Source organism: Sulfurovum sp., assembly GCF_036568385.1.
GTDB lineage: Bacteria > Campylobacterota > Campylobacteria > Campylobacterales > Sulfurovaceae > Sulfurovum.
Map to the genome: position 1 here is coordinate 1 of NZ_DATCSP010000040.1, position 51868 is coordinate 51868.

Here is a 51868-nt window from a genome sequence, read left to right on the forward strand (position 1 = left end):
CCCTCCAAGCAGCCCATGAGCAAAATGAACTATTTCCATATTACTTAATACAAGAATAATAGGCTATAATAATCGCAAAAAAAGAATCACAAAAGAAAGGTTTAATTTGGGCTTGTTTGACTTTCTGAAAAAAAAAGAAACAATACCGTATGAAAAAATTGCAGAGCAATTGGATGTGTTCACCAAAGAATCTCTTGCAATGCCCAAAATGAACAACCCCTTTTTGCTTGATGACAAAACCAAACACCCTATGCTGTTCGGGTACTTTATGGGTGCGATGGAGTACCTTACGCAAGCATACAGGCTCAATGAAAAAGACACGGATGCCATCTATACGAAGTATCTGTCAAGAAACTTTGCAGACCATGACGAAGAACAGACCAGAGAATTGTTCAACTACTCCAAAGAGATAAGCCAGGCAGAGCATGTTTCCCGGTATATGGTGGTAGGCAATCTTGCGATGAAGAAATGGGAAGCTGGCGGCCCTATGGCAAAATATGCACCTATGGGACTGATCAGACTGCTGAACGATTGATCCTCTCCATTTTAAAAGCAGCGCATAGATACTATCTGCTGCTGCACCTCCATACCCTAAGCTTTACCCTGCTGCAACAGCATCCTGCCCAGAAAACAAGAAGCCGCTAAGTGTGTTTTTGGACCGATACTGGTTTTTCTGCCAGGGATCATCGTAATGATACGACGTTTTTAATCTCTCCTGTATTATAATTGATCATAGAAGATGGGCGCTGTTACCTTGGGGAACAACCATGTAAATGGATAGAAATGATCATATTATGAAAAGTATCAATACCTACTATACTACCAAAGAGGATCTAGAATCATTTATCCAGGATTCTAATCTCCAAAACGCCTCTTCTCTTCTGATCCAGGTCTTTTCCGCTATTGTCGACAAGTCGTTCCTCTCTACCCTCCTCTCAGAATTAGAGACACTGCTCCCAGAGGCAGAGATCCTGGGGACCACAACTGACGGTGAGATCATGAACGGAAAAGTATCCTCCGGGAAAGTGGTTCTGAACTTCACACAGTTTGAACAGACCTCACTGAAAACGGCGGCCATAGCCCATACGGCTGACGGATACCATAGTGGACAATATCTGGCAAAAGAGCTGATCGGGGAAGAGACCAAGCTCCTTATCGCGTTCACAGACGGGATACACACCAACGGGGAAGCCTTCTTGAAAGGTATCGCTTCTGTCAATGAGGATGTCATCGTTGCAGGAGGTGCGGCAGGGGACAACAGTCGCTTTATCGACACGTTGGTCTTTACCAAACAAGGCATTTTCAACCATGGCGCTGTAGCTGTTTCGCTCGACAGCGAACACTTGCATATCCACAAAGACTACAGTTTCGGCTGGCATCCTATCGGGAATGAACTGACCGTGACCAGCGCAGAGAGGAATCGTGTCCATACCATTAACGGGAAAAGTGCGGTAGACGTCTATGCCCATTATCTGGGCGAAGAGATCGCCAAGGGTCTGCCAGGGGTAGGCATTGAATTTCCCCTGATGGTGCATCGCAACGGCTCAACGCTCTCACGGGCCTGTATCGCGAAGGAAAAAGATGGCTCCCTGATGGTCGGAGGCAATGTATATACAGGAGAGAAGGTTCGGATCGGTTACGGGAACAGTTCTGAGATTTTAAAAAAATCGAAAAATATCTTTGCGTCCACAGCCAGGCATCCCTCTGAAGCTATTTTTGTCTATTCCTGTATGACAAGAAGACACTTTCTGGGCAGCAAGGTCGAATCGGAGATCATGCCCTTGCAGACCCTGGCGCCTGTATCCGGTTTTTTTACCTATGGTGAATTTTTTACCTCAACCCAGAAAGCACTCTTCAATCAAACCATGACCCTGCTTTCCCTAAGTGAAAGTGATACGCTCCCTCGCCATATCCCCGAGGAGATACGGCAACCGAACGATATCAACAGTACCTCTATTGAAGCGTTAACGCATCTTATCAACGTGACCAGCAAAGAGGTACAGGCACAGACGGATGCGCTCAGACAAAGCAATCAGCTGAACCAGGAGCTCAAAGAGCGTATGGAACTGGCCCTTTTAGGAAGCAATGACGGTATCTGGGACTGGAATATCCTTGACAACACGGTTTATTTTTCTCCCCGATGGAAAGAGATGCTGGGGTACGCGGACAATGAACTTGCGAATGGACTGTCTACCTGGTCTGACCGCATTCACCCTGATGACATAGACAGAACCTGGGCAGATATCTATAAAAATCTACATGGCGAAACAGAGTATTATGAAAATGAGCATCGGTTAAGACATAGGGATGGGCACTGGGTCTGGATCCTAGACAGGGGGAAGGTCCAGTTTAATGCAGACCGTACTGCGACCCGTATGTTGGGAACCCATACCGATATCACCGAAGAGAAAGAGACCCAACTCAAATTATTACATCAGGCACAGATCATTGAGCAGACCCATGAACCTGTCAATACAACGGACCTGAGAGGGAACATCACCAGCTGGAATAAGGGATCTGAAGCACTTTTCGGATACACCGCCGATGAGGTCATGGGAAAACCTATTGCAATGCTGTTTGAACCCGAAGCGTATCAGGCGTTTGTACAACACATGCCTGCTTTGATGAAAGAGGGAGAATATCGCTGTACGTTGACACTCTTCAAAAAATCCAAAGTACCCGTATTGATCAACCTCTCCCTTTCCCTCCTTAGGGATAACGAGAATGTCCCTACAGGTATTGTAGGGTATCTGCAGGACATCACTGAACAAAAACAGGCGGAGGATGCACTGCTCGCGCAGCAGGAGACCCTGCAGTATCAGGCGCATTATGATGCCCTGACCGGTCTGCCGAACCGGGTACTGTTCACGGACAGACTTGCACAGAGCATTCAGAGATCAAAACGCCATCAAGAGGGATTTGCGCTCTTCTTCATTGACCTTGATAATTTTAAACATATCAACGATTCTCTGGGACATGATGTAGGAGATGAAGTGTTAAAGGTCGTAGCACAACGTATCCATAACGTCATTCGGGAGGAAGACACCCTGGCACGGTTAAGCGGCGATGAATTCACCCTGATCATGGAAGATCTGATGCACCCGGAGAATGCAACCGTATTGGCAGAAAGCATCCTTCATGCACTGGAAACCGTGATCGTCATTGACAGGCATACCATCTACCTGACAGGGAGTATCGGTATTGCTGTGTATCCGCAAGATGCAACCGATACAGCCGCGCTGCTCAAGTATGCCGATACTGCTATGTATAAAGCCAAACAGGAGGGGAGGAACACGTTTCAGTTCTATGCACCCGAAATGACAGACTTTGCCTTGAAACGCATGGAGATGAAGACACACTTGCGCCAGGCCATCGAAAATGAAGAGTTTGTCATATGTTATCAATCGCAGGTGGATGCCTCTACCAATACCCTGATAGGTGTAGAAGCATTGATACGATGGCAACACCCTACACTGGGACTTCTCTCTCCTGATGCCTTCATTCCTCTTGCAGAAGAGACAGGGATCATCGTCGAGATCGATCAACTGGTCATGCGGACGGCCATGAAGCAAATGGCCCAATGGTATAAAAAAGGTCTCAACCCCGGGAGACTCGGGTTAAACATCTCCATACAGCATCTGGAAAGAGGGGATTTCCTTCAAAAGATCAAAGATTGCCTTAACCGCAATGATTTCAGGGCCAACTGGCTGGAACTTGAGATCACCGAAAGGCAGATGCTGAAAAAACCCGAAGAGGTCATTAAGAAACTAGGGCAGATCCAGGCACTGGGCATTGGCATCTCTATCGATGATTTTGGAACGGGATACTCTTCTTTGTCCCTTTTGAAACGTTTGCCCATCAATAGGTTAAAGATCGACCGCTCCTTTATTCAGGATATTCCGCAAGATGATGAGGATATGGCTATCGTCAGAACGATCATTGTACTTGCCAAGAGCCTTAACCTCGACCTTATTGCCGAAGGAATAGAAACGGCAGCGCAGAGAGACTTTTTAATAGATAACGGTTGTCACTATTTTCAGGGGCATTACTACTCACGCCCTATTTTAGCCGAAGAGATGGAAGCGGTTCTTTTACAGAACAGGAAGGCGTAACTCCCCCTGTTCTGACCTGTTTTGGTAAATAGTACCGACATCTCCATCAAATAAAAAAAAGAGTCAAGGTTTTCAGTGTGGCAACAAGGCAACTTACAGTATACTCATATTACCATAGTGCATATCAAATTATTTATCGAGGTTTTCTATGAAAAAAATATCTTTACTACTTTCTGTTTTTGTACTTCTTTTCTTAAGCGCCTGTAAAGAGCCCGGTCTTTCAGGAAAAACCGTTAAAAAAGAGTACTTTACCGGCGGCCAGCTCCGTTCTGAGTTCATCATGGATGATGACACCGGACAAAACGGTTTTCTTAAGCAGTACGGTTATGATGGACATGTGACCTCCACTTCCCAGATCCGAAACGGCGTGCCTCATGGCACAGAGATAGGCTATGACCCTAAAGGCCGAATGCTTTGGAAAGCCAGCTATGTCAACGGGAAAAAAGACGGTATCCAGGAAGCCTACTATCCAAACGGTGACGTGATGGTCTCCTATACCTACAGGAATGGTGTCAAGAACGGACCGGCGCAAACCTACAACAAAGATGGCTCGGTCTATCGAAGGGTGATCTATGAAAATGGCAGAATCGTCAACTGATCTTACCTATGAGTCTTCTGCCCCGCTATACGCATATCATCAACCCCCGGCTCAAGCACATCTATCTCACCTTTGATGAGGAGGGGGACCTCATCATCAAATCCCCCAGAGTACCTCAGCACAAGATAGAACAGCTTTTATTGAAAAAAGCTTCATGGATCAACCACTCCAGAGAAAAACTGCAGAAGAAGAAGGGGAAGCGTATAGACTTTTCCCGTACGCCTGAAGTCTATTTTATGGGCAGCAGCTACCCTCTCGAACTGATCCCTCACGGTAAAAAAAAGGTGCAGCTCGAGTTTGATGAAACAAAGTTCACACTCCATTATCACAGCTACGATGAGACACTGTTTCATGCCCATGTAGACCGTTTCTACAAAAAGGAAGCGCAAAGGTATATACCTGACCAGGTTGCATTCTGGGCAGATAGAATGCGTCTTTCCCCGGCGGCACTCCGTTTCCGTAAAACCAAGCGCCAATGGGGAAGCTGCAGTGCAAAAAATGTGCTGTGCTTTAATACCATGATGATGAAACTCCCCAAAGATGTGATACAATACATCATCGTGCATGAACTTGCCCATATCAAGCATAAACACCATCAAAAAGCGTTTTGGCAGCTGGTCGAAAACCATTTGCCTGACTATAAAACGCATGTCAGTGACCTGAAGCACTATACCACCTAAGGAGTCTCCCATCGATTCATTCTACCTTTTGGCCTTTATGCTTATCCTTCTTATAGGGTCTGTCCTGGTCTACATCTACTATCTTAAAGAGAAAAAAGAACAGCTCGATGCGATCAAACGGGGATTTTGCCCCAGATGCCATCATAAAAGTATCGAACTGACCGATCAAAGGTCAGGCGGATGTTCCGGACCCAAACTCCTCTCTTTTACCTGTTTGGAGTGCGGCTATGCCAACAGCTTTGCTGTAGACAACAGTGATAGTTGCGGCACCGGAAGCTGCCACTGACACGCCAAAGCTTGACACCTAAGCGGTTTCATGCTATAAACATCCTACAGAACAGCAGCAGCGTTTTTGGCTTTTCTCAAAAACGCCCCAAACCATAAAAAGGCACAGTATCATGAAATTTGGCACCTCCACTTTAGACTTCTCCATACTCCCTTACCAGGAGGGGATCAACCCTCCGGTCACCAAACCCAACCCGGGATTCCTCGCTGACATAGGGGAAGAAGGTATGCGTGCTTTGCTGGACAGATTTTATATGGGTCTCTTTGAGAGTCCCATCAAAGAGATCTTTCCCAAAGAGAGAGAAGAGATGAAAAAAGCGGCCCAGCACTCGGCAGACTTTTTCATACAGATCTGCGGAGGGACTGATTACTTCAACCAAAACCGGGGTGCGCCGCAAATGAGAAAAAGGCATGCCCCTTTCCCTATCACGCCTCATGCAAGACTGCATTGGCTGGTGACGTTTGAAGAGGCGCTTCAGCCCATCATAGCGCAGAAGCTAAGCTCTGAAGAAAATATCCAGAGCTTCTGGAACTACCTGAATGTCTTTTCACAATGGATGATCAATACCCGGGACGCCTGACCGCTTCAAAACCGCTTGACACGCCTGTGGCAGTAAGGCTGTGAACCTTTCCGTTCATAATAGTCCTGATGGTAGGCCTTTGCAGGGTAAAAAGATGCAGCAGGCAGGATCTTCGTGGCTATCTTAAGACCTTGTTTCTCCAACACCTTTATCAGTCTTTCTATCGTTTCACGCTCTTCTTTACTGTTGACAAAAACGGCCGAGAGGTATTGGCTCCCGATATCCGGTCCCTGCCCGTCCGACTGCGTGGGATCGTGTATCTCAAAAAATGTTTTGGCGAGTGTCTCATACGAGACCTTTGAAGGATCATACAGCACCTCCACCGTTTCCAGGTGGCCTGTATCTTTTCTGATCACATCATCGTAACCGGGGTTCTTCAGATGGCCGCCCATAAACCCTGACGTCACCTCTTTCACCCCGTCGATCTTTTCAAGATGATACTCCACGCCCCAAAAACACCCTCCGGCAAAAAAGGCTTTTTCCCATGCAGCGGCGGCCTCTTTCTTTTTTTGAAAGTTGAGAGAGACAGAGTTGACGCAGTGGCGCACATTTTTTTCGGTAAACCCCTCCCCTTTAAAGACATGTCCCATATGGGCTCCGCAGTTCGCACAGACGATCTCAGTGCGACTGCCGTCAGCATCCGGTACTTCTTTGATCGCGCCTGGTATGGTATCGTCAAAACTCGGCCAGCCGCAGTGGGAATCAAGTTTGTCGCTGGACCTGTAGAGCGGTGCACCGCATACCTTGCAGGTATAGGTGCCGTCCTCTTTCGTATCTACATACTTTCCGGAGAACGGGCGTTCCGTCCCTTTGTCTATGATCACATGCTTCTCAAAGGGAGTCAGGCTGTTCAGTTTGGCACTCCACGGCGTCAACGCGTCAGCCACCAGCGATGTCACCATCAGACATAAGATCCATACTATCTTCTGCATATCTCGCCTTTTGCGTTTTTTAGACCTATCGATCATCCCTGTACAATTTCAATGTACTAATCCCTCATCACCGCATATCTTCCAGAACCCAAAAGCACGATAGCCAAGGCACTCAACAGATAGAACATCGGCAACTCCAATGCCCAGGACCCATGGCTTCCCATTTTGAAGAATTCACCCATTTTCGTCAAGTAGATGGCCGCTGCCATATTGAACACGATCACGCCGGCCCAAATCCTGCTTTTCCATCCCAGGATCAAAAAGATCGGGGCCAGTATCTCTCCCACATAGACCCCATACGCCAACATTTCAGGCAAGCCATGGGACTTCACTACCCCTTTAATAAAGTCGATGCCGTGCAATGCCTTCTCGATCCCGTGAAAAAGCATCATTCCGCCGACCATGACCCGCAGTACCAGTTTTCCTATATGTTCCGACATGTTATACTCCTTATCAATTTGAAAGTACACCATTATAGCAAGTATTTTGAACTCTTATGTTACAATTTGGGCAGTGATAAAAGGTCAGATACCATTGGCTGCGCCCGTTATGAGGAGGTTGCATGAGCATACAAAGCGAAGAAGAGGCATATCAGAAAAAACGGGCCGGTGAAGTGAGCCAGTTAGGTGCCGGACACACGGAATACAAGTATCAGTATGCTCCCGAACTCCTGGAAACCTTTGAGAACGTGCACCCTGAAAGGGACTACTGGGTCACGCTCAATGCGGATGAATTCACCTCTCTGTGCCCCAAAACCCATCAGCCTGACTTTGGCACCCTCATCATCAACTACATCCCCGACATCAAGATGGTCGAAAGCAAATCCCTGAAGCTCTACCTTTTCAGCTTTATGAACAGCGGTGAGTTCCATGAAGATGTGGTCAACAAGATAGGAAAAGATCTGGTCAAACTGATGCAGCCCAAATATCTGGAAGTCGTCGGGCTGTTCTACCCGCGCGGCAATATCAGCATACACCCTGTATTCAGTTTCAGCAATGGCGAAGCCAAATATCAAGAGATCGAAAACTACCGGTTTATGAACAGAAATCTCAATCCCCAACGCATAGGATGAAACATGGAGTTTAGAAAAGTAGATGCCCAAGCAGGTACCAAGATAGAATATATGTCCCCGGAATTGCTTTTTCTCGGCCAAAGCGGGCAACCCTATCGCGGCACGCTCTATGTGCATTTTACAAGCAAAGGGGAGAGTTTCGACCTGCTGGATTTTAAAAAGTACATCACTTCACTGCGGTCCGTCACCCTTACGGCTGAGAACATTGCGTATGAGATCTATCAGAAGATCCAAAAAAATGTCGATGTCGACGCTCTGGGGATCATCGTCGACCTGACAGCCCGCGGCGGCATTCAGCAGCGCATCTGCTTCGGCGAAGACTTTACTCCGGTCAAAAAACAGAAGTTCTTTCAGGTGCACTGATCTACATCTGCGATAAATTGCAACCTAATATCCATTAAACAAATATCTGTATGTACCAAAAAATTATTTTGTGATAATCATTAAATTTGGTTTATATAAAACAAGCAGAACACTATTACTGATGCAATATGTATATCTTGTTGATAACAAATGAAAATATGACATAAATATTATATTAATAAGATAAAATTAAATTTGTATATTATTTTATACAAATTAAAAAACAGGGAGAGAAAATGAATTGGTACTTAAAAGCATTTAAAGAATATGCTACATTTAGCGGGAGAGCGCAAAGAGCGGAGTATTGGTATTTTGTGTTATTCTATATAATAGGTTTTATGTTAATGTCATTTCTTGATGGAATGCTAGGGTCATTCAGTATGGAAGCAGGAATTGGTTTATTAGGTGGAATATTTCTATTAGTACATATGTTACCAAGTATAGCTGTATCTGTTAGAAGATTACATGATATAGGTAGAACAGGCTGGTGGTATTTGCTTATTATTATTCCTTTGATTGGGCCCCTTGTACTATTCATCTTTAGTGTACTTGATAGCAAAGAAGATAATCAATACGGACCAAATCCAAAACTAGCCGCTGCAGTAGCATAAGGCTACTACACATAACTATAGAAGAGACGTCGTTTAAAGTAACCTCGTCTCAATAAAATAAATTCTTATATAATAACTCTCAAAGATCACTCAAGATATCTCCAGCATTCTGATAAAAGTATAAATATATTTTAATGCAGATATCACATGAATAATTACATACAATTGACACAGGTTTAGAAATAAAAAGTTGCTAGAATCTTTGAAAGTACTTTGCGAGGATTGCATAAAATAGGTGGCCGGGAGAGGGGGATTCGAACCCCCGGAGGTGTTACCCTCACCGGTTTTCAAGACCGGCACATTCGACCACTCTGACATCTCCCGACGTTTTTGTAGAAAAAGAATTTTACCCGAAAAAGATAAAACCTAGTTTATATAATGTTAATGGAGGAGCCACCCGGATTTGAACCGGGGATAGCAGCTTTGCAGGCTGCGGCCTTACCACTTGGCGATGGCTCCGTCTATTGGTGGTACCCGGAGCCGGACTTGAACCGGCACGGTCACAATGACCGGGGGATTTTAAGTCCCCTGTGTCTACCATTCCACCATCCGGGCATGTTGGTACCAACTATTTATTATAATTTTAAAAATCTTTAAACATCCATACACAAGCCTACGCTTTCAAGATGCGCTAAAAAGTAGTTTTTCTGCTTTTTAATTAATTGAAGATCATAGAAGATCATACTTTATATGGAGCGGGCGAAGGGAATCGAACCCTCTACCCCAACCTTGGCAAGGTTATGCTCTACCGATGAGCTACGCCCGCATCTCCATACCGAATTTTAATTTTTATCTTAAAATCGGAGTGCGATTATAGCCAAAAAAAAATTTAATGTAAAGAGCTAAAAGCACTTTTGTGTATAAAATTTGTTTTCTTAGCGTTTTTTGAATACGAAAGTGCTATAATCCATTAAAATATACAGAAAGGCTTTCCGATGAGAAGTGACGAAATAAAACAGGGGTTTAGCAGAGCTCCGCACAGAAGTCTGCTGCGTGCGACAGGGGTAAAAGATGAAGATTTTGAAAAACCGTTCATTGGTGTAGCAAACTCATTTATAGAAATTATTCCTGGACACTTTTTCCTTAACAAGGTCGCGGAAGTCATCAAAGAAGAGATACGTGCCAATGGCTGTGTACCTTTTGAATTCAATACCATCGGGGTCGATGACGGGATCGCTATGGGGCATGACGGCATGCTTTACTCGCTTCCGAGCCGGGAGATCATAGCCAACTCTGTAGAGACCGTGATGAATGCCCACAAGCTTGATGCGATGATCGCCATACCTAACTGTGACAAGATCGTTCCGGGAATGATCATGGGTGCCCTGCGCGTCAATGTCCCTACCGTTTTTGTCTCAGGCGGACCTATGGAAAAAGGATATACAAAAGACGGTACACCGATCGACCTTGCTACTGCTTTTGAAGCGGTTGGGAAACATGAGGCAGGAGAGATCACCGATGAGGAACTTCATGATATCGAGTGCAACGCCTGTCCGAGCGGCGGTTCCTGTTCAGGGATGTTCACGGCCAACTCCATGAACACGCTGATGGAAGCTATGGGTATCGCCCTTCCGGGAAATGGAACGATCCTTGCCTTGACACCGGAAAGAACAGAGCTTTACAGAAAAGCGGCCAGACGTATCTGTGAGATCGCCAAGTCTGAAGCGGCTGAGCGTGAGAAGTACCGTATCAGAAACATTTTAAATGAAAATGCCGTACGTAATGCCTTCGCTGTAGATATGGCAATGGGCGGAAGTTCTAATACCGTACTGCATATGCTGGCTATCGCGAAAGAAGCGGAAGTCGACTTCAATCTTGAAGACATCAATGCGATCAGCAAAAGGGTTTCACACATCGCCAAGATCTCCCCATCACTCTCCACTGTGCATATGGAAGATATCAATAAGGCAGGCGGGGTCAATGCCGTCATGCATGAAATGATGAAACGCGGCGAGAACATCCTGCTTGACAACCTCGGCATCACGGGAGAAACGCTCTATGAGAAAGTCAAAGAAGCAGAGATCCTGGACACGAACATCATCCACACGATAGACAACCCTTATTCTGAAGTGGGCGGACTTGCCATTCTCTATGGAAACCTTGCAGAGCAAGGGGCCGTGATCAAAACAGCCGGGATCACCGGAGAAAGGGTCTTTACAGGAACCGCTGTCTGTTTTAACTCCCAGGATGAGGCCATCGAAGGGATTCTCGGAGGTAAAGTGAAGGCCGGCAATGTCGTGGTGATCCGATACGAAGGTCCCCGCGGCGGTCCGGGTATGCAGGAGATGCTCAGTCCTACCAGTCTTATCATGGGTATGGGGCTGGGAGACAAGGTCGCTCTCATTACGGATGGCCGGTTCTCAGGAGCAACCAGAGGTGCGAGTATAGGACATGTCAGTCCGGAAGCTGCAGAAGGGGGTCTTATCGGCCTGCTTGAAGACGGTGATGAGATCTTTATCGATGTGGACAACTATATCCTGGAAGCAAAGCTTAGCTTCGAAGAGATCGCGGAAAGAAGAGACAATTTTGAACCTATCGTCAAGCCATTGAAAAGTAAATGGCTAAGACAATATAGAGCGTTGGTGACGAATGCAAGTTCAGGTGCCGTCTTACAGGCGGACTGATCATCCGCAGTTTTATAGGCATTCGCTCTATCCGGTCAAGGCTTTGCCTTGACAGACCACTCCGGGTCCGAATAAAGACCATACAATCCTCTTAGCCAACTCAGGCTGTTCTTAGCATATCAAATGAAATCTTGATATCAATTTCCCCATGAGTGTTGATTTTAAAGGTAACGATGCAATGTCATCCAGGCTCTTATGCTCTTGAGGCGAAAGACCATGTAACTGCTCACTGGTATACTCTCTTTCATACACTTCGCCGCAACTTACACACTGTCTCCAGCCGCCATTCCAAACAACATTCGTATTGTCACATTTCCTACAAGCATTCATCATGCTTCCTTTATATTTTTATTCAAAAAAATGCCCTCCCCGGTGCATTTCACAATTATACTACCAAACGGATGATTTTTATATAGAAGTCATATTCTAGAAGAGGGGTAAAGCGTCCGTTCCCTCATCCTGCAAAGCAAATACTATTACAGGTGACGTCTTGCACCTTTGAATCTGCTGCTGTAAAATGCCTTCTCCAGACTTGTGATCACCACTTGTTTCTTTGCGGATGACGCATGGATAAATTTATTATCCCCAAGATAGATACCTACATGGTTCACATACCCTTTACGTTGTTTCGAGGTATCAAAGAAGATCAGGTCTCCCACTTGCAATTCATCTCTTTTCACCTGTTTCCCGACTTTTGACTGCATGATAGAGGTACGAGGAAGGTCTATACCATGCTTTTTATAGACAAATTTTACAAAGCTGGAACAATCATAGGTATTTCTATTGCCGCTTGCGCCCCAGACATATTTTTTCCCTAGTTTTTGTTTTGCCAAAGAGATAATCGCTTGACACTTGTCCAACTCTTCTGCCTCTTCTTTGCTCTTGCTGCCAAAAATGTTTGAGAAGGAGAAGCCCTGGCTTTTTGCTTCTTTTTGCTTCTTAAGGTTCACGGTCTCGAGGCGGGAGAGTGAGGCAATGAACTTCTTGTCCGTAGCTTTTTGCGTTGGTTTTGCAAGCTGCACTTTTTGCTTCACTTGAGACACCTCTTGCTTCGTTTGAGGTACTTTCAGTACGCTTCCTATCTTGAGAATAGCACTTCTCTGAAGCCCGTTGGCTTCTCTCAGTTTAGCAATGGTCGTTTGATGCCTCTGTGCGATCGTAGAGAGGCTATCTCCCTTTTTTATCACATAATCTGTTGTTTTATCAGCTGCCGCGGCATAGTTTTTCACCGGTACGTTCAATTGTTTCCCGTATTGGATCACCGCACCTTTTTTCAGACCATTCACCTGTCTTATTTTTGCAACCGATGTATGATATTTTTTTGCAATGGAAGAAAGTGTCTCTCCTTTTTTGATCGTATGCTTTGATGTTTTCTGGATGGCTGCCTGTGCTGTGACTGCAGTGAGGGAAAGGGTGACGAGTAGCGTATAAAGTATTTTCAATGGAATCTCCTGATGAATTAATACATTATAGTATACACTTGGATAAGTACATACTAAAAAATATGTTCTTATTCTATCTATATATTATTAATAAAAAATAAACACGGTTTTAAATCTAACTTAAATCAGGATGCCGACTTCATGGGCTTTTTAGCCTCTTGCAGTGTCTTGACGAGCTGGTCGGCTACCCTGAATGCATTTGCAAAAATGGTCCATGTGTAAGCCACAGAACCTCCTGTAGGCATGAAGCTGGCGTCAGCGACATACAGGTTTTCCACATCATGGGACCGACAATATTTGTTAAGTACTGAGGTTTTGGGGTCGTCCCCGAAGCGGCATCCGCCGGCGACCAGGTTTTGCGGAGGTGCTGAGGAGATAGAAGAATAAATGTTCTTCGCTCCCATCTCTTCAAGGATCTTTTCACACTTCTTGGCGATATAGTTTCCCACCTTGACATCTTGCGGGTGCCCCTCGATACGTAATTTCCCTACAGGCATACCATATTTGTCTTTATGGGCAGGATCCAGGGAGACAAAACAGTCATCATTGGGAAGCCAGTCATTAAAGACCTCAAAACGTATGCTTTTCTGTGCAGTAAACCGTTCCACAACACGGTCCCCGAGCTCTTTGCCCCATACCAGCCTGCCCTCTTCACTATTATTCTTGCGGGCGCGGCTGATGATATTTTGGTGCTCGAACATAAACTCTACCGAGCCTCCTTTAAACCTGCCGTCCCACCAATCGTCTATAAAGTACCAGTCCAATACGGAACGGTTGACAAAGAGCCCCGTCTCCATCAGGTCTTTGAACGCTATCTCTTTTAGCCCATCTTTATGCAGTTCACCCTGACCCGAACCGCCCCCGGAGAATATCAGGTTCTTACCCAGTTCGCCAGAGCTGTTCCCCAACCCTTCAGGGTGATATTTGTTTGATGAGTTCAGCAAAAGTCTGGCACTTTCATGGGCTTGCGCGGCTACGACAAAAAGCTTTCCTTCTATCTTTCTCTCTTTTCCGGTGAGAGTATCCACTGCCAGCGCATAGCTGACCGTCTCTTTTGAATCTGTATGCAGATACTTGACATGGGTGTTTGTCATCAGTGTCAGGTTGCCTGTTGCCAAAGCCGGTTTCAGCAGTGCTTCTCGTGAACTCCCTTTGGCTCCGGAAGCACACCCGTAGCTTCCGCAGAAGTTGGAGTAGTAGCAGGCATCACGTCCGGGTTTGCTTTGAGAGAGCACTGCCCGTGGGGTGACAAGCGGTGTGACACCCAGGGCTTGACAGCTTTTGTCAAACAGTTTGACCACCGCGTTCTCTTTGGTGGGAGGCTGTGTAAAGTCGGGGGTACTTCTCCAGGGCTCAAAGTCATGTTTTTCATAATGGCCCGAGATGCCTACCAGCTCTTCTGCAAGCGTATAGTAAGGCTCCATATCCTCATAGCTGATAGGCCAGTCTACCACATTGGCACCTTCGATCTCGCCGTATTTGCTTTTGAGCCTGAAGTCATCCGGATGCATACGGTGCAGCATCCCGGACATGAAATTTGACGATCCTCCTACGATATTGCCGTTCCAGAAACTCCATCCGGATTCATAGGTGGGCGTGGCGACCCATTGGCCGTCTATCTTCTGTTCTATCGTATGGTACTCATCAAAAAGGCTGGGCGTGACAATATCTCTGCGACAGTAGGCCAATTCGTCTTTAGAAAAATCGTCGCGATTGAGCAGCCTGCCCTTTTCAAGCACCGCCACTTTGAATCCTGCTTTGCACAGCGTATAGGCTACCGCTCCCCCGCTTGCCCCTGAACCGATGATCACCACATCATATTTCATAGCGCAATATACCTTGTTGCAGGTCTTGGAAGTCCGCCATAGGCACCGATCGCTTTCCATCCGGCTTCATGGATATTTGACCCGTAAACAGGGTCCGAGAAGATTCCTTCCATCGTCAGCGTCATAATACGTGACAACCAGGCACTGCCATACTTTGTCTCTTCATACGCACGCAATGCTTTTTCTTTCTCCTGATCGCTCAGGGAAGCGAACCGTCCTTTTTCCCTGACTGAGAGTTCTTCGGCACCTTCGAGTACAAACGCTCTTATATCCCTGTCGAAACTTGGGTGCGAGACGGTTTCATATAAAAACCGGGTTGCCTTCATCGCTTTGGCAGAAGGGAGTTTGCTCCCCTCCGGGAACATGTGTTGCTGTACTGCTTCGATCGTGGGTTCTATTTTCTTGAATGCTTTTTCATAGCTGCCGGGGCTTTTGGCATGAAGATAGGGAGCGATCCCCAATACGGAACCCCAGAGTAAAAAGTCTCTTCTTTTCTGTATCATCTTGCCCTCTTCTCACATTTTCACGCATCATACCTAATAGAGTGTGCAGTTGAAGTGCAGCATCCATGACGCTTAAACTATACCTGCACACATTATACTTTATGGATGGTCATAACACGATGAGAACATAACAGCATTCAGAGATAAAAAGTCAAAAATCGTATTTTCTATTTTCTCTGCGATACACATACAGTACACATCTTTTCTATTATACTTGTCCTGTTACAGCAAAAGATAGTAGCCAAAGGAGGTTCTGATGCTAAAAAATGTCTACCCGATCACAAAAAATATATTAAGCAGCGGGAAAAATATTTCTTTACTGCTGGCTAGACTCACTGTTGCGTATGGATTTTACGGTCCGGCAATGGAAAAGTGGTCAGATATTTCCAGTGTCGCCGAGTGGTTCGGAGGTACGCTAGGCATTCCCTTTCCTACGCTGAATGCCTACCTTGCGGCCACTACTGAATTGTTAGGGGTGGTGCTATTGACCTTGGGTCTTTTTACAAGACTGATCTCCATTCCGCTGATGGTCGTGATGGTCGTGGCCATTACCACGGTGCACCTGTCCCATGGCTTTTCAGCGGGGAATAACGGGTTTGAAATTCCTCTCTACTATCTGTTGTTTTTAGCTCTCTTTGCTTCACTTGGAGCCGGAAAATTCAGCTTGGACCACCTTTTATTCGGGGAAGAGCAATAAACAGAATGATACCAAAGGAAAAAAAATGAAAAAACTACTCATCTTGCTTGGAGCGATCGCACTGACATGTACACTGGCAGCAGCAGAAGGAAAATGCAGTGAAGGTAAATGTGGTGAAAGCAAATGCGGCGACAGTAAAAAAACTGAGAAAAAGTATGAGAGCGGCAAATGTGACAGCGGAAAATCCGGTGACAGTAAAAAATGTGAAAGCGGTAAATGCAGCGGTGACAAAGAGAACAATAAAAAAGTCCCTGAAAAAGGCAAATGCGGTCAAGGCAAATGTGGATAATCTACCCAGTCACACTTCTTCCTTAGACTCCCATATCCTGAAGGTATGGGGGTTTTATCTTTCTTTTAAAAATCATTGTATAATGTACTTATATCACCCTAAAGGAACCCCATGCGACACTTTATGATCATGCTTGCACTGCTACTCGCTTTAACCGGATGTGAAGACAAAGAACAGCTTGCAAAAGACCAGGCTGCACATGATGCCAAGATCGCACAACAGGCCAGAGCAGAACTGCTTGCTGAACTTGGAGCACAAAAAGAAGCGTTGAAAAGATCACAAGAAGAGAACGAAACAAAGCTGGGCCGGATGGGGTTCCGCATGGACGATGGGATCATCACGATCGATACCAACAGGACCAAAGACTTTTTTAGAGCATTGAATGAAAAGATGTCCGCAGAGGTACAAAAAATTTCCGAAGACTTGAAGAAAGGGGTCATTGAAAAAAAAGAGGCCGGTGTGGAGATGAAAGATCAACAACTTCATATCGATCTCAATAAGACCAAAGACCTGCTTCATGAATGGGGTAAACTTATGCAGATCTATATGCAGGAATTTCAAGATATGGCCAAGCCTTTGGATACCAATAGTACAGAGAAAGGAATGTAATGCAACACATAGATATGAATTCGGATGAGTTTCAGGCACAGCTCGAAAAGACCTGGGATTTTGTGGAAAAGGTCAACAAGCAGTTTGGCTGGGTCCAAAATCCCAATGAGGAGGTCAATGAAGGTGTGGCGATGGGTCTTGCCCGAAACAAACTCATTTACGGGAAACAGTTCTGTCCATGTTTTATGGTGATAGGAGAGACAAAAGAGGAGCAGAAAGCTGCAGACAACCGTATCTGTCCCTGTAAACCTGCCATAGAAAAAGAGATCCCTGAAGATGGTCACTGTCACTGCGGCATCTTCTGTACGCCCGAATATGCGGCATCCCAGGCACAGCACAACACCATAGAAGAGGTCGTCCATGAACACTCCCGCGGCCTGACCAGGGAAGAGGCAGAGCAGCTTCTCAAAGAGGAACAGCTCGACGGCGATGAACTCGAAGCCCTGCTTGAAGCAAAAAAGCTCGGTATGGTCCACTTTACCCTTGTGGACACAAGAGAGTTCATGGAGTTCCAGATGGAGCACATCGTAGGAACGGACAAGCTTGTACCCACTTCACAGTTCTATGCTAAGGTAGAAGAAGAGCTCTCCGGGCTCAAAAAAGACCCTATCATCGTCTACTGCCACTCAGGCAGCAGAAGCTTTCAGGTACAGCATGCCATGAAAGGCCTGGGGTTCGAACATGTCTGCAACCTGCGTCCAGGCATCATCGGCTTTTCGGGTGAAACCCAAAGAGGATAGCCTCTTCCTCTCGCTTGCGGGTATTTATACCCGCCGATACGGGAAAAGAGGAAATTCTTACCCCTCATGCAAATCAAAACTATAAAAAACTTCATCAGCCCACGACAGTCCTTTGCGTTTTTTCTTTTTTGGTTACTTTTCTTTCTTTTTTGTCGCAGTACAAAAAGAAAAAAGTGACAAAAGAGTCTGCATTTAAATTGAATATAATAATGAGGGGAATAGTTAAAAAAGGGGATGGGGAGCAAAAGCTCCCCAAAAGATAGTCTACTAAGACTTATTTAGCTGCTGCTTTAGAAGCCTCAGCCACTTTCGCGAAACTTTCAGGCGCATTCATTGCCATGTCAGCAAGAATTTTTCTGTCAAGTTCAATATTTGCAAGCTTAAGACCGTGCATGAACGTCGAATAGTTCATACCGTTCAATCTTGCTGCCGCATTGATACGAACGATCCAGAGTCTTCTGAAATCTCTCTTTTTTTGTCTTCTATCTCTGTAAGCATATACTAATGAACGCTCGAGCTGTTCTTTTGCTTTTCTGAAGTGTTTTCTTCTACCGCTGTAGAACCCTCTCGCTTGTTTTAATAATCTTTTGTGACGTCTATGTCTGACCGTACCGGTTTTTACTCTCATGTTTATCCTTTACCTTAGACTTGTACTGTAACTTTTTTAAAGCCAGTTTTAGTAGGTGTCAAACATTCTCTCTGTTTGAACTTGCCCCTAATCGGGGGAATCTTGTTGTTCAGGAACGTTTTTTGAACAAAGTCCAATAAAACTACGCTAACGCTGCGTTCACTTCAGCAGCGGGCTCATGCGAGCAGCGCATTTCCTTTCTTAGATCAAAGAATGATCAGTTGATCATCTCTTTGATCTTTTTAGCATCCGCTGGATCAACGTGCTTAGGACTTCTCATACTTCTGTGATGTTTGCCATCAACTTTTGAAAGGATGTGACTTCTGAACGCTGTTCCTCTTTTGATCTTGCCGCTTTTTTTGATCTTAAAACGCTTCACAGCGCCTTTAACACTTTTCATTTTTGGCATAGGCTTACTCCCTTATGGATTTTTTCCACCAAACATACATTTAGCAGAAAATGGGACGGTATTATACCCAAAATATCTAAAAGATTTATAAACCCAAACCGTACCGATATCTCTAACCCTATTTGTGTTAAAATCTATCCAGTTAAAAAAGAGGGCGGGGCCAGTGGATAAAGTGACCGAAATACTTTCTCAGAAAAAGAAACTTTTAACAGAGGTTTATTTTGATCTGCAACTGCATTTTGAAGAAAAATACGGGAAAGATGCCCTGGTACTGATGGAGATCGGCACTTTTTTTGAGGTCTATGAGGTCAATAACGATGACCTGAAGGTCGGAAAGGCCAAAGAGATCGCAGAGCTGCTTAATATCCAGCTGACACGAAAAAGCAAAGCGGTGCTGGAGAACTCCCTCTCCAATCCGCTGCTGGCAGGGGTGCCCGCTGTCTCTCTGGACCGCTATCTCTCGCGTCTCATCGCTACCAAAAAGTATACCATCATCGTGGTCAAGCAAAAAGGCGAAATGCCGAACATCAAACGCTATGTGTCCAACATCATCTCTCCGGGTACCAATTTTGAATACCTCAGCGAGCCCAGCGAAAACAACATTGTCTCTTTGCTCATCGATGAGAATGCCGGGATCTTTTCTGTGGGATATGCTGCCATCGATGTCAGTACAGGGAAGACCATCTGTAACGAGATACACTCCACCCGGGATGACAAGACCTATGCCCTGGATGAAGCATTTAATCTTCTGCAGACCTATACGACCTCGGAGGTCATCATCACCCTGGAGAGCAAAGAGATCGATAAAGAGTGGATCGTGCACTATCTGGAGCTTGAATCCCTCCACTACTCGGTCAATACCAAACGCTTTAAAATTCAGTTTCAGAACGAGCTCTTTGCACGGGTCTTCAACATCAACTCTTTTCTCTCCAGTATTGAGTTCCTGGACCTTGAGCGGCATCCCTATACGACAGAGTCATTGGCCGTACTCATCGACTTTATCATCGAGCATGACGAGAGCATCATAGAGAAGATGAACAAGCCCCAGTTCCTGGGGAATAACCGCTATATGTATATCGGGAACAATGCGATGGAGCAGCTTTCGGTGATCTCCCGTGACCCTGCGGATATCACGCTGCTCGATCTCATAGACAAAACCTCTACCGCCTTCGGGAAGCGTCTGCTCAAAGAGAGACTGCTCAACCCTATCTGTGACAGGGAGCTGCTGGAACAGCGCTATAACCTGACAGAACGGCTGCTGCCAAGCATCAACCGCTTTGAGACACACCTGAAACAGATCTATGACCTTGAACGTATCACAAGGCGGATCAAACTGCGCAAACTCCACCCTGTAGAGCTCACCTATATCGCCATGTCTCTGGAAGCGATCCTCAAACTGCTTGAAGATGCCCAGAACAATGGTCTTGCAATGGATGACACTCTCTATACAGAGACGCAGGAGATGCTCAAAGTCCTGCAGGACACTTTTGAACTGGATGTCTGTGCAAGGTTTCGGATAGAACAGATCAATGACAACCTCTTCAAAGACGGTGTCTACCCGGCGATCGACACTATTGTCAGGCATCAGGAAAAAGAAGTCAATAAGATGGACCAGGTGGCCGACCATGTCGAGTCGCTCTTTGACCAGGACAAACTCTTCTCAGGCAGCGCCAAATATACCACGGTCAATTATCTGGAAAGCGAAGGGTATTTTCTCAATCTGACCAAAAACCGCTTTACCCTGATAGAGAAAGCGCTCAAAGACTCTTTTGTCACCATTGACAACCGGCATCACTTCTTTAAAGATTTTCATTACAAATATTTGAAAAATGCCGTCAAGGTGCAGGCCCCGCTCTTTGAGGAGATCACACGTAACTATGAAGCCTCCCAGGTAAAACTTGTATCACTGGTCAAACAGCGCTACATAGAGAGTCTCGATCTGCTTGAGAACAGATTCTCATTACTGCTTGACAAACTGATCGTCTTTATCGCGGACATCGATGTGGCGATCTCTAATGCCAAATGCAGCAAGACCATGAACCTTTCCCGCCCGATCATTGAAGAGGGGAACTTTTACGAAGCCATTGCACTCCGCCATCCTATCATCGAATCGAACGATGAAAGAGGTATCTATGTGCCTAATGATGTCTTTCTGGGAGAGAACAATGGTACTGCCCATAACCATATCACGCTCAATGCCAGTGACGGTGACGATGTCTTAGGCACACTGCTGTACGGCATCAACTCTTCAGGGAAATCCTCTTTGATGAAAAGTATCGGTCTCTCTGTGGTCCTTGCGCAAGCCGGATTCTTTGTGCCTGCCGTGGAACTTCGTTTTGGGCTGTATGACAAGCTCTTTACCCGTATCGTTTCACAGGACAACCTTTACAAAGGGCTGTCAACCTTCGCTGTAGAGATGATGGAGCTCAAGAACATCTTTAACCGTGCCGATGAACGCTCCCTGGTCCTGGGAGATGAGATCAGCCAGGGAACGGAGACAGAGTCTGCCCTTGCCATCGTCTCAAGCGCGATCCTAAAACTGATCTCACTCAGGTCCACCTTCATCTTTGCTACGCACCTGCACCAGCTGGGAAGCATTCCTCAGCTGCAGCACCTGAAACACCTCATCTTCCTGCATCTGGGGATCAAGTACGATGAGAGCAATGATACCCTGGTCTATAACCGTGTGCTGCAGCTGGGCATGGGAGACAGCCTCTACGGACTGGAGTTCGCCAAATCACTGCATATGGACAAGGAGTTCCTGCAAACCGCACAGACCATACGTGAAAACCTCAATAATGGCGGAAGTGACATTAAAAAACTGCGTAAGCAAAAGAACAGCAAATACCATAAGGACCTCTACCTCAGCAAGTGTGCCTTATGTGAAGAGAGCGTGGAAGATGTACACCACATCGCTGAGCAGAAACATGCCAATGCGGAGGGTCAGATAGACCATTTCCACAAAAACCACAAATACAACCTGATCCCTTTATGCAAAAAGCACCATCAACTGGTACATGAGGGGAAGATCAATATTTCCGGGTTCGTGATGACCAATGAGGGGTTAAAACTACATTATGAGATAAAGGATGAGACCCGGGCCAAAAGTGTGTAGCGCGGATAAGGGTTTGAAAGAGATTTCATGCCGTACCGCAGTACGGCATTCACATCTCTCTCAGAAGATAAAATGATGTTTATTTTTTAAGCGGGGTGACGTACATGTTGATGTAGCGTCCCTCTTGTGTAGGTTTACTCTCCAGATTTCCTATATCTTCAAGCATAGGCCATACACGGTTGAGTACATCCACTCCCCACTCAGGGTTTGCCATTTCACGACCTCGCAAGAAAACACGAAGCTTTACGTGCTTCCCTTTTTCCAGGAATTCTCTTGCATGCTTCACTTTATAGGCAATGTCATTGTCCGCGATCTTACAAGAAAATTTCACTTCTTTCACATCGATGATCTTTTGGTTCTTCTTGGCTTCTTTTTTCTTCTTTTCAAGTTCGTACTTGTATTTGCTGTAATCCATGATCTTGGCAACAGGAGGCTTTGCATCCGGAGACATAAGCACAAGGTCCAAGCCTTTCTCTTCTGCTATTTGCATCGCTTCATCCCTGGAAAGGATACCAAGCTGTTCGCCATCATCACCTAAGACTCTAAGCTCATTGATCCTGATAGCCTCATTCATGATTGTATCGTCAGCTTTTTTTCTGCCTTTGTTTCTATCGTGTTGTTTACTCAAATTTTACCTTCTTGAAGTTGTTGTGTTAATTTTACCATAAATTCATCTTGCGTAAGATTATACTGTTCTTTGGCTCTTCTGTCACGGATAGCGACCGTTTTGTTGGCCACTTCTTCATCTCCGATGATCACCACATACGGCACACGCTGCTTTTCTGCATTACGAACACGTTTGTTCAGAGAATCGTTCTTGTCATAGACTTCGGCATCCATACCCTCTTGAACCAGTCTTTTCTTAAGTGCATAGGCGTAATCTGCATGACTGTCAGCGATAGGAACAAATATGACCTGTACAGGGGCCAGGAAGAAAGGGAACTCCCCGGCATAATGCTCGGTAAGGATACCGATGAAACGTTCAAATGATCCCAGGATCGCTCTGTGAATCATCACCGGTCTCTTACGCGTATTGTCATCTGCGACATACTCGACCTCAAAACGTTCAGGAAGGTTAAAGTCCACCTGTATCGTTCCGCACTGCCATTTACGTCCGATGGCATCCGTGATCTTGATGTCTATCTTGGGGCCATAGAATGCACCCCCGCCCTCATCGATGGTAAACGGAAGGTTATTACCGTTCAGTGCATCTTTGAGCCCCTGTGTCGCCAATTCCCATACCGCATCGTCACCGATCGCTTTTTCCGGCTTGGTCGCGACCTCCATCGTATACTCAAAGCCAAACAGTTTCATCACCGAATCCACAAATTCTACTACGTCAAGCACTTCAGCGGCGATCTGATCTGCTTCACAGAAGATATGCGCATCATCCTGGGTGAATTCACGTACACGCAGAAGCCCGTGCAGTACGCCTGACTTTTCATGACGGTGCACCAGCCCATATTCATAATAGCGCAACGGCAGGTCACGATAACTTTTCGGTGTTTGTTTAAAGACCTGGATATGCCCTAAACAGTTCATAGGCTTGATACCATACTCTTGCTCATCGATCGTTGTAAGGTACATATTTTCACCATAGCAGGCATAGTGCCCGGAGGTTCTCCACATATCTGCCTTAAGGATCTCCGGTCCGCGTACCGGCTCATAGCCGCGTGTAAGGTGTGCTTTGTGCAGAATGCTCTCCAGCTTGTAACGAAGTTTTGCACCTTTTGGCATCCAGAACGGAAGCCCTGGGCCTGCCGCGTCATTGAACATAAAGAGTTCCATCTCGTGACCTATCTTTCTGTGGTCACGCTTCTTGGCCTCTTCGAGCATCGTCAAATGCGCCTTGAGCGCTTCTTTGTCTGCAAAAGCCACCCCGTAGATACGTGTCAGCATCTCGGCATTCTCGTCCCCGCCAAGGTAGGCACCGGCCACACGTGTCAGCTTGAAGTTATGCAGAAAACGTAGTGCGGGTACATGCGGTCCGCGGCACAGGTCTTCAAAGTCGCCCTGCTTGTAAATGGAGAGCGTGTCATCTTCGATACGGGACATGACCTTTTGCTTCAGATCATCGTCTGCAAACTTCTCCATCGCTTCCGCTTTGCTGATCTCGTACTTCTCGATCTTGTACTTTTGCTTGATGAGCTCTTTCATCTTCTTTTCGATGCTCTTAAGGTCATTTTCGCCGATCTGCTGATCGACCCTGAAGTCATAGTAGAACCCTTCGTCCACTACCGGCCCTACAAAGAACTGTGAATTAGGATAAAGCTCCGTAATGGCCTGTGCCATAAGGTGTGCCGTAGAATGGCGGATGATCTCCAATGCCGCCTCAGAGTTGTCATACTCAATAGGTGTCGCTGTACAGTTCTCCCCTGCACTCTGTGTATCTATAATGTTGCCCTGGTCATCTATGTACCCGATAAGATTTTCGCTCAAGTTAGCCCTTTATGTTGTCGCCGCTTACAATGCAGCGTTCAAAATGGGGCTATTATAGCTAAAAGTTAACTAAAAAAGAATTAATGGAATAAAGGGATGATATGGAAGTGAAGAATAATTAAAAATGGTGATCACGATTGGGCTCGAACCAACGACTTCTTCCATGTCAAGGAAGTACTCTACCAACTGAGTTACGCGATCTTATTTGAATACCGCTATAGGAGCTTTGCTCCTATAGCTTACGCTGACGCTAAGTCAACTTCAGCAGTTGGCTCATGCGACTGGTCGCTTTTAAATATTTTATAGGCTGAAAGTATAGCCAAGAGATACTTAAAAATGAGGTGCATTAGTCCTGACAGACCCAGGCACTCTCTGTACAGAGTCTGTCGAGGTATCCGCTCGCTTCGCTTTGACCGGCAACCAATGCTTTTTTAAAGTTCTCATATGCTTTCATTTTATTATGGATGATCCCCTCTCCCCATGCATAGAGGACCGCTGCATTGACCTGGGCAGAAGGACTACCCATGTTTGCTGCTTTTTCAAACAGTTCAAGTGCTTTTCCCTGGTCTTTTGCAACACCGCTGCCCTCCAGGTACAATGTAGCAAGATTGTTATAGGCCTGCATAATGCCGGCCTCTGCTGCTTTTTCATACCAGTACTTTGCTTTTTCATACCCGTGGTCCATACTTTCTCCCGAAGCATGATAGAGCAGTGCCAGATTGTACTGGGCCGGGCCGTTTCCCTGTTTGGCCGCTTTTTCATACCATTTCTGTGCTTTGGCCAGGTCTTTCTGTACCCCTTTGCCGTTCGCATAGATCAATCCCACATTGTACTGTGCTTTTGGATCGCCTTTTTTGGCCAGGGTATAAAAGGTATTGAGCGCTTTGATATAGCCGCCGTTGTTGTAGTCTTCCACTGCTTGGTTAAACTCATTGGCGAACAGGGTCACTGTGGCGATGATGAAAATACATAGGTGTTTCATGGTTCCCTCTTTCAACTGTTGTATCAATTATATCAATGTCTCTGCAATAAACGTCTTAGTGACCTTCCCGCCAAACCGGTAGACACCCTCTTCATAACTGACATACAGTTCCTCTCCGCTCGTCGGGAGTACCTTCATCTTGTCCGGAACCCTGCCTTCTTTGTGACAACGGATGAAACATGCCACCATACCTGTTCCGCATGCCAGGGTTTCATCTTCCACCCCACGCTCGTACGTACGGACATACAGGGTATCCTCTTTCACTGTACAAATGTCCACATTCGCATTATATTTATGACGTAAAACACGTGCCTCTTCGATGTTGAAATCCTCTATATCGTCTCTCAGCGCTATGAGATGGGGTACACCGGAATTGATCAGCCACCACTTTTCTCCATACTCCTCTATCTCCTCACTGATGATATCAGGCGGGACCATATCGCTCACGACGTAGACTCCGTTGATAGTGGCCCGTATGACCCCTGCACCGGTCAGGAACTCTGTTTTATTGTTTTTGGCGATTCCCTTTTCATGGGCAAAATGTGCGACGGCACGGCTTGCATTGCCGCACATATCCGCCACGCTGCCATCAGAATTATAAAACTCCCATTCAAAATCATATTCAGGGTGGGGGAGCACTACGACCAGTCCGTCTGCGCCTACACCGTTTTGTCTATGGCACAGTTTTTTTGCAAGTTCGGACCGGTCTGCCTTCTCCTGTGCTATCATCATGACAAAATCATTGCCGCTGGCTGAATATTTAGTTACTGTCATTCATTATCTCCTCTTTTACACGTTCACACTCTTTTTCTAATTGTGTAAGTGTACCACTATTATCTATAACATAGGTAGCGCGTTTACATTTTTCTTCTACAGGTATCTGGGTATCGATCCTTTGACGTGCTTCCGCTTCACTGTAGCCGTCACGCTGCATAAGACGTTCCAGCTGCTGTTCTTTCGTGGTATAAACGACCAAAGTTCTTTCTATGGGATAGCGTTCGTTCTCAAAGAAAAGAGGGATGTCGATAAAATAGGGTTTTCCTGATCGGTCCTGCGCTTCAGAGAGTCTTTCTATCTCCTTGTAAATAAGCGGATGTAGCAGCGCTTCAAGCTTTTCACGTTTGGTGTGGTCAGAGAAGACCATGGCCCCCAGCGCTTTTCTGTCCACTTTCCCCTCTTTCACCAATGCAGCACCGAACATCTCCGCAATAGCCTGGTGCTGTTCATCCAGTACCTTGTGGGCGATCTTGTCTGCATCTATGATATGAAATCCCATGGAGGCAAGACATGCCACCACGGAACTCTTTCCCGTAGCGATACTTCCCGTCAGTGCAATGGCATGCTTAAAGGCCATTACCATCTCTTGTAGGACTGAAGCTGCATACTGTCATAGCCGTAAATGTCATTTCTGAACTGCAATATCCCGTCATGATCTACATAGGCCGTCAGATAGACCGTATCTACGGGAACTTTGTTGATCAGTTGCAAGTACGCCTTTTTCTTTCCTTTGAGTATGTTCTGGGACTTCTCAAAATCTACATTCTCATTAAAGGTAGAAAATGTTTTCAAAAGTTCAATGGGCTGCTCCAAACGGATACACCCGTGGCTGAAAGCCCTCACATCCCGTTCAAAAAGGTTTTTGGTGGGTGTATCATGCATATAGACCGAAAACTGGTTGGGAAAAAGAAATTTCACTTTTCCCAGAGCATTATGGTACCCCGGCGTCTGTGCGAAACGGTACGGTACGGTTTTGCTGTAACGGTAACGCCCCCAGTTGACAGAGCCGCCGCTCACTTTTTGCGCATCTTTCCCCCAGCCTGTATAGATCTCTATTTTCTCTTTTGCCATGGCATTCGGATCTCTAAGAAGCTTTGGGATCATCTCGTTCTGAATAATGCTCTTGGGTACGTTCCAATGCGGATTCAGCACAATGGTACGTACGGTATTGGAGAAGACCGGTGTAGGGTTCTTTCTCGTTCCGGTGATCACTTTCATTTTCAGACGTAACGCCCTGTCTTCTTCAAAGAAAAGTGTGAAGGCGGGAATATTGATGATAATATGCCGTTTGCTCTGGTGTTCATAAAGCCATTTGATACGGTCCAGATTCAAACGTATCTGTGCGATACGTTCTTCTACAGGTACGTTCAGCGCAGCAAGGGTCTCCTTCCCAATGACACCGTCAGCACTCAGGCCATGGCGTTTTTGAAAATGGATAATGGCCTCTTTTAAACACTCCCCGTATCTGTCTTCCATGTCGCTGCTGCAAGCTCCATAGTCCCCGGTGATACGCAGTCTCTCCCGAAGCAGCGGTACTGCGGCATGCGAATCACCCGGATTCAGTGTCTTCTCGATCGATACCTGCGGCCAGCCGCCGTTCTTTTGAAGTTCCTGGTAAGCAATAAGCGCTTCTTGAAGTTCCTGGTAGTGATACTCTCTGGGCGCAGCCTGCTCAAATGCGTCAGAGAGACTGCCCTGAAGCGCGGCGGTCTCCAGAAGTGAGACAGGGCTGAACTTGGGCCTATGGGTCACCCATCCTCCGTAGATGCCTGAAGCTTTTAAATTATGGAGCCTGTCCTGGAATGCCCCCCAGTTAATGCTGCCATACAGGGTATACTCCGCATATCTTTTAAAGAGCAGGGAGATCTTAAACTCAAGACCCACTTTTTCTGCCAGCGTGCTATAGGCGCCATAGATCTCTGTGGCTGTACGCTGCAGCGCTACGGCATCCTGATAGAGTTTTGAGGTACGATCAAGGGTTTTATCTTCTTCTATCAGCCTGAAGAGTTCCTGGGTCAATGCAGAAGGGGCATCTTCATCTATCCATACGGGAACAAAGAAGAGCTGCCTATACAGTGTGTTCAGAAAACTCTGGGGGGGCTGTGTTTCCAGGGTATCCATCATTACAGTGGATACTACCTCATGGAACTGCACATCGTTATCTGCACCTGCACCCTGCGGGAATAGGAATGCGATCATAAGCCCGAGGCACAGGCATACATGTTTTACGCTATGTTTTATCCTTCTCATTGCTATCCATTTCATCATTTGGTTTATATACGAGTATATCAGAAAATTGTACCAAAATGATCTTATCCCTTCAAACGTTCGCCAAAAACGCCTCTCTGCGAACACCTGAACCTTTTGTAATGTTTTGACTCTGTCTTTCTCTCTTGCGCTTAGTTCTCTATCTGTCTGACCTCTATCTTCCCTGCTTCATCTGCCCGCAGGGCGATAAGCGTTGCGCCGACCTCTATCTCCATGGTCTGCTTGGCGATGGAACACCCTTTGACAAAAAGTGTTTCGCCGCGCATCACGCCAAACGAGGTCAGCCGCTCTTTGAGGGCTTTGTCCGCATGGACCTTGACGATCTCTGCCTTGTCCCCTTTATGCAATTCACTCAATACCATCATCAACCTCCTGTGATCATCAGCGTCACATGGTACGCTATAAAACTCAATATCCAAGCCGTCGCAGTGGTCATCAGGAATAGATAGACCAGGTATTTCCATCCTCCGGCCTCTTTGGCAAAGACCATGGAGGCCGCCAGACAAGGCAGATATACCATGACAAAGACCACAAACGCGATGGCCGCGGCAAACGGGATATTCGCCTTTATCTGTTTTATCAGTCCTTCATTCCCTTCATCCACTTCGTCTCCGAGTGCATAGAGCACCCCCAAAGTAGAAACCACTACCTCTTTTGCCGCCAGTCCCGATTCGAGGGCCACTGCCATTCTCCAGTCAAACCCGAGCGGTGCGAAGAAGGGTTCAGAAGCATGTCCTATCTTGCCCAGATAGCTCTCTTCAAGCAGCTGCGCAGAGAGCTCGTTCTGCAGTTGCGTTTTCTCCCTATCGCTTCCTGCCTGTGCTATCCTGGTCTCATACTGCGCTTCAAGTGTGCTGTTCTTGGGGTAGTTCCCTGCAAACCAGATGAGTATGGCTGCGGCCAGAATGAAGGTACCGGCTTTTTTCAGATAAGACTTCGCCTGGCCATACACGGTGTGCCAGATGAGCTTGAACGACGGCATACGATATTTTGGCATCTCCATTACAAAAGGTTCATCTTCGCCTTTAAAGACGAACATCTTCAGTACCTTTGCTGCGATCAGACCAAAAATGGCCCCTGATATATAGATGATGAACAGGATGTTCCCCGCCTGCTCCTCTGCAAAGAACGCCCCGGCGAACAGCACATAAATAGGCAGTCTTGCTCCACAGGACATAAACCCTATGATGAAAAGCGTGATCAGCCTGTCTTTTTCATTTTTGAGCGTCCGTGCTGCCATATAGGCGGGAACAGAACAGCCAAATCCTGTGACCAGGGGAATGAAACTTTTCCCGTGCAGACCGAACTTATGGAAAAACCCGTCCAGCAAAAAGGCCACTCGGCTCATATAGCCTGTGGTTTCCAGCAGAGCGATACCTATGAAGAGTATCAGGATATTGGGCAGGAACATGATCACCGCCCCTACACCCGCTATCATCCCGTCTGCAACCAGCGAACCGAGCTCACCTTCGCCCAGTACTGACTTGGCCTGGTCTCCAAGCCAGCCGAAGGCTGCATCGATATACTCCATGGGCACAGAACCCAGTTCAAACGTAAGCTGGAACAGCGCCCACATAAAGAACAGGAAAAGGGGTATGCCAAGGATCTTGTTGATCAGAAGGTTGTCTATCGTCTGGGTCAGGTTTTTCGCTTTCATCCCTGTCATAGACATCACTTCCATTTTTGCACCCTTTGCAAAGGCAAAATGCTCATCTGCAAAGATCTCATTGAGGTCTTTGGTGTTGTGATGCAGGTAGAGATGGTTCAGGCTTTCTCTGACGATAGGGAGCATCTCTATCCAGATAGGCTCATCGTGCATTAATTTGTACACATCTGCATTTTCCTGCAGCAGGCGTACCGCCAATTGCCGATAAGGGATCGTGCTTTGATAGTGCTTCTCCTTCAGGAAAGTAACGATCGTCTCTATCTCTTCCTCTATCGGGTCGCTGTAGATGACCTTTGCACCGGTCTCCTCCTGTTCATACACTTCGATGATGGCTCTTTTTAGTGCTTCTACCCCTGTTTTTTGTGCGGCCGAGGTTTTGATGCAGGGGACACCGAGGATGGCGGAAAGCTGTTTTTCGTCTATCTCTATGCCCTCCTTTCGCGCCTCATCATCCATATTGAGCGCTACGATCACTTTCTTGCCGGTTTCAAGGAGCTGTGTAGTGAAGAGGAGATTTCTCTGAAGGTTCGTAGAGTCCACGACATTGACGATGATATCGTATTCATCACTCTGCAAAAAGCTCTTCGTGACTTTCTCTTCTATCGTATATTCCGTCAGGGAGTAGGCTCCCGGAAGGTCAATGATATGTATCTCGTAGTCTTTGCATTTAACTTCATCACACAGCGTGAATTCTACTTCTGTTTTATCTACGGTCACACCTGAGAAGTTCCCTACTTTGAGCGTGGCATTGGATATCGCATTAATGAGTGAACTTTTACCTACGTTTGGCTGTCCCGCCAATGCAATGGTTATTTTTTCCACCTATTTTCCTTATGGAGTGTTATAACCTATATAAATGATAACTATTATCACTTATCTAAATTTTGATGCAGTATAGTCTACCTTCTCTTAAAAAAGAGTTAAATTGAGAGTAATTATCAATTTAACCGATCTGCTTCATTAGAATGACAAGCCTTTCAGCAGCTCGCCGGCCTTGTCGCCCAACACTTCATCGATCTTCTTCTGTACCTTATCATCTACTTTATCTTTAAGCAGGGAACCCGCATCGAGTGTGATCTTTGGGTCATTGACCGGCCCTTTGATCTTTCCTCTGACCGTATATTTTTCATACACGAACTTGAAATTGGCGGTATTGGTATCATTGGCTTTATTGAGCCTTCCTTCCGTGATGTCAATACTGCTTCGTGTGCCTATTGCATGCAGCGTGTAATCGGTAATATCTCCCTTGATATCTGCATGGAACTTCGTGGACGAGAAGATCACACGTGCCGGATCTTTTCCTATCGCCATGCTTATCATACTTGTCAGGTTGTTCGGTTTGATCTGGAAGGAAGCGATATCCAGGTCCACCACGCCGGATCTGCGTTTCAGGTTGTATGTTGCCTTCCCGGAAGCCGATCCCAAAAAGTTCTTCTTATATCCGAGTGTTCCCAGGATATTCTCCAAAGGTACACTGTTGATCGTACTGACAAAATCATCGCCCGTCAGGGTATAATCGATCTTGCCGCCCAAAGAGGTCGTACTCCCCGTTACCTTGACCATTGTGTCCTTAGAGAACTTCCCTTTTAAGAGAAGCGGTCCGTAGAGTGTCTGTCCTATCAGCGGCCGCACTTCTTTCAGGCTCGGGATATCGATGGTATAGTCACTTTTCAGGGTCTGGTTCTGCGCATCATAGACCATGTTCTCAAGCGTCATATCCCCCACGGAACTTTTCACCGTCGTATCGATAGTTCCTATACCCTTTTTGAATGTTCCGGCAGACGCTACCGTGGCAGTCATCGTGAATGCCTCGCCTGTCAACTTTTTCATCGCTTCGGGCTGCGTTACCAGTTTGCCGCTGGTAAGTGAGAAAGTGCCCTCTACCGGATCAAGGTTCGTAAAGTCTATGTCGCTGTCTATGGTTCCTTTGACATAGACGGGCAATCCCATCAAAGCCAGTACCTTCTCTACAGAAAGCGCTGAAATATCCACTTTCGCTGTTTCGCTGTCATAGTCGAACGCCACTTTTTTACCCAGTCCCTCGGTCACGCCGGAGATACTCAGCGTGTCTGTCATTTTCAGTGCGCCTTTGGCACTGACGGCTGTCGCTTTCGCACCTTTTGTCTTCGAGATCAATGCATTGATATCATGGATCAGGAGATCATACTCCGAGATCAGACTCTTTTGTTCCAGGTCATACGCGAACGAAGAGAGTGTCATATCGGTAAGGGTTGACGCTACCGCCACATCTCCCGTCAGCAGTGCATCGTCTATCTTCCCTTCGGATCCGAGGGTAAATGTATTCTCTTCAGGAATCTTATATCCGGCCATTTTTTCGACGGTTTCAGGATTCAGTACCCCTTTGTCAACCTGTAAAGTATAGGTCCCTCTCTTTTCTTCCAGGTCCTCCAGTACCAGGCTTCCGCTGAGCTCCCCTTTTGCATAGTCGGGTTGTTTGACCAGAGCAAGCAGTTTCTCCAGAGAGAGCTTCTGCAGAGTGAGCTTGGCTGTTTCGCCCAGCACAAAGTCGAGCGTTCCTCCCAGAGAGTGGCTCACTCCTGTCACCAGTGTGCTGTCCTCTTTTTTCTCTGCCTCTCCTTCTATTTTGAAAGGGCCTGCCAGCGTATTCTTTGTCAGGATGCGCAGATCCTTTACATCCAGACGGTACGCTGCCTTAGCTTCTTCGGAAGCCATATTCATGGACGCATCCGTGATATCTAATGCAAAAAGATTGCTTTGTACCTTACCCGTCAGTTGGACATTTTTGCCTTCAAGTGTGGCATCCACGGTTCCCTCTACATAACTTTTTTCAGGAAGGGAGTAGTGATAGCGTTCTTTTACCAGTGCACGGTTGAAGTCAGCCTTGTTCAGGACAATATGTCCATACCCGCTTGCTGCATCTTCCCCGATCTTAGGCATATTGATCTCTACGTCTATCCTGCCTTTTGCCAAAGCCGGTTGACCGAGGAGCTCCAAGACTTCTGCAAGCTGTGCACCTTTTATATTGGCGATGATCTTCTGTGCACTCTCGTCAATGAGATTGAAACGGTAGTCCACTGCTGCCCCGAGCGCCTTCCCCTGCCCCTCTACATAGATATCTTCAGAGACCCCTTGAAAGGTTCCCTGGATATCTGCATCGTTGAACCTGACCGTCTCATAGGCGAACCTGTCCGCTTTGATATGGTAGCTGCCTTCAAATGACCGCTTCCATAGATCATGCACGGTCTCTACATGCACAAAAGCCTGCGTGTTGATAACGATATCCAGACTTGAAGCCCCCGAATCAAGCTTGAAGGTACTGACCTCAACAGGCATGCCTATTTCCTCTTCCAGCTTCTGCTGGACATAGGGTTTGAGCATCTCATTTCCCGTTTGGGTGAAAGCAAAAAGCAAGATCCCGCCCACACTGAGCAACAAAAACAATACGATCGAAATTGATATGGTTAGTAATTTTTTCATGCCTTATTATACTAACAATAACCATAGAACTGCTAAAATACCTCATGCATTTTACATTTGGTTCACCCTATCTATTGGTTCTATTGTTGTTATTGCCCTGCTTTCTCTGGTGTAAACAGTACAGCAAACCCTACTATTTCCCAAAGTTGTCATGGGTAGCGAGGCAGAGCCCTCTTTTAAGCTGGGAACCGTGGCTGAAAATGTCACTCTTTGCGCTGATGGTCCTTGCCCTTGCCAAACCCTTTGTCTATGATGCGATCGCCGATCAGCACAAAAAAGGACGGGACCTCATCCTGGCCATTGACGCAAGCGGTTCCATGGCACAGAGCGGGTTTGATGCCAAAGACCGGCTCAGGACCAAATATGAAACCACCCTGGAACTCTCCAGGGACTTCATCGAAAAACGTTTTGATGACAATATGGGGATCGTCGTCTTCGGTACCTTCGCTTACACCGCCTCCCCGCTGACCTATGACCTGGAGTCACTCTCCTACCTGCTGGAGATGACCAATGTAGGGCTGGCCGGAGAGAGTACCGCTTTGGGTGATGCCGTCATGCAGTCCCTGCGTACGCTCTCTTACGGTCAGGCCCAGAACAAGGCCATCATCCTGCTCACCGACGGGTACCATAACGCAGGAAAATCTTCTCCGAAGGAAGCGGTGAAGAAAGCCAAGGAGGCAGGCATCAAGGTCTATACGATCGGTATAGGGAACAGGTCTGATTATGATGCCTCCCTGCTCGAGACCATTGCAAAAGAAAGCGGGGCCAAAAGTTACGCTGCCTCTTCGGCAAAGGCCCTCTCTGAGATCTATGAAGAGATACATGCGCTCGAACCCAGTGCCATAAGAAGTGAGAACTATCTCAACCAAAAACTGCTGATCCACTATCCTTTGGGGCTGGTACTGCTCTTGCTGCTGCTCTGGGTACTTATCACACTGAGGAGAGAACCATGACACTGCTTACCCCGGGTTTTTTATGGCTGCTGGTCCCTCTGCTCCTGCTGCTATGGAGCGGTGCACGCAAACCGGTCACCTCGGTACATCTCATCGTGCTGATGCTTATTGTCCTCGCACTGAGCCGCCCTGTACAGGAAGAAGCACTCCAGGAAGCCAGCATAGAAGCAAAAGATATCATCATTGCACTGGATGTCTCTTATTCTATGAAAGCATCGGACATAGCGCCTACCCGCTATGAATTTGCCAAAGAGACGATCACCGCTTTACTGCAGCAAAATCCCGGTGACAACATCATGCTGATAGCATTCACGACCAACCCTTTGCTGCTCTCTCCGCCTACCACAGACCATGCACTCATCCAAGTGGCGCTCCAAAGCCTCAATCCAGAGTTCATCATGACCAAAGGGACCTCACTGGAAAAACTGTTCAAAAAACTGGCTGCCATGAAAACAGGAAATAAAAACCTTATACTTATGACCGACGGAGGAGAAGAGGATTCCCTTGACAAGCTGTCAACCCTGGTACAAAATGCTGATATTTCGTTGACCATCCTGGCACTGGGGACCACACAGGGAACCACGATACAGAACAAAGACGGCAGCCTCCTCAAAGACCAGGAAGACAACCTTGTGATCTCTCGTGTCAATCCGATCTTATCATCGCTTGCCTCTTCTGTCTCAGGTACCTACATCACCCCTTCAACGACTGCCCAGGCTACAGCGGACAAACTGCATGATGCCCTGCAAAGGCATGAGGACCAGGCACAGAATGTGGAAAAACTGCAGCGTTATTACCAAGAGCTCTACCAGATACCTTTGAGCCTGGCACTTCTGCTTTTCTTCATGGTACATACACGCGCGGTCAAATACCTCTTGCCGCTTTTTGTCTTTTTCGGACTTCAGGCCGAAGCCTCTCTGCTTGACAGTTATCATTTGAACCGTGCCTACAAAAGCTATCAGAGTGCTGATCTGAACGAAACAAAAAGCCGGCTCAAGCAGATCAAAGTGCCCTCTCTGCAGAGCAGAATACTGCTGGCCAATACCTACTACAGACAACATGCCTTTAAAAAAGCCATACAGACCTATAAATCCATCCGTTCCACTTCGCCGCGTATCAAACAGCAGCTCTACTACAACATTGCCAATGCCTACGCCATGATGGAATCGTATGATAAAGCCAAAGTTTACTATACTAAGGCCTTACAATTGGGCGAAGATGCCGATGCCGAACACAACCTGTATCTGGTTGCGCTCCTAAGTGACAAAAAGAGTGCGGAACTGGGCATCGCCCATCCCAAGTCTCAGGACTCCTCTTCCTCCAAAAGCGAATCCCAGGAAGAACAGGAAGAAAAAGAGACACGTTCTGAAGATGAACCCAGTTCGGGAAGCGGCGGAGGCGGAGAGAGCCAGGCGGAAAAAGAGAAGGAAAAGAGCAAACTCCTGAGCGACGACAGCAAAGAAGAGCATCCGCTGGGATCAAAGGTCTATGAACTCATCAATGAAGGATACATACGTGAAAAACAACCTTGGTAACAGATCTATCAAGCTGTTCATTTTTTTTATGAGTCTGCTCACACTTCAGGCAGAGGATTTTACCTATGCCCTCCATGTGGACAAACAAACCCCTTATGTCAAAGAGCCTGTAGTCCTTACCCTTGATATCAACCAAACCAATCCTGAGGTGGTACTGCTCTTTAACTTTACGCTTGACAAGAGCGACGATTACACATTCCAGAGACTTGACATCAAAGAGAGTGACAGCTATCATGATCTCAAAATACGCTATGTCTACCTCATTTACCCGTTAAGACCGGGTGATATGAACCTTACCTTCGACCTTATCAAAAAGGTCACCAACGATGAGAGCGTCGCGTATAGTTTTTCCGGTGACAGGGACAATGTCAAGGAGTTGGCCACGGTTGACAGCGATATCATGCTGCCGCCTGTGCAGCTGGACGTAAAACCGCTGCCGCCGGGAACAACGCTTGTGGGTGACTTCAGCCTGACACACAGCATTAAAAAGCACCAGGCGAAAGCCTATGAACCCTTACCGCTGCAGGTGCAGATCAAAGGAGTGGGCTACCCGCCCCTGCTGGACTCGATCCTGCCTGATGAGGGGAACTTTACACGCTTTACAGAAAAGCCTGTCGTGGACTCCTTTGCGAGCACCAAAGGGACGCAAAGCACCGTCACGTATCCTATAGCCCTGTCGCACAGCAGAAGCTTTACCCTCTCCCCTATCCAGATCAAAGCGTTTGATCCGCAAACAGAAAAAAGCTATACCCTCAGCGTACCGGAACAGCATTTTGACGTTCAGGAAGTGGCAGTGGCGGATCTGGTTGACACGACAGACACCCCTGAGGTACTGAAAGAGGACTGGTCCTGGCTCGGCACACTCTTTGGATATATGGTGGTGTTTGCTTCCGGCTACCTTACAGCCCTCAGCTGGAAATGGAAAAAGAGACGCATCTCCAGAGCACGTCATCCCCTGGCAGACAAGATACAACACTGCAAAGATGAAAAAGCGTTACTCCAAGTGCTTATCGCTGCAGGCGATAGACGTTTTACGCCGATGATAGAGACATTGGAAGCTTCTTTGTATGGAGATGGTAAAATCAATTTAAACAAAGTCAAACAAGAGTTATTGGAGATGCTGATATGAATGATCTGAGAAATATAAGGAAAGAAGCACAACGATGAATGCACAGATAGACAAACTCAAAAAAGAACTGAACAAAGCGGTGATCGGACAGGAGGCCATGATAGAAGGGCTGCTGATAGGGCTCCTTTGTGATGGGCACATCCTGGTAGAAGGGGTCCCCGGACTGGCGAAAACCACCACCATCAATGCACTCTCCCATGCCCTGGGATTGGACTCCAAGCGTATACAGTTTACGCCTGACCTCCTGCCCTCCGATATCATCGGGGCACAGATCTATAATCCTGAAAACCACAGTTTCAGTATCAAAAAAGGGCCGCTTTTTACGCACCTTCTCCTGGCAGATGAGATCAACCGTGCCCCTGCAAAAGTACAGTCCGCCCTGCTTGAAGTGATGCAGGAGAGACAGGTCACCATCGCGGATGAGACCTTTAAACTGGAACGTCCTTTCCTGGTCATGGCAACACAGAACCCCATAGAACAGGAGGGGGTGTATGCCCTCCCGGAAGCCCAGCTGGACAGATTTATGATGAAGATCGTCGTAGCGCACAACAGTGAAGAGGAAGAACTGGAGATCATGCGAAAAGCCGCCAGCAAAAGTTTCGAGAAAGTAGAAGCGGTGCTTAGTGTTCAGGACCTCCAGGCACTGCAGGAGGAGATCACCAAAGTACATATGGACAAAGAGCTTGAACGCTACATCGTACAGATCATTTCCGCGACAAGGGAACCGGAGAGGTTCGGCCTGGAAGGCATCGCCGAGAACGTGATGTTCGGGGCAAGCCCCAGAGCTTCGATAGACCTCTACAAGGCCGCCAAAGCCAAAGCTTTTTTGCGGGGGAATGATTTTGTAAGTCCTGCCGATATAGGGTCTGTTGCGCATCATGTTCTCCGCCACCGCATCGTGCTCTCCTATGAGGCAAGAGCCAAAGGGATCGATGCCGATGAGATCATCACTGCGATCATTGAAGCGTTGCCTATACCCTGATGAATGCAGCCCAAAATGCCTACCAGTGGAAGGCGCTTCAACTCAAGGCGAGACATCAGGTGTACACCCTGCTCAGCGGCCATAATCTTTCCAAGCTCCACGGAGAGGGATATGACTTTTCCGAACTGAGAGAGTACCAGATCGGGGATGATATCAGAAAAATAAACTGGACCATCAGTGCCAAGCTCGGGAAACCCTACATCAAAGAGTTACATGCCAACCGTGAGCTCTCTGTGGTCGTAGCTGCCCTGATGGATGCCAGTCTCTATTTTGGGTCAGGCAATGCGAAACAGGTAAAACTGACGGAAGTTGCTACCGTTCTAGGCTATGCTGCCCAGCAGAACAGCGACCTTTTTACAGGCGTAAGCTATACACAACACCGTACCGATGCGACACCTCCTACCAAACAACTGTACCATATCGAGCAGTTCTCCAAAACCCTCTTTGAAGCCTCTCTGCTCAACACGGTCCTTGACCAAAATACAGCGATCCAGGACCTTTTCAAAAGAGTATACAAGCCTTCACTGATCTTTATCCTGGGGGATTTCCTCGAAGAGGTAGACCTGTCGCTGCTGGCACAAAAGCATGAGGTCATTGCCGTGATCATTAGGGACAGGGAGGAGGAGTCCCCTAGAAAGCTTGGGGAAGTAACGCTCTCATCTCCGCAGGAAAACAAAAAGATAGACACCTATTTTGGCCAGAGAAGCAGGGAAAAGTATCTTGCAAGGCTTCAAGCACATGACGAAGCACTGAGGGAACACTTCGCCCGTTATGATATCCGTTCTGTAAAGATCTTTACAGACGATGAGGTGGTAAGCAGGCTCACGAGACTGTTCATCTAGCCGAAGCACAGCGGCAGTCCTTAAGTCTCTGCATTACTGTAAAAGGTCTTTATAGCTTTTATTGGCATTGAACTTGAGCTTGTCCGCTATCACCATGATACGTTCATCCCCGGACCTGTAAGCTTTTTTCAAACGTTTCATCACTTTGGCCTGTTCTTTTTCTTTGGAGATCTTATGCCTTTTGAAAAACTTCTTGATACCGATCCACTGCTCTTTTTCTGTCTCACTGCTTCCCTCTTCGGAGAAGACTTCTATCACCTCTTCTGAAGTCTGAGGCTTCTTTTGCTCCAATTGATGGATATAGAGCGTACGCATCTCATGAAATGCCTCTTTGAGCAGGTCTATCTCTCCTTTCAGTGTTGCGGAGATCTGTTTGTTGGATTTTTTGAGATCTTTGACCGTACCCTTGAGCACAGTAATCGTCTCATCTTTCGCTTTGAGCAGGGCTTTGTAGTCTACCTCTTTGGCCTGCGGAACAGAAGCGGTTCTCTTTACCGAAGGTACTGTCTCGGATACTGTCTCGGTTTCTTTTTCGGAAGACACTGCTTCTTTTGTCACTGCTTTGTCAACCACTATGTAAAGCTTCCCCTCTACATTCTTCGCTGTCAAGATACCCCGTTTGATCTTCGCATAGACCGCTTGTCTGGAGATACCTATCTCTTGTGCATACTCAGCCGGCTTCATCAACTTTTCCATACTTGTCCCTATTTACGGTTTTGTAAATGATAGCATAAAATGGATGAAAGGTTTACAGAAGGGGTCTGCGGGGAGAGGAGAAAAAGGGAAGAAGGACTACTTTTGCGTGCCGTCAAGGACAGGCACAAAAAGACACTGTTCTATAGATTCAGAAGTGATGCGTCCCTTCTTCTTGTAGTACCGTGTGATAAGATGATAATTTTCGGCTATTTCGACAGGGGCCAGCAAGATACCCCCTTCCGCCAACTGCTCGAACAGTACTTCTGGTACCTCTTTCGCCGTAGCGGAGAAAAGAATACGCTCGAACGGTGCGTACTGTTTCCAGCCTCTTTGACCATCATCAAAACGTGTAATGATATTCTGCATCTCAAGTGCAGAAAAACGGCTTTTGGCCTCCTTCAGCAGTTCATCGATACGCTCTATGGTGAAGACACGGCGGCAGATCTTGCTGAGTATCGCTGCCTGGTAGCCGGAGCCGCACCCTATCTCCAATACAGAGTCTATGCCTTCGAGTTCCAAATGCTGTGTCATTTTCGCTACCGTAAGAGGAGAAGATATCCACTGGCTTGCTGCCAGAGGCAATGCGTCGAGCTGATAGGCAAGGTGCCTGAACTGTGCAGGTACAAAGACCTCTCTGTCAACCGCCAGAAATGCCTCTTTCACATGTGCTTCCAATGCAAAGTGTTTTTCTATGTCCTCTACCAGCTTCTGTCGCTGCATCGCTTTTATCATTGATGTAAATACCCTGTCCCAAATAATGCAGAGATTCTATCCAAAATCTAGTTAAAAAGGCTTTTTATTGTGTCCCATATGCCGGGCTCTTCGATACCTTTGTCTTTATTGTCCATCTTTTTGTACCGCTTGCATCCCACCTCGCTTCCGTGTTCACACGCTATTTGATAGTAGGTTTTTTCCAACGCTCTGTTTTTCTCTACACCAAATCCGCCTCTGTAGATGATCGCAACGTTGATGCAGGCATCTTTGCTTCCGAGTGCACAGGCCTTTTCATAATACTCTCTCGCCTTCACATCATCCTGTCTTGTCTCGTGCCCGTCTCTGTATATCGTGCCTACGCCTTCACAGGCATCCTTGATGCCTCTCTCACAGGAGGCTTCAAGATAAGGCTTTGCTGCACGATAGCTCTTGTTCTTGTAGTAATGATCCCCCAGTGCATCACACGCTTTCTTCTCGCCATACTTGCACGCTTTACGGAGATACTCCATCCCCAGATCTTTTTTCTCCTGGTCTTCTGCATTCTCACCGGTGGTCAATGCCAGTCCCGCTTCATAACAGCTTTGTATATCCCCTTTGTTACATGCCTCTATCTGCACATCGACCTCTGCTGCCTGCACACATATAGCCGCTATCACCCATAATACTACTGATCTCATTGCATATTCCCCTAGTTCATCACTATATAGCGACGCATTTTTTTAATCTCTCTGAAGTCCAACCTTCCCTCTATCGCTTCAAGCCTGTCGTTGGCCGTCACGTCACCTGCAGGCGATATGATAGCGGAGGAAGCCGCCATATCCTCATCGCTGCTGTTTGAAACGATGACATAGCACTGGTTCATCACTGCCAGTGCGCGGGAAAGTACCTCCAGATGCGTTTTTCGGGCTTTCCCCCACCTGGACGGTATCAAAACAACATCCGCACCCTCAACCTGCTTCCATAGGTCCTTAAAACGCAATTCAAAACAGACAAGCAGGGCATATTTCACGCCTTCTATCTCGAACAGCCGGATACGTTTCTTTTTCCCTGCAGTAAAATAAAGATCTTCATCCCCGAGGGTGAAGAGTTTGGTTTTGTTTTGTCTGTAGACCACCCTGTGCTTGTGTATCACAACTGCCTGGTTGACAAACCCATCGCCCTCTTCAAGGATGAGTGTCAACACGACGATCTGCTCGTTCACTTCTTTTTTGAGCGTCTTCAGCGCATTGGCCGAGAATTTTGCAGCCGTTGCCATATGTTCATAATCAAAAGAGGTCAAAAACACTTCAGGTATAACGATCAGCTCTTTTTCCTGATGTTCTCTAAGGTATTGAAGCAGTATCTCCAGATTTTCCTGATACCTTGGATGGGAAGGCAGCTGGAGTGCAACTGCCTGCAGTTGCTTAGGTATCGATAACATCATAAGACCTAAAAGTCATCCAGGTCCAAGCTTCCCTTGGAGTAGTTCGTCACATTCCCTTCAAAGAAGTTTGTCTTTTGGTCATTGAACTGCGAGAAGTTGTCTACCCACTTGATAGGATGCTCCACATTGTAAAGCTTCTCAAGCCCTACGGCATGCAGTCTCTTGTCTGCAAGATACTGGATATACTGCTCGATGATCTTATCTGTCAGCCCCAGTATCTGTCCCTGGGTAATGTACGCACCCCATTCAGACTCAAGCTTTACAGCGGATCTGAACATTTCATAGACATCTTCTATGAGCTCTTTGGTAAACAGTTCCGGCCGCTCTTTCTTCGTCGTATTGATCATGTTTTGGAAAAGAAGCAGGTGTGTCACTTCGTCTCTTTGTATAAAACGTATCATCTGTGCCGTTCCGAGCATTTTATCTGAACGTGCCAGTGTATAGAGGTAGGCAAAACCGCTGTAAAAGTAAATACCTTCAAGGATTTGATTGGCGAACATCGCTTTGACGATATTCGTATCGGTAGGATTATTTGAAAGTTCGTCATACACCTTGGCAATGGCATCATTTTTCGTCTTCAGCATCATATCCCGTCTCCAAAGCTGGTAGATCTCTTGAGAATTCGTCGAGATACTGTCTACCATCACCGCATAGCTCTGGGAGTGCAACGCTTCTTCAAAGGACTGTCTTACCAGTATCAGGTTCACCTCCGGTGAAGTAATGAACGGGTTCAGATTGTCAATGATGTTGTTGGTCTGAAGCGAGTCCATGAAAATAAGCTGGGCAAGCACTTTGTCATAGGCAGATTTCTCTGCATCTGTAAGATTCTTGTAATCATTGACATCCCGTGTCATGTCCACTTCTTTGGGGAACCATGTGTTGTTCAGCATCATCTCCCACAGGTTATAGGCCCATTGGTATTTGATATCATTGAGCTCAAATATCCCCGTGGGATCTCCCCCGAATATCTTTCGTTCGCTTGTTTTTTCCTTGGAGTCAGGGTTGTATATCTTTTTACGTTCCATCGTTATACCTTGATAAAATTTTCGTGATTTAAATGTAAAACATTATACTCACTATTGGCTGATTATTTAGATAGAGTGATCTTATCAAAAGTTGAGTATATCAAAGTAAAACCATGGGATCGCTTGGGCAAGTATGGTCTCAAATCTATCTTGGTATTGGTGCTACCTGATCCGTATGAAACAGGCAACTTTTCGGGAGGGATATATGTAAAAAAAGGGGGTTGCATCCCCAGCGGGAAACAGGGATGCTGTATAAATAAAAAGTTGCCTAGAAAGCCAGAAGGATCAAAAGGGGAAGGGATACATGCCTTCATGACTTTCATGCTGCCAGTATAGCCCCTTTGTGTGAAACAAGTGTGAATTCCCAGAGACATCATGGCAAAAATTACGTTTATCTCTTTGGATCCTATATGGCTATAGAATGCCCATAGATATTGTTGTTGCTCTTGCGATAACAAGACAAGGCTGCTGCATATATTGGGGTTCATTTCAAGGAGAGTATCCCGGCACAAAGGCCGGGATACTGAGTAAAAGTTATTTAGAAAACCACAGAGGCATAAAATGGGGAGGGAAAGAGGGAGCCTCCATGGGATTCATGTTTCTAGTATACTCTTGTAGTGTGTAGTGATCGTGCAGTCTATACAACACGCATAGGATGCCGGGTTATCGCATACTTTCCACACAGAACCCTGCGTCCAACCCGTTCCTAAGACTACAGGTAGGAACAACAGTAATCTATAATACTTTTTGCCTTTACCTGAAATTTACTCTTTGCAGGGACATTGAAAGACTCACCGCCATGGATGCGTACCCACTCTTCACTCCCGGGAAGCTTCACATCCAGCTCGCCTGACGTGATCTCCATTAGCTCAGCTTCCTCGGTACCGAACTCATACTCACCAGGCAGCATGAATCCTAATGTTTTTCTGCTTCCATCTGCAAAATGTACCGTCCTGCTTGTGACCGCACCATCAAAATAACTGTTACCTGCCCGATCCACATTTACATTTTCAAAATTTTTCATCAAATATCCTTTTTTTTTTAGATTATAACAAATCATGCTTCTTATTGCCTAATTTCAGGGTTCGAAAGAGGACAACTGGTCAAAAATAGTAATACAAAGACAGCCCTACACAAATGACTGATTAAGACTATAGTTTCATCGTCAAAACAGCCTCGAAAAATTGGCCAATATAAGCGCTTTTTTAATTTTTTTCATACCAAGGGTTAAATAAGGGTTTAAAATGGCTTATTTTGTCATTTAGGTAGGTTTATATGGATTTCAAGCCTTTTCTATACTTTTCATTCAATTAAATAATGTATTTACGCCGCAAAATTATCCATAAGAAAATAATCTGATTTCCAGCGATAGCAATTTGTGCTTTTTTTATTTATACCGGGACGGTGCTTTTTTTCTAAAGAAGTCTTTGCTAACGCAAACCGCATTTGCTGACTTTGGGTTCGTTTTATTTTTTTGCGCACGAAAAAAAAGAAAAGGAATGAGGAGAAATAAAATATGAAAGTAAAAGTTTTTTATTTATTGAGTCATAAGATATAGATTCCCAACAAAGAGTTGGGAACAAAACTATATTATTGACACCCCACACATTCTTGTGATCTATCTTCTACATCATTCGTAGACTCAGGAGACTGTGATCGTAGGTAGTACGTGGACTTCAAACCAAACTTCCAGGCATTCATATAGATCTCATTGAGATACTTACCGCTGGCTTTGTCCAGCGTAATGAAGATATTGAGACTCTGTCCCTGATCCAACCATTTCTGCCTGATCGCTCCCGCTTTGATAAGAGCGTTCTGGTCAAGTTCATATGCTGGCGTATAGTACTGCCAGGTATCTGCCGTAAGGTTCGGGGCTACCACAGGGATAAGCCCGGAGAGGTTCTCTTCGAACCATTTTCTTTTATAGACCGGTTCGATCGCCTGTGTGGTTCCCGTCAGGATAGAGATAGAACTGGTCGGTGCGATAGCCATCAGATATCCGTTTCTCATACCGTCCGTTTTGACCTTCTCTTTCAGCGCTTGCCAATCATGCGTGTACCCAAAGAGGCCGCCCCTGTCAACCAGTTTACAGGCATTCTCATTCGCTTTGTCTATAGGGAAGATGCCCTTGGACCAGTCAGACCCTTCAAACGTCGGGTACTTCCCTTTCTCTAGCGCCAGATTACTCGATGACTCAATGGCATAGTAAGAGAATGACTCCATCACCTCATCTATTTTAGTGTAGTGCTCATGGCTTCCCCATTCTATCTGGTTCTCTGCAAGCATCTGCGACTCACCCATCACGCCCAGTCCTATCGATCGTGACTTTTCATTGGTCTTTTTCACTTTGGCCAGCGGATAGAAGTTCAGGTCGATCACATTGTCAAGCATACGGATGGCGGTAGGTACGACCCGTGCCATATCCTCTTTGGTATGCACGTTGGCGAGGTTGACAGATGCAAGGTTACACACCGCCGTATCACCATCGGTCTTTTCTTTGTCAACGATCCAGATCTGTTTACCGTTAAGGCTGTCAAGTGCGGTCACTTTTTTGGCAGGTTTTGTCATCCCGTTATCTACCGTGATCATCTCCTCTTCATCATACGCCTCTATCGTCCCATCTTCAAACGTGAACCTTGTTTTATACGTGTTTGGCGCGGTATTCTGAAAGATCTCTGTACAAAGGTTGGTACTTCTGATCACGCCGACATGTTTGTTGGGGTTCGCTTTGTTGGCCGTATCTTTGAAAGTAAGGAAGGGGTTTCCTGTTTCAAAGTAAGACCTGAGCATCTCTTTCCAAAGACTCTTGGCAGAAACCCTTTCTCTAGTGATCTTTTCATCGGAGTTTTCAAGCTCTATATAGCGCGCTTCGAATGCTTCACCATAGAGTGTTGTCAACTCTGTCACTTCGAACGGATCAAAGAGTGTCCACATCTCATCCGCTTCTACCCTTTTCATAAAGAGGTCGTTCAGCCATACGGCAGGGAAAAGATCATGTGCTCTACGACGCTCTTCTCCTGAGTTCTTCTTCAGGTCGAGGAAGTCTCTGATATCTACATGCCAGGGCTCTATATAGACAGCGATCGCCCCTTTACGTGTCCCCAGCTGGTCTACGGCTATGGCGACATCATTGGCTATCTTGAGGAAAGGCACGATACCGCCTGCCGCATGCTTGTGCCCATCGATGTAGGAACCCATACCACGCACCAAGGACCAGTCCCAACCGATCCCCCCGCCGAATTTGGATAGCAGTGCCATCTCTTTGTATCCGTCAAAAATTCCCTCGATATTATCAGGGGTTGAACCGATGTAACATGAGCTCAATTGATGTCTTGGCGTTCTTGCGTTCGATAGCGTAGGTGTCGCGGCCATGACCTCGAACTTACTCAAAATGTCATAAAACTTTTTCGCCCATGTTTGACAGTCAAATTCGTTTTGTGCCAAAAACATCGCGACACCCATAAAAAGCTGCTGAGGCAGTTCAATAGGACTGCCGTTCCGGTCTTTTAACAGATAGCGGTCATACAGTGTACGAATACCAAGGTAGTTGAACTGAAGATCGCGTTCAGGCTTAATATACTCATTGAGGTCATCCAGATCATACTTCTCTTTCAGCCCAAGCACAATGCGGCCCTCTTTCTCACCGCGTTCAAAGTATTCACGCAGATGATTGTAGCCTGTAAAGCCCGTGACCTTATGATAAAGGTCATAGAGGAAAAGTCTTGCTGCCACAAAGGTCCAGTCCGGCCTGTCGATGTCTATCTTGTCAACTGCCGTTTTTATCAGTGTCTGCTGTATCTCCTGAGTAGAGATCATATCGCGGAACTGGAGCTTTGCATCCACTTCAAGTTCGCTTTGACTTACGCGTACAAGACCCTCTACCGCAGCGGATGTATATTTCTGGATCTTCCCTACATCTAAGGTTTCTACTCTTCCATTTCGTTTAACAACTCTGATCATCTTTTCCCTGTCCTTTAGTGTTGTTTTGTCATGCGATTTGATAACATTGATTAATCCGATTTTACTCAAATTTACCTTGCGTGTTTTTGAAAAGTCGTATCATTTTTAGGCATCTTTTTTATAAGATTTGGTGATAGCATTTGAAAGGCTCACTGGCAGGGAGATTGCCAAAAAGTATAAGTATTATTTATCAGAGAAAAGGTGAAAAAAGTAAGGTAGCATATCTCTGTTTTACCGCGGAAAGAGTCTCCACGGTATCGTCTATTGAAAGACCCTTTTAAAAATGGCATCCACATTTTTCGTGTAGTAGTCATAGTTGAAACACTCTCGTATCTGCACTTCGGAAAGTGACTGGCGCAGTTCTTCATCCGCGAGCAGGTACTGAAGGTAGAGTGACTCGCCCTTATCATTGGTAGATGGTTTTCCCTGCTGTATCTCTTCCCATACTTTCATCGCATTTCTTTGTACGATCCTGTAGGCATCTTCACGACTGACCCCTGCTTTGGGAAGTTCAAGCAGTACTCTCTGAGAAAATACCAGTCCTCCTGTCAAGTTCAGGTTCTTCATCATGTTCTCCGGCATCACTGTCAGGTTTGCGATCACATTGTTCATACGGTGCAGCATGAAGTCACTCGTGATGAATGCGTCAGGTAGCCAGAAACGCTCCGTTGAGGAATGCGAAATATCTCTTTCATGCCAGAGTGCCACATTTTCCATAGCAGGTGCGGCATAGGCTCTGATCATACGTGCAAGACCGGTAATGTTCTCTGTCAAAATAGGGTTTCTTTTGTGCGGCATCGCAGAAGATCCTTTTTGCCCTTTTGCAAAATACTCCTCCGCTTCATACACTTCTGTTCTTTGCAAGTGTCTGACCTGTACCGCGAATTTCTCTATGGAGGAAGCCATCAGCGCCAAGGCCGTTGCCAACCTTGCATATCTGTCCCTATGGACCACCTGGTTGGAGCAAGGCTCAGGTTTCAACCCCAGCTCTGCCATGGCAAGTTCTTCAAGCTCCAGTGGCGCATGTGCAAAGTTGCCCATCGCACCCGATATCTGACCCACAGCGATCACTTCCATGGTCTCTTCAAGGTTCTTAAGATGTCTGCCCATCTCGTCATACCAGACGGCCAACGTCAGACCAAAGGTAATAGGCTCACCATGGATACCATGGCTTCTTCCTACCATCAGTGTCATCTTGTGTTCTTCAGCTCTTTTCTTGATGGACTCCATCAGCATCTTTACATCGGCAATGATGATTTCCAGTGATGCCTTCATTTGCAGTGCCACCCCCGTATCCACCGCATCTGAAGAGGTCATCCCGTAGTGGAACCATCGGGACTCCTCTCCAAGACTTTCACTGACACTGGTATTGAAAGCGATTAGGTCATGTTTTGTCACCGCTTCTATCTCTTCTATTCTCTCCACGGAAAAGGTAGCGTTCTTGACGATCTTTTCGCAATCCTCATCAGGAATGAGCCCCAGTTTGTTCCATGCTTTCACAGCTGCTTTCTCCACCTCTAGCCATGCTGCATATCTTGCATGCTGTGTCCAATGTTTTGTCATCTCTTCTCTTGCATATCTTTCTACCATTGCATACCCTTATGTGTATAAAAATTTGATACAATTCTACCAAAATAGCAGTTAATACTACGACTAGTTGTATGCGCTCGCTAAGTCTCCGATTACAGTAAAAAGGTGAAGCAGCAATGCCATTTGTCAAAGAGAAATTTACCGTCCCAAAGAAAATGCCCGCCTTTCTATTTATCATGCGCGCCTTCAATTTTACCCAGGGGGAAGCACAACGTGTATTGTCAAAAGGCAGGCTTCTTGTCAACGGTGTATCCCTGTTTAATACGGGAGAGTCTATAGAAGGGGAAGTGGAAGTCGTCTATTTCAAGCCCTCTTCACAAGGCAACCTTCCCCTCTTTCACACGAAAGACTTTATCGTCTTCGAGAAACATTCCGGTGTCTTGGTCCATCCCAATACCATGTCAACACCCTATTCCCTGCTTGACGAGATACGTACCGTTGCCGGGGACAGTGCAAATGCGGTACACCGCATCGACATGGAGACTTCAGGGCTTCTTTTGGCGAGCAAACATAAAAGGTCCGAGTCCTTTTTGAAAAGTTCTTTTGAAAACAGAAGCATTCAGAAATCCTACCTTGCATGGGTGGACGGGAAACTCACAGAACCCTTCTCTTCCCATGAGCGCATCAAGATAAACAATGACTACAGCCAGACCAAGCACAAGGTCTTTATCTCCGAGGAAGGCAAAGCTTCCCATACGGATTTCATCCCGCTTGAGTATGATGAAACACTGGATGCTACACTGCTTGCCTGCTACCCTCATACCGGGAGAACGCATCAGATCAGGGTCCATTTGTTTCACGTGAAACATCCCATTTTGGGTGATCCTCTTTACGGGACAACCTTCAAAACTGCCAATGACTACCTCGAAGAGGTACTCAGTCCTGAAGACCGTATAAAAGAAACAGGAGCAAGCAGACTGTTGCTTCATGCGCAAAGCCTCTCTTTTAATTTCGGGTCCAGATTCCACATAGAGAGTAAAAGTGATTTTTCTCAGATGAGACATTTGATCTGTGCAAAAGAGGAACGGATCTTTAACGCATAAAAGGTGTTTTAGTCTGCCTGAAAAAGTTTTAAATATCCATAGAAGTACGTCACCGCGACGACCCATTGCACTTTTTTACTTTATGCGGGACGGTGCTTTTGGGTTCATTTTCTATCGTGTTCCAAAACAAAAAAAGAAAAAACGAGAAACTATTTCTCATCCTCAGAACGGGAATCATAGATAAACCAGCCTACCCCGATAGCTGCAACCACCACAATAAATCCCAACATAAAAATCTCTACACTTGACATCAGACTTCTCCCTCTAATTCCTGCTCTCTCAACTGTCCGCAGGCTGCTGAGATATCCAGCCCTTTGGATTCACGAATGGTACAGTGCAGTCCCCGTTTGGTGAGATACTCCTGGAACTCTTTCATGTCTTTTTCGCTCGGCCGCTTGAACTCAGTACCCCCGTACGGATTAAAGTAGATCAGATTTACCTTGGCCTTGATCCCATCAAGAAGTGAAAGCAGCTTCTTTGCCGCAGAGATATCATCATTGACATCCTTGATGACAAGATACTCGAACATCACCCTTTTCCTGTCATTGACAGGAAAATTTTTGACCGCATCGATGATCGATGCAATATTATAGGCTTTGTTGATAGGCATCAGTTTTTGTCTCAGTGCATCATCCACGGCATGCAGGGAGATCGCAAGATTGATCCCCAGCTCCATCTTTCCAAGTTTCTCGATCTTGCTGCTCAGGCCAGAGGTAGAGATCGTTTGTCTATGTGTGGCAATCGCCATACCTTCCGGGTCTGCAAATATCTTTACCGCCTTTGCCACTTCTGTCAGGTTGTCAAGCGGTTCACCCATTCCCATATAGACAATATTGACACGGCGGTTGGCATCGATATCATTGTCTTTCTTGATCATCCGTACCTGTTCGACGATCTCACCCGCTGTCAGATTACGCATAAATCCGCCCTTTGCGGTCAAACAAAAGGCACACCCTACCTTACACCCTACCTGAGATGAGATACAGACCGTATAGCGCTCCTGATGCTTAACAGAGCCATCTTCATGATATTCCTTCTCCCTCATTAAGAGCAGTACGGATTCCACCGTATGTTTGTCATGCAGCTCGAAGAGATATTTGCGGCTACCGTCCTTGGAGTTCTGTACCATGACTGTTTTGAGCGGCGTGAGCGTATACTCCTCTTCCAGCTTCTCCCGCATCTCTTTGGGAATATTTTTCATCTCCTCAAAAGACTCGGCATACTTGTGGTAGATCCAGTGGTATATCTGCTTTGCACGGAAAGAAGGTTTGATCACTTCGCTTAACTCTTCTTTGGTCAGATCTTGTATTATTTTTTTACTCATTTTATGTCCCGTCATTCTCGGGCTTGACCCGGGAATCTATAGTTTAGTCTTTGCAAGGTTGTGATCTCCGGGTCAGGCACGAAGATGACATCCCTGCTAGTTTTTTTGTATATACTCAGTAAGTCTCTTCATCGCCTCTTTATGATTATCCATAAAGTCTTGATGCGCATTTTCATCACAATAATTCGTCACAATAAAAATACCTGCCGCAGGAATATCAAAAGATCTGGCCACTTTCAGTACGGCATAGTACTCCATATTTTCCAAATGGATATTTTTGGAAAGATATGCCTTTCCTATCTTTTTATCCGTGGTAATATAATTCGAGGAGTTCACGATTGTTTCACGTGAAACATCTTCTGCCGTAGAAACCATATTGTCTATAGGGGTGTAGGAACCGCCTGTAAAAAAACTGTTCTCTATGTTCGTTGCGGTCTTGGATTCGACAATGTCAAAGATCTTCTTTTCTCCATACGACCCTGCCGTGCCCACGAACAATATAAATTTCGGTTTCTGTGAGAGACATAACCGCGTTAAATTGATCGCTACGTCCGTCATGCCAATGCCAACGGGCATGGCAAAATCAAACTGTTCGCGTTCTCCTGCACAAATGATCATAACTACATTCTCACAGGGATATGCTTCCCTTTAAGATAACGTTTCAGCTCCATAATGTCAATCTCTTTAAAGTGGAAGATCGAAGCCGCTAAAGCAGCATCAGCATGACCAAGGGTGAATGCTTCTTCGATGTGCTGCATCGTACCGGCTCCGCCGGATGCGATCACCGGGATATTGACAAGGTCGCTGATCTTTCTGTTCAAGGCATTGTCAAATCCTGCTTTCGTTCCATCCGCATCCATAGAGGTAACAAGCAGCTCGCCCGCTCCTCTGTCACAGGCTTCTTTGGCCCATTCGAGTGCATCGATACCGGTATCGTTACGCCCG

General features: G+C 46.3%; 48 protein-coding genes and 5 tRNA genes. 21 read left to right on the forward strand and 32 right to left on the reverse strand.

Annotated features, from left to right (window positions below):
* Nucleotides 1–106: 106 nt before the first annotated feature.
* From VIM88_RS04410 to VIM88_RS04435, 6 genes are all read left to right on the forward strand, one after another.
* A complete protein-coding gene (locus tag VIM88_RS04410) occupies nt 107–535 on the forward strand; it encodes a hypothetical protein (protein WP_331861673.1) in 429 nt (142 codons plus the stop codon).
* A gap of 259 nt (nt 536–794) precedes the next feature.
* Nucleotides 795–4112 (forward strand): bifunctional diguanylate cyclase/phosphodiesterase, encoded by a 3318-nt coding sequence (locus tag VIM88_RS04415; protein ID WP_331861674.1) that lies wholly within the window; start codon nt 795–797, stop codon nt 4110–4112.
* Nucleotides 4113–4260: 148 nt separating this feature from the next.
* Nucleotides 4261–4710 (forward strand): hypothetical protein, encoded by a 450-nt coding sequence (locus tag VIM88_RS04420; protein WP_331861675.1) that lies wholly within the window; start codon nt 4261–4263, stop codon nt 4708–4710.
* 8 nt (nt 4711–4718) lie between these two features.
* Nucleotides 4719–5390, forward strand: coding sequence for a SprT family zinc-dependent metalloprotease (locus VIM88_RS04425; RefSeq protein ID WP_331861676.1), 672 nt, complete (start codon nt 4719–4721; stop codon nt 5388–5390).
* Between the two features lie 28 nt (nt 5391–5418).
* On the forward strand, nt 5419–5676 hold the full coding sequence (locus VIM88_RS04430; protein ID WP_331861677.1) for a hypothetical protein: 258 nt from the start codon (nt 5419–5421) through the stop codon (nt 5674–5676).
* A 112-nt stretch (nt 5677–5788) separates the two neighbouring features.
* Nucleotides 5789–6256 (forward strand): globin, encoded by a 468-nt coding sequence (locus tag VIM88_RS04435; RefSeq protein WP_331861678.1) that lies wholly within the window; start codon nt 5789–5791, stop codon nt 6254–6256.
* Between the two features lie 5 nt (nt 6257–6261).
* On the opposite strand, the gene VIM88_RS04440 is transcribed toward VIM88_RS04435, so the two are convergent.
* Complete coding sequence (locus VIM88_RS04440) at nt 6262–7188, reverse strand: bifunctional methionine sulfoxide reductase B/A protein (protein WP_331861679.1); 927 nt, start codon at nt 7186–7188, stop codon at nt 6262–6264.
* A 56-nt stretch (nt 7189–7244) separates the two neighbouring features.
* Nucleotides 7245–7628: a DoxX family protein gene (locus VIM88_RS04445; protein ID WP_331861680.1), complete on the reverse strand. Its 384-nt coding sequence runs from the start codon at nt 7626–7628 to the stop codon at nt 7245–7247.
* A 122-nt stretch (nt 7629–7750) separates the two neighbouring features.
* Here VIM88_RS04445 and queF point away from each other — a divergent pair, with 122 nt between their 5' ends.
* The 3 genes from queF to VIM88_RS04460 all read left to right on the forward strand — a co-directional run bounded on the left by queF (nt 7751) and on the right by VIM88_RS04460 (nt 9234).
* On the forward strand, nt 7751–8260 hold the full coding sequence (gene queF, locus VIM88_RS04450; protein WP_331861681.1) for a preQ(1) synthase: 510 nt from the start codon (nt 7751–7753) through the stop codon (nt 8258–8260).
* A 3-nt stretch (nt 8261–8263) separates the two neighbouring features.
* Nucleotides 8264–8623: a hypothetical protein gene (locus tag VIM88_RS04455; protein WP_331861682.1), complete on the forward strand. Its 360-nt coding sequence runs from the start codon at nt 8264–8266 to the stop codon at nt 8621–8623.
* Nucleotides 8624–8859: 236 nt separating this feature from the next.
* Entirely contained in the window at nt 8860–9234 is a 375-nt protein-coding gene (locus VIM88_RS04460) for a DUF805 domain-containing protein (protein WP_331861683.1), read from the forward strand.
* A gap of 236 nt (nt 9235–9470) precedes the next feature.
* On the opposite strand, the gene VIM88_RS04465 is transcribed toward VIM88_RS04460, so the two are convergent.
* The 4 genes from VIM88_RS04465 to VIM88_RS04480 all read right to left on the reverse strand — a co-directional run bounded on the left by VIM88_RS04465 (nt 9471) and on the right by VIM88_RS04480 (nt 10000).
* Nucleotides 9471–9558: transfer RNA gene (locus VIM88_RS04465), tRNA-Ser, on the reverse strand.
* Between the two features lie 61 nt (nt 9559–9619).
* Nucleotides 9620–9693 (reverse strand) — tRNA-Cys (locus VIM88_RS04470).
* Nucleotides 9694–9702: 9 nt separating this feature from the next.
* A tRNA-Leu gene (locus VIM88_RS04475) sits at nt 9703–9789 on the reverse strand.
* 136 nt (nt 9790–9925) lie between these two features.
* Nucleotides 9926–10000: transfer RNA gene (locus VIM88_RS04480), tRNA-Gly, on the reverse strand.
* A gap of 169 nt (nt 10001–10169) precedes the next feature.
* On the opposite strand from VIM88_RS04480, the gene ilvD reads away from it, so the two are divergent.
* Nucleotides 10170–11858, forward strand: a complete 1689-nt coding sequence (gene ilvD / locus VIM88_RS04485; RefSeq protein ID WP_331861684.1) for a dihydroxy-acid dehydratase — start codon at nt 10170–10172, stop codon at nt 11856–11858.
* A 476-nt stretch (nt 11859–12334) separates the two neighbouring features.
* Here the strand turns inward: ilvD and VIM88_RS04490 are convergent, their stop codons facing one another.
* The 3 genes from VIM88_RS04490 to VIM88_RS04500 all read right to left on the reverse strand — a co-directional run bounded on the left by VIM88_RS04490 (nt 12335) and on the right by VIM88_RS04500 (nt 15629).
* A complete protein-coding gene (locus tag VIM88_RS04490) occupies nt 12335–13300 on the reverse strand; it encodes a LysM peptidoglycan-binding domain-containing protein (protein WP_331861685.1) in 966 nt (321 codons plus the stop codon).
* Nucleotides 13301–13425: 125 nt separating this feature from the next.
* Entirely contained in the window at nt 13426–15126 is a 1701-nt protein-coding gene (locus VIM88_RS04495) for a GMC family oxidoreductase (RefSeq protein WP_331861686.1), read from the reverse strand.
* Nucleotides 15123–15629 (reverse strand): gluconate 2-dehydrogenase subunit 3 family protein, encoded by a 507-nt coding sequence (locus VIM88_RS04500; protein WP_331861687.1) that lies wholly within the window; start codon nt 15627–15629, stop codon nt 15123–15125. The genes VIM88_RS04495 and VIM88_RS04500 overlap by 4 nt, the downstream gene beginning before the upstream one ends.
* Before the next feature lie 256 nt (nt 15630–15885).
* Here VIM88_RS04500 and VIM88_RS04505 point away from each other — a divergent pair, with 256 nt between their 5' ends.
* From VIM88_RS04505 to VIM88_RS04520, 4 genes are all read left to right on the forward strand, one after another.
* Nucleotides 15886–16326: a DoxX family protein gene (locus tag VIM88_RS04505; RefSeq protein WP_331861688.1), complete on the forward strand. Its 441-nt coding sequence runs from the start codon at nt 15886–15888 to the stop codon at nt 16324–16326.
* A gap of 25 nt (nt 16327–16351) precedes the next feature.
* Nucleotides 16352–16615 carry a hypothetical protein gene (locus tag VIM88_RS04510; RefSeq protein ID WP_331861689.1) on the forward strand — a complete coding sequence of 88 codons (264 nt, stop codon included), beginning with the start codon at nt 16352–16354 and terminating at the stop codon, nt 16613–16615.
* Between the two features lie 111 nt (nt 16616–16726).
* Entirely contained in the window at nt 16727–17224 is a 498-nt protein-coding gene (locus VIM88_RS04515; protein WP_331861690.1) for a hypothetical protein, read from the forward strand.
* Nucleotides 17224–17964 (forward strand): ferredoxin-thioredoxin reductase catalytic domain-containing protein, encoded by a 741-nt coding sequence (locus VIM88_RS04520; RefSeq protein WP_331861691.1) that lies wholly within the window; start codon nt 17224–17226, stop codon nt 17962–17964. Before VIM88_RS04515 ends, VIM88_RS04520 begins: the two co-directional genes overlap by 1 nt.
* Nucleotides 17965–18238: 274 nt before the next feature.
* Here the strand turns inward: VIM88_RS04520 and rplT are convergent, their stop codons facing one another.
* Nucleotides 18239–18592 carry a 50S ribosomal protein L20 gene (gene rplT, locus VIM88_RS04525; protein ID WP_331861692.1) on the reverse strand — a complete coding sequence of 118 codons (354 nt, stop codon included), beginning with the start codon at nt 18590–18592 and terminating at the stop codon, nt 18239–18241.
* Nucleotides 18593–18809: 217 nt separating this feature from the next.
* Entirely contained in the window at nt 18810–19001 is a 192-nt protein-coding gene (gene rpmI / locus VIM88_RS04530) for a 50S ribosomal protein L35 (protein ID WP_331861693.1), read from the reverse strand.
* Nucleotides 19002–19164: 163 nt separating this feature from the next.
* Here rpmI and VIM88_RS04535 point away from each other — a divergent pair, with 163 nt between their 5' ends.
* A complete protein-coding gene (locus tag VIM88_RS04535) occupies nt 19165–22116 on the forward strand; it encodes a MutS-related protein (RefSeq protein ID WP_331861694.1) in 2952 nt (983 codons plus the stop codon).
* Nucleotides 22117–22195: 79 nt separating this feature from the next.
* Here the strand turns inward: VIM88_RS04535 and infC are convergent, their stop codons facing one another.
* The 10 genes from infC to VIM88_RS04585 all read right to left on the reverse strand — a co-directional run bounded on the left by infC (nt 22196) and on the right by VIM88_RS04585 (nt 33707).
* On the reverse strand, nt 22196–22690 hold the full coding sequence (gene infC / locus VIM88_RS04540) for a translation initiation factor IF-3 (RefSeq protein ID WP_414717474.1): 495 nt from the start codon (nt 22688–22690) through the stop codon (nt 22196–22198).
* Nucleotides 22691–22740: 50 nt separating this feature from the next.
* A complete protein-coding gene (gene thrS / locus VIM88_RS04545; protein WP_331861696.1) occupies nt 22741–24555 on the reverse strand; it encodes a threonine--tRNA ligase in 1815 nt (604 codons plus the stop codon).
* 125 nt (nt 24556–24680) lie between these two features.
* Nucleotides 24681–24756, reverse strand: a tRNA-Val gene (locus tag VIM88_RS04550).
* Nucleotides 24757–24901: 145 nt separating this feature from the next.
* Nucleotides 24902–25537 carry a tetratricopeptide repeat protein gene (locus VIM88_RS04555; protein WP_331861697.1) on the reverse strand — a complete coding sequence of 212 codons (636 nt, stop codon included), beginning with the start codon at nt 25535–25537 and terminating at the stop codon, nt 24902–24904.
* A 27-nt stretch (nt 25538–25564) separates the two neighbouring features.
* A complete protein-coding gene (dapF, locus tag VIM88_RS04560; protein WP_331861698.1) occupies nt 25565–26311 on the reverse strand; it encodes a diaminopimelate epimerase in 747 nt (248 codons plus the stop codon).
* Complete coding sequence (gene coaE / locus VIM88_RS04565) at nt 26298–26891, reverse strand: dephospho-CoA kinase (RefSeq protein WP_331861699.1); 594 nt, start codon at nt 26889–26891, stop codon at nt 26298–26300. The genes dapF and coaE overlap by 14 nt, the downstream gene beginning before the upstream one ends.
* Nucleotides 26891–28513, reverse strand: coding sequence for a L,D-transpeptidase family protein (locus tag VIM88_RS04570; RefSeq protein ID WP_331861700.1), 1623 nt, complete (start codon nt 28511–28513; stop codon nt 26891–26893). Before VIM88_RS04570 ends, coaE begins: the two co-directional genes overlap by 1 nt.
* A gap of 200 nt (nt 28514–28713) precedes the next feature.
* Nucleotides 28714–28947, reverse strand: coding sequence for a FeoA family protein (locus VIM88_RS04575; RefSeq protein ID WP_331861701.1), 234 nt, complete (start codon nt 28945–28947; stop codon nt 28714–28716).
* Nucleotides 28947–31070: a ferrous iron transport protein B gene (feoB, locus tag VIM88_RS04580; protein ID WP_331861702.1), complete on the reverse strand. Its 2124-nt coding sequence runs from the start codon at nt 31068–31070 to the stop codon at nt 28947–28949. The genes VIM88_RS04575 and feoB overlap by 1 nt, the downstream gene beginning before the upstream one ends.
* A gap of 138 nt (nt 31071–31208) precedes the next feature.
* Nucleotides 31209–33707 (reverse strand): hypothetical protein, encoded by a 2499-nt coding sequence (locus VIM88_RS04585; protein WP_331861703.1) that lies wholly within the window; start codon nt 33705–33707, stop codon nt 31209–31211.
* A 44-nt stretch (nt 33708–33751) separates the two neighbouring features.
* On the opposite strand from VIM88_RS04585, the gene VIM88_RS04590 reads away from it, so the two are divergent.
* From VIM88_RS04590 to VIM88_RS04610, 5 genes are read left to right on the forward strand one after another with little or no spacing between them, the layout of a single operon-like run.
* The gene (locus tag VIM88_RS04590; RefSeq protein ID WP_331861704.1) at nt 33752–34660 is read left to right on the forward strand and encodes a vWA domain-containing protein; all 909 of its coding nucleotides are present in this window, start codon (nt 33752–33754) and stop codon (nt 34658–34660) included.
* The gene (locus VIM88_RS04595) at nt 34657–36195 is read left to right on the forward strand and encodes a VWA domain-containing protein (protein ID WP_331861705.1); all 1539 of its coding nucleotides are present in this window, start codon (nt 34657–34659) and stop codon (nt 36193–36195) included. The genes VIM88_RS04590 and VIM88_RS04595 overlap by 4 nt, the downstream gene beginning before the upstream one ends.
* Nucleotides 36176–37324 (forward strand): hypothetical protein, encoded by a 1149-nt coding sequence (locus VIM88_RS04600; RefSeq protein WP_331861706.1) that lies wholly within the window; start codon nt 36176–36178, stop codon nt 37322–37324. The genes VIM88_RS04595 and VIM88_RS04600 overlap by 20 nt, the downstream gene beginning before the upstream one ends.
* Nucleotides 37325–37358: 34 nt before the next feature.
* Nucleotides 37359–38306, forward strand: a complete 948-nt coding sequence (locus VIM88_RS04605) for a MoxR family ATPase (protein ID WP_331861707.1) — start codon at nt 37359–37361, stop codon at nt 38304–38306.
* Nucleotides 38306–39148, forward strand: coding sequence for a DUF58 domain-containing protein (locus tag VIM88_RS04610; RefSeq protein ID WP_331861708.1), 843 nt, complete (start codon nt 38306–38308; stop codon nt 39146–39148). Before VIM88_RS04605 ends, VIM88_RS04610 begins: the two co-directional genes overlap by 1 nt.
* A gap of 33 nt (nt 39149–39181) precedes the next feature.
* Here VIM88_RS04610 and VIM88_RS04615 read toward each other — a convergent pair whose 3' ends face one another.
* From VIM88_RS04615 to purB, 8 genes are all read right to left on the reverse strand, one after another.
* Nucleotides 39182–39844, reverse strand: coding sequence for a DUF3972 domain-containing protein (locus VIM88_RS04615; RefSeq protein ID WP_331861709.1), 663 nt, complete (start codon nt 39842–39844; stop codon nt 39182–39184).
* A 96-nt stretch (nt 39845–39940) separates the two neighbouring features.
* Nucleotides 39941–40576 (reverse strand): protein-L-isoaspartate(D-aspartate) O-methyltransferase, encoded by a 636-nt coding sequence (locus VIM88_RS04620; RefSeq protein WP_331861710.1) that lies wholly within the window; start codon nt 40574–40576, stop codon nt 39941–39943.
* Between the two features lie 47 nt (nt 40577–40623).
* Entirely contained in the window at nt 40624–41235 is a 612-nt protein-coding gene (locus VIM88_RS04625) for a tetratricopeptide repeat protein (protein WP_331861711.1), read from the reverse strand.
* Between the two features lie 11 nt (nt 41236–41246).
* Nucleotides 41247–41978: a carbon-nitrogen hydrolase family protein gene (locus VIM88_RS04630; RefSeq protein ID WP_331861712.1), complete on the reverse strand. Its 732-nt coding sequence runs from the start codon at nt 41976–41978 to the stop codon at nt 41247–41249.
* A gap of 8 nt (nt 41979–41986) precedes the next feature.
* Complete coding sequence (locus VIM88_RS04635) at nt 41987–43006, reverse strand: ribonucleotide-diphosphate reductase subunit beta (protein WP_331861713.1); 1020 nt, start codon at nt 43004–43006, stop codon at nt 41987–41989.
* A gap of 712 nt (nt 43007–43718) precedes the next feature.
* On the reverse strand, nt 43719–44030 hold the full coding sequence (locus tag VIM88_RS04640) for a pyrimidine/purine nucleoside phosphorylase (RefSeq protein ID WP_331861714.1): 312 nt from the start codon (nt 44028–44030) through the stop codon (nt 43719–43721).
* 566 nt (nt 44031–44596) lie between these two features.
* The gene (locus VIM88_RS04645) at nt 44597–46966 is read right to left on the reverse strand and encodes a ribonucleoside-diphosphate reductase subunit alpha (RefSeq protein WP_331861715.1); all 2370 of its coding nucleotides are present in this window, start codon (nt 46964–46966) and stop codon (nt 44597–44599) included.
* A 261-nt stretch (nt 46967–47227) separates the two neighbouring features.
* Complete coding sequence (purB, locus tag VIM88_RS04650; RefSeq protein WP_331861716.1) at nt 47228–48556, reverse strand: adenylosuccinate lyase; 1329 nt, start codon at nt 48554–48556, stop codon at nt 47228–47230.
* A 116-nt stretch (nt 48557–48672) separates the two neighbouring features.
* On the opposite strand from purB, the gene VIM88_RS04655 reads away from it, so the two are divergent.
* A complete protein-coding gene (locus VIM88_RS04655) occupies nt 48673–49599 on the forward strand; it encodes an RluA family pseudouridine synthase (protein ID WP_331861717.1) in 927 nt (308 codons plus the stop codon).
* Nucleotides 49600–49849: 250 nt separating this feature from the next.
* Here VIM88_RS04655 and rlmN read toward each other — a convergent pair whose 3' ends face one another.
* From rlmN to VIM88_RS04670, 3 genes are all read right to left on the reverse strand, one after another.
* On the reverse strand, nt 49850–50923 hold the full coding sequence (gene rlmN, locus VIM88_RS04660; protein WP_331861718.1) for a 23S rRNA (adenine(2503)-C(2))-methyltransferase RlmN: 1074 nt from the start codon (nt 50921–50923) through the stop codon (nt 49850–49852).
* A gap of 96 nt (nt 50924–51019) precedes the next feature.
* A complete protein-coding gene (locus VIM88_RS04665; RefSeq protein ID WP_331861719.1) occupies nt 51020–51541 on the reverse strand; it encodes a purine-nucleoside phosphorylase in 522 nt (173 codons plus the stop codon).
* Nucleotides 51542–51543: 2 nt separating this feature from the next.
* A partial coding sequence (locus tag VIM88_RS04670; protein WP_331861720.1) for a HisA/HisF-related TIM barrel protein occupies nt 51544–51868 on the reverse strand: 325 nt, incomplete at its 5' end.

What these genes read in the sequence shown, in the direction of transcription:
- VIM88_RS04510 (WP_331861689.1), top strand. Translation starts at nt 16,352, where the DNA reads ATGAAAAAACTACTCATCTTGCTTGGAGCGATCGCACTGACATGTACA.
- VIM88_RS04555 (WP_331861697.1), bottom strand. Translation starts at nt 25,537, where the DNA reads ATGAAACACCTATGTATTTTCATCATCGCCACAGTGACCCTGTTCGCC.
- VIM88_RS04645 (WP_331861715.1), bottom strand. Translation starts at nt 46,966, where the DNA reads ATGATCAGAGTTGTTAAACGAAATGGAAGAGTAGAAACCTTAGATGTA.
- VIM88_RS04665 (WP_331861719.1), bottom strand. Translation starts at nt 51,541, where the DNA reads ATGATCATTTGTGCAGGAGAACGCGAACAGTTTGATTTTGCCATGCCC.
- VIM88_RS04455 (WP_331861682.1), top strand. Translation starts at nt 8,264, where the DNA reads ATGGAGTTTAGAAAAGTAGATGCCCAAGCAGGTACCAAGATAGAATAT.
- VIM88_RS04635 (WP_331861713.1), bottom strand. Translation starts at nt 43,006, where the DNA reads ATGGAACGTAAAAAGATATACAACCCTGACTCCAAGGAAAAAACAAGC.
- VIM88_RS04435 (WP_331861678.1), top strand. Translation starts at nt 5,789, where the DNA reads ATGAAATTTGGCACCTCCACTTTAGACTTCTCCATACTCCCTTACCAG.
- VIM88_RS04445 (WP_331861680.1), bottom strand. Translation starts at nt 7,628, where the DNA reads ATGTCGGAACATATAGGAAAACTGGTACTGCGGGTCATGGTCGGCGGA.
- coaE (WP_331861699.1), bottom strand. Translation starts at nt 26,891, where the DNA reads ATGGCCTTTAAGCATGCCATTGCACTGACGGGAAGTATCGCTACGGGA.
- VIM88_RS04460 (WP_331861683.1), top strand. Translation starts at nt 8,860, where the DNA reads ATGAATTGGTACTTAAAAGCATTTAAAGAATATGCTACATTTAGCGGG.
- VIM88_RS04495 (WP_331861686.1), bottom strand. Translation starts at nt 15,126, where the DNA reads ATGAAATATGATGTGGTGATCATCGGTTCAGGGGCAAGCGGGGGAGCG.
- VIM88_RS04605 (WP_331861707.1), top strand. Translation starts at nt 37,359, where the DNA reads ATGAATGCACAGATAGACAAACTCAAAAAAGAACTGAACAAAGCGGTG.
- VIM88_RS04625 (WP_331861711.1), bottom strand. Translation starts at nt 41,235, where the DNA reads ATGAGATCAGTAGTATTATGGGTGATAGCGGCTATATGTGTGCAGGCA.
- VIM88_RS04505 (WP_331861688.1), top strand. Translation starts at nt 15,886, where the DNA reads ATGCTAAAAAATGTCTACCCGATCACAAAAAATATATTAAGCAGCGGG.
- rlmN (WP_331861718.1), bottom strand. Translation starts at nt 50,923, where the DNA reads ATGAGTAAAAAAATAATACAAGATCTGACCAAAGAAGAGTTAAGCGAA.
- purB (WP_331861716.1), bottom strand. Translation starts at nt 48,556, where the DNA reads ATGGTAGAAAGATATGCAAGAGAAGAGATGACAAAACATTGGACACAG.
- dapF (WP_331861698.1), bottom strand. Translation starts at nt 26,311, where the DNA reads ATGACAGTAACTAAATATTCAGCCAGCGGCAATGATTTTGTCATGATG.
- VIM88_RS04590 (WP_331861704.1), top strand. Translation starts at nt 33,752, where the DNA reads ATGCATTTTACATTTGGTTCACCCTATCTATTGGTTCTATTGTTGTTA.
- VIM88_RS04570 (WP_331861700.1), bottom strand. Translation starts at nt 28,513, where the DNA reads ATGATCGCATTCCTATTCCCGCAGGGTGCAGGTGCAGATAACGATGTG.
- VIM88_RS04425 (WP_331861676.1), top strand. Translation starts at nt 4,719, where the DNA reads ATGAGTCTTCTGCCCCGCTATACGCATATCATCAACCCCCGGCTCAAG.
- VIM88_RS04620 (WP_331861710.1), bottom strand. Translation starts at nt 40,576, where the DNA reads ATGATAAAAGCGATGCAGCGACAGAAGCTGGTAGAGGACATAGAAAAA.
- VIM88_RS04500 (WP_331861687.1), bottom strand. Translation starts at nt 15,629, where the DNA reads ATGATACAGAAAAGAAGAGACTTTTTACTCTGGGGTTCCGTATTGGGG.
- ilvD (WP_331861684.1), top strand. Translation starts at nt 10,170, where the DNA reads ATGAGAAGTGACGAAATAAAACAGGGGTTTAGCAGAGCTCCGCACAGA.
- VIM88_RS04595 (WP_331861705.1), top strand. Translation starts at nt 34,657, where the DNA reads ATGACACTGCTTACCCCGGGTTTTTTATGGCTGCTGGTCCCTCTGCTC.
- VIM88_RS04420 (WP_331861675.1), top strand. Translation starts at nt 4,261, where the DNA reads ATGAAAAAAATATCTTTACTACTTTCTGTTTTTGTACTTCTTTTCTTA.
- VIM88_RS04615 (WP_331861709.1), bottom strand. Translation starts at nt 39,844, where the DNA reads ATGGAAAAGTTGATGAAGCCGGCTGAGTATGCACAAGAGATAGGTATC.
- VIM88_RS04630 (WP_331861712.1), bottom strand. Translation starts at nt 41,978, where the DNA reads ATGTTATCGATACCTAAGCAACTGCAGGCAGTTGCACTCCAGCTGCCT.
- VIM88_RS04515 (WP_331861690.1), top strand. Translation starts at nt 16,727, where the DNA reads ATGCGACACTTTATGATCATGCTTGCACTGCTACTCGCTTTAACCGGA.
- VIM88_RS04610 (WP_331861708.1), top strand. Translation starts at nt 38,306, where the DNA reads ATGAATGCAGCCCAAAATGCCTACCAGTGGAAGGCGCTTCAACTCAAG.
- VIM88_RS04655 (WP_331861717.1), top strand. Translation starts at nt 48,673, where the DNA reads ATGCCATTTGTCAAAGAGAAATTTACCGTCCCAAAGAAAATGCCCGCC.
- VIM88_RS04640 (WP_331861714.1), bottom strand. Translation starts at nt 44,030, where the DNA reads ATGAAAAATTTTGAAAATGTAAATGTGGATCGGGCAGGTAACAGTTAT.
- VIM88_RS04520 (WP_331861691.1), top strand. Translation starts at nt 17,224, where the DNA reads ATGCAACACATAGATATGAATTCGGATGAGTTTCAGGCACAGCTCGAA.
- VIM88_RS04585 (WP_331861703.1), bottom strand. Translation starts at nt 33,707, where the DNA reads ATGAAAAAATTACTAACCATATCAATTTCGATCGTATTGTTTTTGTTG.
- rplT (WP_331861692.1), bottom strand. Translation starts at nt 18,592, where the DNA reads ATGAGAGTAAAAACCGGTACGGTCAGACATAGACGTCACAAAAGATTA.
- VIM88_RS04440 (WP_331861679.1), bottom strand. Translation starts at nt 7,188, where the DNA reads ATGCAGAAGATAGTATGGATCTTATGTCTGATGGTGACATCGCTGGTG.
- queF (WP_331861681.1), top strand. Translation starts at nt 7,751, where the DNA reads ATGAGCATACAAAGCGAAGAAGAGGCATATCAGAAAAAACGGGCCGGT.
- infC (WP_414717474.1), bottom strand. Translation starts at nt 22,690, where the DNA reads ATGAATGAGGCTATCAGGATCAATGAGCTTAGAGTCTTAGGTGATGAT.
- VIM88_RS04415 (WP_331861674.1), top strand. Translation starts at nt 795, where the DNA reads ATGAAAAGTATCAATACCTACTATACTACCAAAGAGGATCTAGAATCA.
- VIM88_RS04575 (WP_331861701.1), bottom strand. Translation starts at nt 28,947, where the DNA reads ATGATGGTATTGAGTGAATTGCATAAAGGGGACAAGGCAGAGATCGTC.
- rpmI (WP_331861693.1), bottom strand. Translation starts at nt 19,001, where the DNA reads ATGCCAAAAATGAAAAGTGTTAAAGGCGCTGTGAAGCGTTTTAAGATC.